Genomic DNA, 57,671 nt, shown 5'->3' with positions numbered 1-57,671 from the left:
ATGATTAGCATTTTGCCAGTTAGCACTTGATTCGTCATACCATCTATCGTCTTACCAATAATTTGAGGTGGTAATAATTCAATTAAAGCTATTGTAATTAACATGATTAAACCCAAGATATAGTTGAATTTTTGTGCTTTAAAAAACCATGTTAATTTTAAAAATACGCCCACTATAATCACCCCTTTTGGTTTATGTTAAATACATCTTACCACACCTTGTATTGCTGATTTAAGTGTTTGATTACATGCAAAAAGAGCAAATACACAGCATCAACTTGTTTTCATTAACGGTGTGTATTCACTCTCTGTTATGGTTTGTGCTACTATTTGAAATAAAGGCTAGCTCTAGTAAAATGCTAATCTAGTTGTATTACTCTTCTTTACTTTCCTCAAATACTACGACTTGTTGTCCTTTTTTATGCGTTGACGTAATTCCCTGTTCTATGGCTAAAACATGCGCTATTTTAGGGGCAGTCCACAGTACCGGCAGCATAATTATTGAGATGGGTACAGCCGTGACGACAATAAATGACTGTAAGGCGTCAATACTACCTTCTCCAATATTAATTAAAATAACAGAAATCACACCCATAATAATGACCCAAAACAAACGGATTAATTTAGGTGGATTCCCTTCACCTGTAACAGCCATTGAAATGGAATATGACATTGAATCTGCAGTTGTAATAACGAAAACAAACGTTAAAATTAATATGGCAAATACTAAAACATCACCTAAAGGCAATTGATTGGCTAATGCGATAACTGCAGCAGGTAAACCATTATCTGCTAATGGTCCACTCACCGAACCGTTATGTTGTTGTTCATAAAATAATCCACTTCCACCTAAAATGGTAAACCAAAAATGCGATACCACTGCTGCTACGACTGATACTAAGAAAAAGATTTCACGAATCGTGCGTCCACGAGATACACGCGCAACTAAAATTGCCATTAATGGTCCATAACCTATAAACCATCCGAAAAAGAACAACATCCATGCGCCAGCCCATTCATCATCTCCTCTAAATGTACCTATTTTGACAAAATCAGAGATATACGTTCCATAAGATGAAATAAATGTATCGATAATGAAATGTCCTGGGCCAAATAATAAGATAAATGCTCCTATAGCTAGTGCTAACCAAATATTCAATGTACTTAAAAATTGGATTCCTTTATTTATTCCAGTGACAGCGGAAATAGTTACTAATACCGTCAAGCCTCCTACAGCAACAATCTGTGTGACCAAATTGTCGGGTACACCTAAAATACTATGTAACCAAAAGCTAAATTGGAAGCCAAAAAATCCTATCGTTCCTATCGTTCCGGCTACAGCACCTAAAATACAAAAAACATCAGTTAAAGAACCAATTTTATTATTTTCAATCTTTGCTCCAAATACTGGATATAATAATGTACGTGGTCTCATTTTCAACCCTTTATTATAATGTGCGTACATAATTACAATACCGCTAATGGCACCGTAAACTGCCCAAGCAGTAAATCCCCACGACGTGAAGCTTTGTGCCATTGCAGCTGGAACTGCCTCTGCAGATTTATTTTTAATTCCGTCCCCCATAGTCGGTGGCACGTCTAAAAAGTAATACATTGGTTCTGCTGCTGCCCAAAAGATTGCACCAGCACCTAAACCTGACGTGACAACAATTGCTGCCCATTTAAAGTAACTCATTTCAGGCTTATCAACATTGCCCAAACGGACCTTGCCGTATTTTGAAATAGCTATCACTAATCCTATAAAAAATGTTGCTAATAATAATAGTTGCCAAAAAGCCCCAAAATATTTAATAGAAATCTCAAAACTTTGTTGCACAAACTTTGCAGTGCCACCTGTAAAGAACGCTGACATAATTACAAAAATAACTAAAACACCAGCACTTATTAAAAATACCGGCCAATCTAACTTTTCTTTTACTAACTTAGTTTTCATTAAAGTTTCCTCGTATCCTTTATATAGATTTATCTATTTTCAAATCTTTATGCAAGTTTCTAAAATATTATCAAGCTATATAATGATGCTAACGAATTTTAATTTTAAAAGTTTCCACGTTTAAAGTGTCGCTCCTTGTATGTACACACAGACAATTAAGCCATGTTTATTTGTTAGAATAAACCTTTACTATTTTTCAATTTATACTTAAGTCGTTATCTTACCACTCTTTTTGCAATATGCCTAATTATCACTATACACAATATATTTTTTTAAAATCGAAATTTAAAAATAAAACTTACACATTGACTTAATACTTAAAATCACTTATATTTAACTTGTATCTAAAACAAATACATGTTAACCACAGGAGGTTATTATGACTTTTCATGATTCGACTGCAACGCAAGTCACTAATATCACATTAAATGTCGCAAATTTAACTAAGATGACACAATTTTATACAGAAGTACTCGGTTTAACACTTGCTAGTAAAGACGATGCACTAGCTATCCTAAATATTGGGAATTCTGGTCACACAGTAACTTTAAGAGCAATTACTGATGCTAAAAAACCTGCAATGTCAGAAGCTGGACTTTTTCATATCGCTTTTTTAGTCCCTATTAGAGCAGATTTAGCAAATTTTTTATATCATGCTGCTAGCCTAGGTATACAAGTTGGTGGTGGTGACCACTTAGTAAGTGAAGCACTCTATCTTTCTGACATTGAAGGTAATGGAATAGAAGTCTACCAAGATCGTGATGCAACTACATGGCAATGGGAAGATGACTATGTCAAAATGGATACGTTACAAGTAGATGCTGAAGATTTAGTTAACCAGCGTACTACAGAAGGCTGGCAAGGTATGCCATCACAGTCAAAATTAGGTCATTTACATCTAAAAACAGCAAACCTAGAAAGTGCACGTAATTTTTATATAACTCAGTTAGGTTTACAACATATTTCTCATTATCCTCAAGCTTTATTCATGTCAACAAACCAATATCATCATCATATTGCTGTCAATGTTTGGCAATCAACCCAACCGCGACTCGATAATGATCATAGTTTAGGCCTTTATCATATTGATATTTATAAACCAAATGCACAAAATGAAACATCAATCAGTCCTGAAGGATTCAGTGTCACAGTGCATAGCAATCGTACTACTGTCCCTGAATAAAAATTAAAATGAATTCCAGACATAAATAGCTCTGACTAAAAAATAAACGTCAATTTCTATTGAGAAGATATAGAAATTGACGTTTTTTAATTATATGAAATGCCTTTAAGATAAAAAGATGTTGTTTAACTTTTGTTTTCGAAATTTCTTATTTTTTGAATAGCCAAATATAAATTCTATCGATTTGAAACGTGTTGACGCCCAGAGGAATAGTATGCGTGAGAGACTAGGACGAATCAATGTTGTCCCAGTCTCCTCTTATTTGAAAATAGGGATTTGTATCCCATCTTCATTTTTATTCAAACCACTCGATAACATCTGCTTGTGGTTGTCTAGTTTTTGCTTTAGGTTCTGTTTCTCTATAACCAAAAGCTACCATATATGAAGGCACAAAATCATCAGCACCGATAATGTTTTCTGATTTTAATAACTCAGTAACAGCATCTAAATCAAATCCTTCAATAGGACAAGAATCAATGCCTAATAATGCTGCTGAAGTCATCATATTTCCTAATGCAATATAAGTTTGCTTACTTGCCCAATCTACAAGTGAGCGTTCATTATCATTGATATGAAAATTTGTTTGAAAATCATCATATTTTTTCTCGACTGCAGGAATTGTCTCCTCTGCATATTGCTTAATATTACGAATGATATGTTGAACATACGGTGATTGAGACGTTACATTTTTACGTGCTAACGCTAATACAAAATGGCTAGCAGTGTCCAGTTGCCCTTGAGCACCCCAACTAATATCTCTTAATTTATTTCGTAAATCAGCATTTTGAATCACTAAAAATTTCCAAGGCTCTAATCCTAAAGAACTTGGTGATAATCTACCTGCTTCTAAAATTGTAGTAAAATCTTGTTCACTAATTTTTTTTAGTTGCATCAAAACGCTTTGTTGCATGTCGAAATTGAAATGCTTCAATAATTTTATCATTCATGTCTGCCATTACTTTAGTGCCATCCTTTCAAATTAAAGATTTATTAAGTAAGTTCTAGTATAAGCTAAATAATATTTCCGATAAAAGTAATCTGTTTATAAAAAAATAGAAGTAATATCGAAATGTACTGTTAACTATTTCGAATACCACTTCTATATATAGATTTTATCATTGTACTAGTGTAGTTCACGCATTATTCACCTTATATTGTCAGCATTAATACCAATGAATTGGTAATTGCTCATTACAATTCAGGCGCTAATACCGTTTCTTCAATAACTGATAACACACCTTGTTTATCATTAGACGGTGCAACAAAGTTTGCTACGTCAAATAACATCTGATCATGACTATTTTCCATAACATAGCTATGTTCAGCAAGTTCTAACATATCATAATCATTATTTGCATCACCGAAAGCCATTAGATTATCTGCAGTCAATTCCCATTTCGCTAAAAGACGTTTAAGTGCATTGCCTTTAGTCATTTCTGGGATAATAATATCAATACTGTCGTGCCCACTAGATACTATACTAATATCATCTGCAAATTTCACAGCTAAATCCTGATCTAATTGTGGATGTGTATCTCTATTAATATTCAATGCGACTTTAACATATTCATCATTTGGCAAATGAGCAAAAGAATCAATTTCTTCTAATTGACGATAATAAAAATGTGCTACTTTTTTAAAAGTTTCACTGGTATCTTTTAAAATATAGGCACTCTTTAATCCACAAACAATTAGTTCTTGCATACTACGTTCATAATGTAAGTAATGGATTAACTCCTGATAAAAATCAAAATTAAATGCACGATAATCATATAATTCTTCACCGTCGTATATAACTGCTCCATTTTCTGCGACAAAAAACATCTCTCTCTGTCCAAAAATAGAAATCAATTTAGCATATTGATTCCCACTAGCAGCAATAAATTTCACATTTCTTTGCTGTAATTGATTAAAAATATTGTTAAAACGTGCAACATCATAACTTTTGTTAGTATCTAAAAAAGTGCCATCCATATCAACCGCAATTGCTTTTATCATATTGTCCCCTCAAACTTTCAATTATGTATGTGCTTTCATTATAGCTATTTTAACGATTGTTGAAAAGTATAAGATGACAAGTTAAGCTGTTGTCACCTTATACTCACACAATAATTATACTTGTTGCGTTATTTGATTTATAAAGCTGAAATAGTCTGCGATATTATTATTGAGTTGCGCTTCATTAACATTAAAAGTGCCATACAGTGCATGTGCCCCTATAAATTTCGCACCTACAAAGCGACTCGTCGCATCTAAAGGAGCTAACAATTGTGCTAAAGTGTAGCCTACCGCACCCTCAGCGTGATAATCTTCTTCTGCACTTCCTACAGAAACTGCTGCAGCAAACTGTTTTCCTTGTAATTTATCCCCAGTAGAACCGTAAGCCCAACCATACTCTAATACTTCATCAAAATATTGTTTGAATAAAGGCGGATAACTATACCAATACAATGGAAATTGGAAAATAATAGTTTCGTATTGCTCTAACAATTGTTGCTCCGCTTCAATATCAATAACTTCATTTGGATAAATCGAATACAAATCATGTACAGTGACCTCATCACGTTGTTGCAAAGCTAATTTCCATGCTTTATTTACTTTTGACTGTGTCATATTTGGATGTGCGATAATAACTAAAGTTGACATTTTTCCCTCCTAAAAAGACTCATTTAATAAGTTAATATTAAATGAGTCAATATTATAGATACAATATATTTGTTTGAAACTACAATAATCACTACTGCTCTTTAGAATAGTCAGTATTTGTTGCATAATCTGCAATTGCCTTTTTTTGTTTCACTTTAGAAACGTAAGTAACGGCTTCATTTCTATCAAAAATAGTTAAACCAGTAATATCTTTGCCCTTGTTAGGTCGAATAAAACTAGCTAAATATGAAATAGTAAACGCAATTAAAAATGAGATGATAGATACAAAGAATGGTGAATTGTCCCCACCAATATTGTTAAAAATATAAGCAAAAATAACACCAAAAATTAAACCAATAATTACGCCGAATGCGTTTGTACGTTTAGTGAAAATACCAACTGCAAATACACCAGCTAGTGGCACACCAAATAATCCAGTAATAAGTAAGAATAAATCCCAAATATCATTTGAATCAGCAGCAATTAAATAGATAGACATTGCATAACCAAATAAGCCTGAAATAATTATGATATAACGTGCAAACGTTACTTCACTTTTTTCATTACCCTTCCCAAAAAAGCGATGTTTTATATCTACAGAAAAACATGCTGATATCGAGTTCAAACTTGAAGATATCGTTGATTGGGCAGCAGCAAAAATTGCTGCAATTAATAATCCACCAACAAAAGGAGGCATTTCAGTTAAAATAAAATACGGTACGATAGACGACGTATTAAAACCATTAGGTAGTGCGCTACTATGATTATAAAACGAATATAACATTGTTCCCATACCGTAAAATATAGGTGCTGATATTAGTGCCAATATACCATTTGTCCACAATGATTTAGAAGTTTCTTTCAACGAGTCTGATGCTTGGTAACGTTGAACGACGTCTTGACTTGCAGTATATTGATGTAAATTATTAAAAATGTTACCTAAAAATATAATCGGTATAGCCGCTGCTGCTGTATTGAATTTCCAATTGTCAGCGCTAATTATTTTTTTATTGTTCATTGCATCTGTAACCAATGTCCCCATACCATTTGGTAAATGAACAACCCCTAAAATAATAATGACAACAGCGCCACCAAGTAAAATGACACCTTGAATAAAGTCACTCCACACAACACCTTCAAAACCACCTAAAAACGTATATAAGATACATAAAATACCTACGAGTGAAGCTACAACAAATGGATTTAAATCCGATACAGATGTAACCGCTAAAGTTGGTAAATAAATTACAATAGCTACTCTTCCCAAATGGAATAAAATAAACAACAAAGAACCAATCACTCGTATACTAGGTCCAAAACGCGCTTCTAAATATTCGTAAGCTGACGTGACATTCAATTTCTTGAAAAATGGTACATAGAAAAAGATCAATAAAGGTATTATTGCTACAATAGTAATATTTCCAACTATATAAGACCAATCTGTTAAAAAGGCTTTTTCTGGTGTTGACATAAAAGTAATTGCACTTAAAGTTGTCGCATAAATAGAAAAGCCCACAGCCCAAGATGGTAACCTACCACTGGCAGTAAAAAAGCTATCAGTATTTTGTCCTGCACGTTTAGTGAAGTACACCCCAATTAGCAACATGATAAAAAGATAGAGTAAAATAGCTACCCAGTTCCAAAACCCAAACCCCACTTGTTCCATGAACAATCAACCCCTTAAGTTAAAAATTATAAGTTATATTTATCTATAAGTGTCTCTAACTGTGCTCTATTATTTTCATTAAATGGTTTAAATGGTTTTTTTGGTAAACCACAATCTAGACCACGTGCTTTTAATATTTCTTTTAACGTTGGATAAATCCCCATGTCTAAGATGCCTTCAATAATATGATTAGTGTCATGTTGAATAGCATAAGCTTTAGCAACGTCACCTTGTTGCGCATTTTCAAAAATAGCACGTGCACGCTTACCATTAACGTTATACGTTGACCCAATAGCACCATCAACTCCCGAAATAGCTGCTTGTACCAACATTTCGTCAAACCCCGAGAAAATTAATTTATCCGGGAAATGTTCACGGATTCTTTCAAGTAAAAAGAAATTAGGTGCTGTATACTTTACACCAATAACTTTGTCATGTGAAAATAACTCTTCAAATTGTGTCATTGATATATTAACTCCAGTTAAATCTGGAATAGCGTAAACAATTAAATTATTTTGTGTTGCTTCAATGAGTTCAAAGTAATAATCTTTTATTTCTTCAAAAGAAAATGGATAATAGAACGGCGTAACAGCAGAAATTGCGTCGTAGCCTAATTCAGTTGCGTATTGACCTAATTCTATAGATTCGTTTAAATCTAGTGCACCAACTTGTGCGATTAATTTAGCGTCATTTCCAATGACATCTTTGACTACTTTAAAAATTTGTTTCTTTTGTGCAGTGTTAATTAAAAAGTTTTCTCCTGAACTTCCATTAACGTATAAACCATCTAACCCTTCTTTATCTATAGCATTACGTGCTATTTGTTTTAATCCCTCTTCTTTTACCTGACCATCCTCATCAAAGGGAACTAATAATGCTGCATACAAACCTTTCAAATTATCTTCCATGTTATAAACCTCCATTATTTTCGCTATTTAACTATTTTAGCTACGCTCAAAACTTAATTTTTTAAGTACATAACTAAACGTTACCTATTAGAAATTTTACTTTACAGCTAGAATTGTAAACGCTACCATAAAACTTAGCAATAGAATTCTGAAAATTATATACGTTTAATAAGCACATTAATGAAAATATTTTTCACAAATAGTCTAAATGGAGGTCATCGCATGTCGTACAAAATTGTTTTAGATGTAGGGGGTACACAAATAAAATCTGCTGTACTTGATGAAAATGCTAATTTAGTAACCTTTAATAGCATCCCAACGCCTAATAACATTACTGATTTTATTTTAGATGAGGTCATCCAAATAGTAGCACAATATAAAGAACTGTATCATTTAGATCCAGTCTACGTTGGCATCTCTAGCGCTGGCGTTATAAATCGCGATACAGGAACGGTAGTTTATAGTAGTCCCACGATTGCTAATTTTACAGGGATAAACTATAAGCAAGCATTAAGTCATATTACTCCGTTTGTCTATGTCTGCAATGATGTTGATGCCGCACTATTAGGAGAACTACACACATATCAATATGCACAACAACAAATATTTTGTTTAACTTTAGGCACAGGTATTGGAGGCGCATTTTACACTTCAGAAACAGGTTTATATCAAGGTGCCAACTCTCGTGCCAATGAAATTGGTTATATGCTATACCGTCCTGATAGTGAAACGACTTATGAACAATGGGCAGCTACTTCAGCATTACAAACCCAAATTACTCATCAATATAGTTCAACTGATGTAGATGTTAAATCGTTATTTCTTCAAGCTAAACAAGGAGATGAAACAGCAAGTGCTTTATTACACACTTGGGGTAAAGACGTCGCAGAAGGCGTAGCACAAATTCAATTACTTTATGATCCTGCGTTAATTTTAATTGGTGGCGGAATTTCTGCACAAGGTGATCAATTATTGCAATATATTGTACCTTATGTCTCTTATTTTTTACCTGCCAATTATGAACATGCACCTATTCAAACTACGCATGCGTTAAATAATGCTGCATTACTCGGTGCAGGTAGTTTAATAACACTTTAACCAACTAACCTAAATTAAATAATTGTCGTAACTTCCGTTTATACAATACTTAGGGCCAGAACATTAATAATGTTCTAGCCCTATATATTACGGTTTATCATGTAAAATAACATCTTTTGTTTTTTGATAGACTCGATGTAAATGCTCATCGTCTAATAATAAGTAACTGACAATATCTATTAAAAAATGTGTCGCAATTTGTGTATTAATAAACCTTGTATCATTATTTCTGGATTGGTCTGTCGTAATCAATACTAAATCTGCACATGCTGTAAGTGCACTACCTTCATAGTTAGTAATTGCTACTACAAAAGCACCTTGTTGCTGTGCAATCCCTGCAGCTGAAATTAACTCTGTAGTTTCACCACTGTTCGAAATAGCGACAAACGTATCCGAACCTGTTAATAATGACGCTACAATTTTCATTTGATGAGAATCTGTCGATACATTCCCTTTTAAGCCCATACGCATCGTTCTATAATAAAATTCAGTTGCTGTTAATCCTGAACTCCCTAATCCAGCAAAAATTATTTGTCTACTACGCATAATTTGATTTACAAAATTTTGAATATCAATATCTGAAATAAACTCGCCAGTTTGTTGAATTGTATTTTGATGATAGTTATGAATTTTTTGGATGAGCGGGCTATTCTCAATTTCTTGATTAGTCATTTCCTGTTGCAAATTAAATTTCATATCTTGAAAGTTTTCATAGTCTAATTTATTGGAAAAACGTGTAATGGTGGCAGGTGAAATGCCTACACTATTCGCCAATGAATTAATAGTAGAAAAGTTATCATCAAATTGATTATTTTTTATATAGTTAACGATTTCTTTATCTGCTTTAGTAAATAAATGTTTATAGCGTTGCACTCTATTATCAAATTTCATCTGTGCGTCTCCCCTTTTTAATATAGCCATATTTTACTATAAACGAAAAGTTTTTTCATTAATACTATAACTATTGATTGTTTTTTTCCTAATGTTATATTGATATTACTTTAATTAAATCACTATATCTTAAAATTTAATGTTATGGAGTGTGTATTTTATGTTACCTAATGGATTAATCGTATCTTGCCAAGCTTTACCTGATGAGCCACTACATTCATCTTTTATTATGTCAAAAATGGCATTAGCAGCTTATGAAGGTGGTGCTGTTGGAATTAGAGCAAACAGCAAAGCAGATATTTTAGAAATTAAAAAAACAGTTGATCTACCTATCATTGGTATTGTTAAAAGAGATTACGATAATTCCAATGTTTTTATTACTGCCACTAAAACAGAGGTACAAGAATTACTTGAAAGTGGTTGTGAAGTCATTGCACTTGAAGCTACGAATCAACCTCGACCACAAGAAAGCTTAGCAGAATTAGTAGCATATATCCGTCAAGAAGCACCACACATTGAAATAATGGCTGACATCTCTACTGTTGAAGAAGCAAAACAAGCAGAAGAACTTGGTTTCGATTATATTGGCACAACGTTAAGAGGCTATACAACATATACATCTGGTCATGTTTTATATGAAAATGATTTTGCCTTTCTAAAAGAAGTAATTGCTAATGTGAATACTAAAGTGGTTGCTGAAGGAAATGTTGTGACACCAGATATGTTTGCGCGTGTAAGTGAATTAGGTACGCACTGTACAGTAGTCGGCGGTGCTATTACACGTCCAAAAGAAATAACACAACGCTTTGTATCTGCTGTTGCTACTCCCAAACATTAATTTAACTTAAAAAGCGTAGCTATCTATATTCAACGAACGTTTCATTGAAATAAGATGGCTACGCTATTTTTTCATTTATAACTTTATTGTGAGCTATACCGCTTCTGCAATAAATATTTTTCTATCTTCCCATTCGCCTGTTTGGTAATTATAGTTGTCACAAGTAATTAGAGTTAATTGCTTTTTATTGCTGTTTTGTTCCTCTAATACATGAACATCACTGGGCTTCACATCATATATTTTCGTTATTTGGTAATGACGCTTGTCCTGTCCTACTTTAAAATACACATCACTACCTATTTTTGAGGCAGTTAAATTAGTAAATTGATAATGTCGAAGATTCGTATGTGTATGACCTGCTATTGCAATATTTTGATCATCTAATGATTCATCAGCTTCTGCAAAGCTGATGCCTTTTTCTAACTGTTTAGGTGTTGCCGGCCCTTGATATACAGGCTCTTTAATATCAGCATCAGGTACAGTTAAATATCCTACCATAGTTGATGCATTTTGCTGTTTCGTAGACTCAGTAGACTGATGTTGCTTAGCATCATACTGTTCTACTTTATCTGATGCTTCCTTGTTATAAAAATAATTAGCTATATAAGGCTGTACCAATAAATAAACAGCTACTAACAAACATACTATTCCTAACAACGACAGTAATATATTAATCCTTCGTTTCAACTTAACTACGCCTCTTTCACTTGAATTACTTATGGTTAATATAGCATTGTTTTTTTATAAATCATACCTCTGTTTACAAAACGAAAAAATTGCTCACTAATTACAAAAATTATCACAAGCTTGCAACAATAAAGGGTTCAAAAGTGCACATCAATTTTGTAAAATTGCTGTCATCTTCTAAACCCTAAAAGTTAAAATCATATTCACCATGATTTCCATAATATATATGCTTCACATTAAACATCTTATAGTTAAATTACCTACCTATTTATTTCAATCCATTTCACTAATTCATGCAAATTATTTACTGCAATTGTAGGTTTCACACCATTATCATCAAATAAGTCATTGCGTCTATTAACCCAAGCTGTATCAAAACCAAAGTTCTCAGCTCCTGTAACGTCCCACGAATTTGACGACACAAACAATATTTCACTACGTTTTACTTTATAATAATTTAATACTAATGCATAACTGGCTGGACTTGGCTTATATTGTTTAACTTCGTCGACACTCATAACTGAATTAAAGTATTCAGCGATTTCAGAGTTATCCACTAATGCACGTAACATATTATCATTTCCATTAGACAATATAGCTAAATCTAATGGCTTGTCATTTAACTCAGCTAGAGATTTGGGCACTTCTTTAAAGTATTCTAAATTTTGATAACCATTAAACAATTCATTAATATCATCTCTATTATACGGTACATTATAAACTTCTAAAGTATGTCGTAATGCATTTTTGGTAATTTCATCATATCTTGTATAACGTTCCATAACTTGACGTAGTGTTGCATGATATAATTGTGTCTTACGCCATAAATTAGTTATTTCTGTAGCATGTTCTTTGTTTAACTCTCCAACTTTATCTTTAATTGACATAACATCAAATAATGTGCCAAAAACATCAAAAACAATAACTTTATACATAAAATACCCCTTTCTCTACAAAACAATCCGTACTTATTATTTATCACTAAAGTTAAACGTTGAAACAATTTTTTAATTAATTTTAATACTAAAAAATAAAAGGTAAAATGTATAATCATAAAATGATACATTCTACCTTTTATATTTAAATAATTACATTAACAATTAATATAAATCCTAATCCTAATATAGATAATATAGATTCTAATAAAGTCCATGTTAAAAATGTTTCTTTCATGCTTAAACCAAAATACTCTTTAAACATCCAAAATCCAGCGTCATTAACATGTGAACAAAAAATACTTCCTGCACCTATAGCAAGCACAACTAATGAGAGATTAACATCTACGGTTTGTAATAAAGGTAATACAATACCAACTGATGATATAGCTGCAACTGTAGTAGAACCTAATGCTACACGTAAAATAGCTGCTGCTAACCATGCTAATACAAGGGGTGACATTTGTGAGTCATGAAATAATTGTGAAATAGTGTCGCCAACACCACCATCGATTAAAATTTGCTTAAATGTACCGCCACCACCGATGATTAACAGTAGCATGGCAATTGGAGTAATAGCATTTGAGACAGTGTCCATTATTTGATTCATTGTTTGTTTACGTCTGATTCCCATAGTATATATAGCGATCAAAACTGCAATTAACATCGCCGTTGTAGAAGAACCTATAAAATAAATAAATCCTTCTAGACCTTGAGCGTGTCCGTCTTCATTACCTGTAATCAATTGAACAACTGTCGCAAATAACATCAATACTACAGGACTTAGAGCCGTTAACAAACTTAGTCCAAAACTTGGCATCTCTGATTCATCGATATTCTTAATATCACCCGTAACGGCTTGATTCCCCTCTTTTGCAAAAGCGCTTGGTGCCAATTTATACGCAATTTTAGGAAAAATACCACCAACGATAATTGCTAATGGAATACCAATAATGATACCGTACATTAATACATGGCCGATATTCGCATTTAGTGCTTCAGATATTGCGACTGGTCCAGGATGTGGTGGTAAAAAACCATGCGTTACAGCGATTGAAGTCGCCATAGGTAAACCTACAGATAAATTAGAAATCGACATTCTTTTAGCTAGTGTAAATACTAATGGTACTAATAGAACAAAAGCAACCTCTAAAAATAAAGATATTCCGATAATGAATGATGCAATAATCATTGCCCAAGTAACATATTTTTTACCAAATGTATTAATTAATGTGTCAGCAATGCGAGTAGCACCGCCACCATCGGATAATAATTTACCTAGGATGGACCCTAATCCAAAAATAATCGCGATATGTCCTAATGTATCGCCCATCCCTTTTTCAATAGTTTCTACAATTTTATCTATAGGCATCCCTAAAATCATACCAGTTGCCATAGAAGTAATAATTAATGCTATAAACGTATTTAATTTAAAGACCATGATTAATATTAGTAATATGGCTACGCCTATAACGACACCTATAATTGGCCAAAACTCTCCCAACATAAACATCCCAACTTTCATTTTTATTTATTTAATTGATATACTTCAGTTAATGTTTCTGTAGCTCCAACATTTCCTGGGAAAATAACATATGGCATATTTTCATATTTTGCTTCACTACCAGTTAGCCAAATTGGTACGCCTTTAGTAATTTGGCCAATAACTGTCGCTTTTTTAATATTCAATCCTTTAGTGGCAACATCACTTGAAGTAATACCGCCTTTTGCGATAATGAAATTAGGTTTAAGTGTTAAATTACTAACAATTTCGACTAAACAATTAGAAATATTTGTCGATATACTTAAATTATTAGTTAAATCAGCTGTCTTAATTACATCTCTAGACGTATAAACAACAACGTCTTCACCTTGTGCAATCAACCTTTCGACCTGTGCAATGATAGATTTTATATAGTCAGTTAAACTTGGTTTTGTTACTTCTGTCACATCAAATTCAATAGTCTGAATATCGGAATGAGCAATTAAATGATTCAACTGATCCGATGATTTTTTGACATGTGATCCTACAATAATAATGCCGCCATGTGAATTGTCACTGACATCATTTAAATTTATAATTTCTCCAGGTGTTTCACATATTGCTTTTACAAATGATGCTGCTGTACGGAACATAAATTGCTTTTTATGTGTACTTAAATAAGAAGTAAGACAAGCTACAAAGAAATCTAAATCTTCATCATTTAATGCATCAACAACTACTGCATCAAAATGTTGCAAGTCATCGAAAAGTGACATTATCGTCTCACTCTCACGATTACGCAATTGTTGTAAAGTAATGTGATATACATCGTCTGACTTGATATCACCATTACTTTTTTCTGCTATAAAATCATCCATACGTTCAGCACTAAAGCCAAATGTTGTATCTTGTGCAAATTCACTGTTGGCTACCGGAATATAGGCATCATCTTCTTGTAAATAATGTATTCCGTTATACGTATACCTTTGTCCTTCGAAAAATGCTGGTATATAAAATACGCCATCAAAACCATGACTTGCGCTATCATTAAGCACTTTAGGTTCAAGATAAAAATGACCGCGTAACGTTGAGTCACCTCTACTAATAACTATAAAAGGTTGATTTAATTCTTTAGAAATTTGTTCAATGTTCGTCATTATTTCTTTATGCACAATTGTAGTTTCTTCTTGATTAAGCGCACGGGAATTAGTCAAAATATAGAACATTTGATTTGCTTGTTGAAAGCCATCTTTAATGTATTCTAATGACCAATCTGTATAAACTGGTAAATCTTTCACAGTTTGTGTACCAGTAGGATCGTCATCTAACACAATTATTTTATACGTTAAACTTTCTAAACCTTTGTCTATTTCATCTTGTTTTTGTTCTAAAATTAAGTTTTTATTTAGCATATTTCCACCTACATATTGTTGATTTTTTCAAAATATTTAATAATTCCAGAGTGATCATTAAGACCATTGCCTGCAATTACTTCAGCTTTGTAAATTTCTTTTACTTGGTTAGTTAGCGGTAACGTTAAATCAACTGTATCCGCAGTAGACACTACATTTTTTAAATCTTTCAGATTAATGTTTAAAGTGCCACCAGCTTGATAATTTTGCTCAATCATTTTTGGAAATTTAGCATCCATCACAGAAGAACCGGCCAAGCCATCTTTAATAGCGCTGTACATCGCTTCTAAATTGATATCAAATTTTTTCGCTAACACCACTGCTTCTGATAGTGCTGAAATGTTCATATTAACGATTATTTGGTTCGCTAATTTTACAACACTACCAGCTCCAACATCTCCTACTCTAATAACAGATTGTGCTACGGGATCTAATATTTTTGTGATGACATCTAAGTCTACTTCTTTACAACCTACCATGACCGATAGTTCTCCAGTGATTGCTAATGGTTCCCCACCACTTACTGGTGCATCAACATATTTCACATTTTTTTCTTCTAACACTTTACTTATTTCCAATGACTCATTGGGCGTTAACGAACTCGTATCAATTACATGTTTTACTGCAATATCTTCATACTTTAATACAGCATTTTCTCCACTATATAATACAGCTTTAACAATAGCCCCATTTGGCAATGACGTAATTAAACAGTCAACTTGCTGTGCTATTTCTTTAGTTGTTGCTATCACAGCACCATATTGTTGCATTTCTTGTTGTGCTTCATTATTTACATCATTTACTAAAACTGTTTGTCCTGCTTTCAACAAATTTTTCACCATAGGTTTCCCCATAATTCCTAAACCAATAAATCCAATTTTCATATTTTTACCTCCACTGAAAACGTTTACATATTATTGTATACCAAAATAATTAAAATGTATACATTTTGTTCTAATTTTTTTTATAGTACACTATGTATAGTGAGGTGACAGTAGTGAAAAACGTAGAACAATCTATTTATCAAAAAATCAGAAATGACATAATTAACGGGGATTTAATTCAAAATGAAAAAATAACAGAGACTAAGTTAGCTAAAAAATACAATGTTAGTAGAACTCCTATAAGAGAAGCATTAACACAATTAGAATTAGAATATTTTATTAAAGATGGTTATGTCTTTATACCGACATCAGAAGAGTATCGTCAAATTTTCGAAATGAGAATACTGCTAGAATCTTACGCTTTGCGTAAGGCAGCTGTAGTGTATACCGAAGAAGATTTATTAGAATTACAAAGTTATACCGAAATTGATATGGATTCCTTAGAAGAAGAACAAATTATTCAAACAAACGATGCTTTTCATAAAAAAATTATGGCAGCTACTAATAATCAATTTATCTTAAACAACTATCAAAAATTACAAAGTTATATTTATTTGTTTAGTAAAACTGTTATAAACAAACGTAGACCTGGCTTAATTGAGGAACATGCAGAAATAGTTGCCGCCTTACGTAATAGAAATACTGATAAAGCTGTAGCATTATTAGAACAGCATTTGAACAATGATTTAGAATTCAGTTTATATTACTTAAATAATAAATCTTGATGTATACAAGCCACAGTTTGTTAAACTTTTGTAAATCTTCACTTTTCATGCTTTTTTTGCTTTTAAAGTGGTTATAAATAAGTAAGAGAGGATGTGGAGATAATGAGCAAACAAATTTTCTTGGATATCGTAAACCTTTGTAGTATCGGCTTGTTTTATTTATTACTTATTGTCTTAACGCTATTTACATTAGATTATTTTAATATGCACACAAGTGGATCTTTATTTTTATTATCATTAAGCTCTATGACTGTTATTCAAATATTTAACCATGCGGAATTTAATGGCTTACTCACACTATTTTCACTTGTAACTGTAGTTGTTATTGCATGCAAATCAATACACCTCTATATCATGGAACGCTAATCGCAATAAGATATTGAGTAAAGAAATTATACGGTTTGCCAGTACATCTTCAAACATATTTAATCTTGTTTATATTCGATAAAAATTATATAATAATCTCGAGGATGGTAAGCGCAAACATTATAGTTTATTATAGTCTAAATTATTTACTTTGCTTTAGCGCACCTAAATCAATTGCTCATATAATCAATGTTATACCATTCTCAACAATGGTCTTACTCAGACTGATTGGACAGACTTAAAACTACCTTCAGGCAGTAGTTTTAAGTCTTTTTTATGTTAATTAACTTTTTAAAATTCCCCCACTTTTTTTAGTGCAACACTATAAAATTTTAATCACTTTTTTAATAATTTTCTCCTTTACCATTACAACGATTAAAAATATTAGTATTTACTATGTTTTTATTAATCTTTCTTGTAGACACTCCCTATAGATTGTTTAAAACGGTACACTTGATATAAATGAAATTATAATTTGAGGTATTTACTAATGAAAAGTACACTTACCATCCTTCATCACATCAAAGCGCCTATGCGTAGATGCTTAAATGAAGTTATAGTTTTACTGCCTTTAGCGGAATCTAATATCGTCAATATTAATGGCAATCTCCACACTTTTAAGCATGGTCTAATTATTAATCACGGTGACCTTTACCAACATGTACAGACAAATTATCTACTTTCGTTATCCATACCATTAGCATCGTTTATTGAACGTGATGCTTTATTCTCCCATAGTTATCTAGACTATAATTTAATTCGGTCAAAAACTAAGTTACACCAATGGTTAACTTATTACTTAAAAACCAAATTTATCGATAAAACCATCGACACATCAATGGTATCTGACGTTATAACTTTATTACTAGCTGAAGCACAAATTAAATTACAACAACCTTATTTACCTGTTTGCAATGTTACTTCTAAATTATTGAAAAATATTTTGGTATTTATTAATAATCACATTACTGAACCGTTATTAGCCAAAATATTAGCCCAACGTTTTTATATTTCACAGTCTTACATCTCAATACTTTTTTCCACACATTTACAAATGCAATTTAAACCTTATATTACAAGTTTAAAAATTAAGCAAGCGCTCATTGATTTATTGACTGGACAGCATAATATACATGATTTAGCACTAAATTATAGTTTTTCCAATGTTTCAACCTTTTCTAAACAGTTTAAAAAATATATTCAGTTACCACCTAAAAAATTTTTTTACTACTACAAGTATCACAATAATATGGATCAAGATAGCTTGACTATTTCACCTATTAGCCATCAAATATGTCTAAGTCTACATAACTACATGTATAATATTACGACACCTAAATCATATACTTTAGAGTTGCAGCACAATTATCCTACGATGTATTTCAAACCACCGCAGACGATTATAAAATTGGCAAATTTCCATGAATTTCTTAAGTTTACGCATACTCAGCTTGATTATTTTGACTTATCTTACCTCCCAAATCCAATTTTATATATAGAACATATTGAACACTCTATATTTAATACGATTGATAAAGCTTATTTTATTAAGTTGCTACATCAATTAAAAAGTTATAATTGCAGCCTTTTATTACCGGTAAACTCACTATTTATGTTTAATAAAATGAATGACAGTTTTCTTGTAGAACTTAAAAATGATAGTTTATGTCGAGAATACTTAAGCACTATACAACTTCTTTTTAATCCGCAACTTTTACCACTAAACAAAATTAGAGTTTTAAAAAATCTTATTTCACGGAAATATGCAGCAGTTAACTGTGGTTTATTAGTAGATGATTTCTTTCAAACCACTGACGTCACTCACAACCATATAGTGGCACACTTAAATGCCTTGCCTATGGATTTTTATATTATCAATATGGATTTAACGATGTTAGCGCAACAGTTAGCTAAAATATATAATATAGACTCAACTAACATAAAAAATATTATTGCCTATTTTCTCGATGATTTAGAAGAGCATGCACATAAATTAATTTTCATTCATTTAACCTATAATGCGTTGCAACAATATTACTCACCAACTACTAAAATCACGCATGCCCACTTAGTAGATTTTATTGTATCTTTATCTTCGCGCATACGTGGTTTAGGATTCCCGTTATACTGTGATAACCATAATAAATTAATGTTAATGACAGTGCATGAAAATTATTTACCAATAATGCATATTTACCAAATGTTAGCGCCTTTTATGAATTGTCATGTATGTCTTCATAACATGGGACTGCTTCGTAAACAACATCAAAATTATGAACTGTTAGTCCATAATGGAGATTTGATTAATAGTGATTCCGAAACATCTACTGCCCTAAATATTAATCATCATTTTCATACAACTTTTCAGTTTTTAGCAAACTGTTAAATGATTCTTTTGGTTCAATTGATTATTTGTTACCATCAGCAAAACAAATGCAAAACTTACAACTCGACACATTTATAATTAAACAAATCAATCAATCAAACCATCCACAGTCACAGTATAAATTATTTTCCGTACATGAACCGTTAACATTTTCACTTCAATCAAATGCATTGTTATATCTCATATTAGCGCCTACTAAATAAAAGCCTGGAACATCAAGTTCATGGACAAGTAAAAAGAATCATTGTTCTTGTATCTGTCGGATTTTGATACACATCCTAATTTTATAAAAGTATTTTATTATAAAATCACATATGAATCCGACGTATTTTAGCGAGATTCTTGAGGGAACAGGAGAAACTGAAGACTTCACACTAAGACAGTGTACGAGTAAAGCATGTACAAAAACTACCCACAAGATCGGAAACTTCTTCTGTAGCCTCTTATTTTATTGTCAGTAAAATCTTAATTATTAGTTATCCTAAACGCTTTTTATAGATTGGCAGGGCTTTGGGACGACTCTTGCGGGAATAGCACTTGCCGAAGACTACAGGCTGAGGCAGTGCCCGCGGAAAGCGTGCACAAAAACTGCCCACAACTCCTAAACACAAAATAGCACTCAGGTGACTTGAATTAAATCATCTGAGTGCTATTTTTCTGATATTTATGTCATAAATTTTTATATTAATTATCAAACTCTAACTTAAGAGATGGTGTAGCAATAACAAAATCTTTTTTCAATACACTAGCTTTTAACTTGTCAGTAGTTGCTAATTCATACGTCCAACTATTTTTTGTTGGTTTCTGTGATAAATAACCAGTAACAAAGCTATCTTGATATAACAATGAAGCCATACCAGTGCTCAATATATAATTGAATTCAATTGGTTCGATTGTCACAGTTAATTTGCCTTTTGTTGTTACTTTTAACATGTTTGTTAATTCATTTTCTGTTAAATAGAACGATAAATTATCAAAGTCTTTCGTAAAATATGGCGTAAATCGATAATATTTGCCATTTTGTTGCACGATAGTACTTGTTTCTTTTGCATAAGGATATTTATTACGTTTGTTCCCTATACGTTTATCAATAGTCATATTACCTATACGCATTTCTAAAAATGCATCCCAAACCTTTTCTTTTAATAAATAAGGTACGACATCATTTAATTGCGTTGTAAACTTGAAGTTAGTTTGATTGTTCACTGTTAATGGAACATACACAATTCCCTTTTTATTACGTGATACCAATTTAAGTTGTAACTGATTGGCAATTTGGTTTGGATTAATCATTGATTTTAAAAATGTTAATTCTAATGAAAATTGTTGATCGTCAAAGTTGAATTGCGTCATTTTTATGTCCGGTTTAGTAACATTTTCAAAATCAAAAAACGGTTCATGTTGTGCAAACTGTATTTGCAATAAATTTTGGTTTGCTTTGAAGTTATAATAGTGACCATTGCGATAACTTTCTTCCACTATTTGATAATGGTCAAAATCTTTTTGTCGTGCATAATACAATAATGGACGGGTTGCAGCATTTACCAACGCATCTACTTCTTTCGGCACTCTTAAAATAAAGTCACCTAAAGCTTCAATCCATTGTTGTTGCTGTTCAGCTTTAATATTGAGCGAAAAGTTTTTTGTACGTGAAAATGAAAAATGTCGATCTATAAATTTAGCTAAAATTTCATTCGTGTGCTCTAAATTACGCTGTAATATTTCATCAACAATTAGTGACATCACTTGGTAAAATTCATTAGGTGCAACATATGCTGAACTCATATGTTCACCTTCTCTTTTCGTTGCATAATAATATGATTTGTCCGCTAAAACTGCTATTTTCTGAGCGTTGATATACGCTTTCATTGTAAATAACTGGTCTTCAGCACTCTTTAATTCTTCTGGGAAATAAATGTTATTATTACGCAATAAAGACGTACGATAGAATTTAGTTGGGCTTAAAGTATAAATAATACGTGAATCAAGCAAAGTAACTTCGTCTCGTGTTTCTTGGAACATCGACTTCGGTACACCTCTACCATTAACGCCTTCCATACGAACTAAGACAACGTCCGCATTATTTTGATTTACAAATTTTGACACATCCAATAATGTATCTTTGTGGATATAATCATCTGAATCTACAAAGAAGACGTATTCCCCTTGAGCTAAATCAAACGCTGTATTTCTCGGTTTTCCTGGTCCACCAGAGTTTTGATCTAGTTGATCGACTATTAAATTCAATTTCTTTTTGTAAGACTCGACGAGTTTAAGTGTATTATCTGTCGAACAATCATCTACTACAATAACTTCAAAATCTTGTTTATTTAATGTTTGTTTAACCAAACTATTCATTAATTCTTTAATGTATGCTTCTGAATTATATGTCGGTACTATTATTGAAAATTTCATGTTACAAAGTCACCCCTAATTTAAAAAACTGAAGATACACAATAATATAATACATCGCTTACTGGTGTATACTATTGTTATCCTCAGTTTATATTATAAAAACACCGTCTACTAACTGCCAAATAAGTTACGAACTAAGCGTTCACTAGAACGGCCATCTTGATATTTAAAGTGTTTATCTAAGAATTTTGGTACTTTTTCTTGTTCAAAATCTTCGTTATCAAGCGCGACGATTAAATCGTCAAATGATTCCACAATTTTTCCTGGAACAAAAGTTTCATACGGTTCATAAAAGTCTCTAGAAGTTATATAGTCTTCAAGATCAAATGCATAAAATAGCATTGGTCGTTTGAACACTGCAAACTCATAAACTAATGAAGAATAGTCACTTATCAGTATGTCTGTAACAAATAGTATATCATTTACTTCTCGGAAGTCTGAAACATCTATAAAATACTCTTGATACTCTCTAGGAATTGTTAACTTATTTTTAACAAATGGATGCATTTTGAATAATACAACTGCATTATTCTCTTTACAATAACGTGCAAATCGTGCAAAGTCGATTTTAAAGAATGGATAATGCGCAGTATGATGTCCATTCCCTCTAAACGTTGGCGCAAATAAAATTACCTTTTTGCCTTCTATTATTGGTAATGTTTCTTCCATTTCAGCTACAATTTGTTGTTCGTATGTTTTATCAAATAAAATATCTGTTCTAGGAACACCTGTAGGTATAATATTTTGTTCTTTAATACCAAAAGCTTCGCCATAAAATGGAATATCTGTTTCAGAAGAAACAAATGCTTTAGTGTAGTTACGGTGATTCACAGAATTAAAGAATGGACCACCTTTTTTACCAGTACGACTATAGCCAACTGTTTTAAATGCACCGACTGCATGCCATACTTGAATAATTTCTTGGCTCTTTCTAAATTTCACTGTATATAATAACGGATGGAAATCATCAACAAATATGTAGTCAGCTTTACCTAACAAATATGGGAACTTAAATTTATCAATAAAATCACGACGTGCAGAAATATTAGATTTAAACAACGCATGTATATTATACGTTTTATCTAAATTTTGTCGTAACATTTCATTGTATACATATTCAAAATTACCAGACATTTCAGCACGTGAATCTGAAGTGAAAAGTACAGTGTTTCCTTTTCTCAAATGGAAAAATTTAGAAACTCCAAATATGGTTTTAAATATAAAATTACGTATATTAAATGATATTTTGTTGTACTTCAAACGATACTCTTTTATTTTTTGTTGTATTAAACTCTCTTTTGGTTGAGGCGCCTTAAATGAAATATCAATAACAAATTCATTTACTTCACTAGAAATCATAGGTGTTACCGTATAGGTTGTTTTTTTAGAATTACCACCTCTTTTAAACACATGTTTGAAATATTCTAGTAAAAAGTTATTTTTGCCATTTTTCGTTTCTAACTCTTCATATTTTTCGATGTCTGTTTCATCTAATTCATACTGAGTAGGATCTAGAAGCTTATGATTAATGTTAGCTATATAATCATATTCTCCACGGTACACAAGCAAATATTGCCCAGATGATAAATAGTTGCCATCATTCAATATAGCAACATTAAAACGTGCTTTAAATGTTTTTCCGCTAATCTCTACATTATTTGCAGGCAACACTTTGGTTTCTGTTAAATTTCTTAGGATAAAATTACGTTTATTTAGCTCTTGTGTAGCATTTTCTACATGTCCTTCAATAAAAAGCTGAATACGCTCCCAATATATATCGTCAATGATTATCTTCGATTTACTCAATTTTAAAATCCTTTCTTATGCAATTGCATGGTCGTGTGCGTTACTTTGCAATATTTCAATATTACATCGTCCATTTTATAACAGTTTTCCCCCATGATGTTGATAAATCCTGTTCAAAAGCATTAACTGCATCATTTATCGTTTTAACTTCAAATTCATTTCCTTTAAGCAGCGATAATTTATCTACTACATCTGGATGTGCTTTATAAAAGTTCGCGACATCTTGAAAATCTTGTGCACCGCTTCTACTACTTCCAATCATTGTAATACCCTTTTCGAGTACAAGTCGGGTATTAATTTCAACTGGATATTCACTGACACCCAAAAGCGCAATACTGCCTTCAGGTGAAATTAAATCAATTATTTGATCAATGGCAGATTGACTTCCTTTACCACCTACACACTCGAAGCCATGATCAAAAGTTACATCTTCTGGCACATTATGAATATGATATACTTGCTCCACAAATGAAAAATGGCTCAGCTTAAAATCAGTTTTACCAAATACATAGATTTTCGCTTCTGGGTATAATTTATGTAATAAGATGGCAGTTATATAGCCTAAATTACCATCACCCCATATACCAAAGCTATTTTTATTTTTTATTGATTTTCGTTCAAAACGTTGAATCGCATGCCAACTTACTGAAACGAGTTCAGAGTAAGCAATCGTACTTAAATCAATATCATCTTCCACTGCAACAACACGATCGTGGTCTAAAAAGACATAATCCTGCATAAAACCATCATAACCACTCGATCTAAACTTACTACTTGGCAAATAGTTTTCCGCAATGACTTCATCTTCTTCGACAGGCATATTTGGCACCATTATAACTTTAGTCCCAATTTTATACTCGCCTTTACTATCATAAACAACTTCGCCTACACCTTCATGAATTAAAGACATAGGTAGTTTTTTTTCTAGCACAGTTTGATTTCTACTACCTGTATAATAGCGTTGATCTGCTGCACAAATTGATAAATATAACGGACGTACAATAACTTTGTCACGTGTTATATCCTCATTATTATAAGTAACTTCAATTTGTCGTGGTGCCACTAATTGATACACTTGATTAATCATATATCATCCCACCCTTAATGATAGAGTTTGCTACTTTAAGATCATAAGGTGTTGTTATTTTAATGTTGTATAATTCTCCTAATACTAGGTTTACTTTTTTGTTAGACACAACTAATATTTTGCAAGCGTCTGTGAGAATTTTTTTCTCATCTGCACTTAGCTCATTATAACTATCACGTAATAAATTTATATTGAAAGATTGTGGCGTTTGCCCTTGATACATCTTATCTCGAACAGGGATTTCATCAATTACCTGTCCACCTTCAGATGTGATGATAGTATCTGTTGCTGTTATAACTGTATCTACTGCGCCATATTTAATAACATTATCAATATTTTCTTTAATAATACGTCTTGTTAAAAATGGACGCACTGCATCATGAGTAACAATTACATCTTCGTCTGTAATTTTATGGTCTTGTTCTATAACATTAATTATACTCATAATGGTTTCATTTCGATCAGAACCACCTTGTACCACTTCTACACGCTCATCTGTAATATGAAATTTACGTAATGTATCTCGTGTATGTGAAATCCATTTTTGAGGCGTAGCAATGTATATTTTATCGAACTCACTCGTTAATAAAAATTTTTCTACTGTATGCACAATGATTGGCTTCCCATCTAAATCTAAAAATTGTTTTGGTAACGGAACATTCCCCATTCTGGATCCGACGCCACCTGCTAATATACCCGCATATATCATATGTATTTCCTCCTCTGTAATAATTCATTTAAGTAAACTATCAAACATGTATACCGAAAGCTACTTGTATTTTAACTCCATATATACCTTCCATGTCCTACCTAGACAGTTATTTTGTTCAAGTGACTCAAAGAAATTTAAGTTGTGTTAGGCTTGTGATTATCATCATCATACCAATTATCATTTTTCTTTGCTAGTTATATCCATTTAATTTAAACCTATTTAAATGGTAACTATTTACTATTATTAAAGCATAGATACTGGTTTCACTTGTAATTGAATAATTGACTCACCTTATATGTCAACATCTCGATTAACTAAATATACGTTATACTATTCCCGATATTTATTAAAATAAAAGTTGTTCAAATAAAAAACTTCTATCGCACTAACCATTCGGTTTGTACGACAGAAGTCATTAAAGTCTATATTATCTGTTACCTACGTCTTGTCCTATTTCAACAGTCTTATCATTTTTATTGTAAATGACACCTTGTACACTGCCAAAGTTTGGATCATTACGCTTTTCTTCTACACTATATCCAAGACTTTTGAAGACATTAATATCTTCATCACTCATAGCATTTTCATAAAATACAGTAGATCCATCATTATAAAATCTCGGTTTATCGATAGATTCTTGTAAAGTCCCATCACCTCTTAAGTAATCAACCAACACTTCATTAAGCGTTGTAGGTATTTTGTTACCACCAGGTGTTCCTATACCCATATAATAATCGGATCCCACCACGATAGAAGGTGCTGTGTATGACCGTGGAATCTTATGCTTACCATGGAAGTTAGGACTATTCGGGTTGTTAGAGAAGTTAGACAATGAATTATTCATATAGAAACCTTGTTTCATATATTTACCTGAGCCAAAGAAACTAGATAGTGTGTTTGTTGTACTAGTCATTTTACCTTGCTTATCTACTACAACAAAATGAGTTGTACTCGTGTTATCTATATTATTTGTATTGAAGTCACTACCCATACTAGTATTCATATTCAACTCATTTAATTTACCAAGTAAGTAATCTTGTGATAAATATTCATCATAATCTTGATCTTGTCCATTCACAATGTCTCTATTGCGATACATTAAAGCACGTGATTTTAAAATACCTGTAATATAATCGGTACGATTTTCGGGTGTTGTAGCATTACCAGTTGCTTCATCCACTTTTAAACCTTGTAACATTAATGTCCCACCTAATGGGTTAGAGGCAGAGTATATTTTATGATTTAAGTACGTCGTACTCACCGGTTCTTTCTTTTCAGTTTTATAACTTTCAAAATCTTTTTCTGTTAATTTATCATCTAATTGACTGGATATTTTATCACCAATTTCATCATAAAAATATTCTGGGCCATTGTCGCGAATACCTTTTAAGGTTTTAGCTAACTCCGGTTGTTTGATGACATCACCTTCGCGTTTTGTTTTTTCATCATCAAAGAAAGGAGAATCTCTATCAACATCAGAACCATAAAGTTTCAAACTTCGTTCTAATTCTGAATCTACTTCAAAACCTTCTTCGGCTAATGGAATAACATGATTTAAAATATCTTTTTCAGACATTTTCCCAGCATCTTTATGTACTGTATGCATGCCATCTACAAATCCTGGCGTACCAATTTTATCCCCTTTTTTATATTTAAAAGAAGAGATATCTTTATATTGCCACTGTTTAGGTGGTACATTTTCTTGTCCATCATAATACAACATGGCACCACCGCCACCTAAACCAGAAGAGTGAGGCTCAGTCACCGCCAATGCATATGAAACACCTATTGATGCATCAACTGCGTTACCTCCATCTTCAATAATTTTATTACCCACTTTGGTAGCAATAGGATTGTTTGACGCTACACCATACTTCTTATTCGCATTTGTTTGGTTATGATCTGCAATTTTATTTTCATATAATTCATCTTTATCATAATTATCTTTTTTGGTAATCATAAAAAAGAGTATCGATATAAGCATAGTTAAAATCAATATGACGATGAGTGTTTTCTTATTGTATATACTCATATTAGCTTGCCCCTTTAGATAAATATTGATGGTGTTTAGCTTCTAGTTCGTTTTGTTCATATTTATCTAAACCTTCATTGGCATTTGCAAACACAATCATCAAGAAAATAACTAAAATGATTGAAATTACCGTAATACTTAACCAATTATTTTTTAGGTTCATAATGGTAGCCTCCTTTCTCTTTTTTAAGATTAATAGTGTCACTTTCAAGTGTGTTTAATAATTTCTTTTCTTCTACCTTATTTGGATTTGCTTTAGAAACTTTTCCAGCTTTCGAACGTAATGGGGTTACTTTAAAGTCTGATGTTTTACCATTCCAATTTTGTTGTACTGCTAATCCTTGTTGGTTTTTTGAAAGGAAGTTTTCAGATGTTACGTTACCTAAACTGTAGAAGATATCAGTATCTTTATATTTTTCAATTTCTTGTACTACTGTATTATGGCCGATAATAACATCTGCACCAGCATCTGCTAACGCGTGCGCATATTTTTGTTGGCGTGTTGTTACATGTCTTTCATCTGGTATCCCCCAGTCAACATTAACTACAACATAATCATTTTGTTCTTTTAATTTCTTGATTAACGGTATAAATATGCTTGGTTCTAAACTAATTGATGTTGTATTTTTTAATGTATCACTGTAATCTGACTCAATATCAGTAAAGGAGACATTAGCTACCTTTTTACCTTTAATATCTTGTTGTACTGTTTTACTATTGATTGGATTAGAACCATTCCCTGTTAAGAAGTTATATCCTGTCTGTGCTTCAACTGCTCTTTGTAAATCTCGTGCTTGCACGTTATCTAATGTTTCATTTATCAAATTAACACTTTTCATATTCAATGATTTCAAATACATGATATTATCAATATTTTCTTGCATATTCACTTTTTGATCATCTGAAAATTGGGACAAATGTAAACTAGTTGTTGAATAATCACTTCCTTTCAAGATATCTTTAACTGCACCAAATGTGTCATTTAGATTATTTTTTCTGATATGGTCATTCATATTGATATTTCCTAGATAAGTCATCCTTAATTCATTATTAGGTTTAGCCATTACTTCTACTGGTGTAATTTTTTGTGCTTTCATAGCAAATATCAATAACACTACAGCAATAATCAAAATAATTGAAGTGTACATCAAATTATATTTTTTATGCCGCTTCGTCCATTTCAGAACACGTTCATCTATTGTAAATCGTTTTGATTTCTTCATATTCCATGCTCCTAACTAGTTGATAAAGCTGTAAAAGAATAGGATGACATATGTAATACATGTCAGTAACATACATGTAGATAATGTGATAATTGCACCTTGCTTTTGAATTGTATTCGCAATAATGCCAGGAATTACCACCCCTATGCCGGACATTTCAACCATCTCAAAGGGGGTTATGGGGTACATCAAGTCAAATATAAATTTCAGTACCATACCAGTTAAAATCATTGCCGCAAACTTCCTACGGCCGTATAAAATAACCACCCTACTAATTCCATGATTGACTATAAAATATGTAATACAACTGATAATTAATACTGATAATAACATTATCGGTTGATCGAAAATTAACGCTAGATAACCAGGAACAACTAAGCCCGCTGGACTAATACCAAATTTTTCTGCAAATAGTAGACTTAAGACGATGCCTACAAACAATGAAAAGTATAACTCTGAACCTATCATATTATTTTATCCCTTCTATGAATTCTGCTATTTTTTTACCTGGGCCATGAATATTACCCACACAGAACACTAACGCATTTTCACATTCTTGATATAACGCTTGTTCTATTTCTTTAAAGTCACTACCTTCAAAATTCAAATAATTTTTTTCTGGATATTGTCGCATCACATCAGTAACCATTTGCGTACTTTTACCTGTACAAATCAACGTATCAAATGGCACATCTTCGATAAAATTTTCAGCAAATGCTTTTGTTCTATCCACCCTATCCGCACGACAATTCAAAATAATAATCCGTTTACTATATGGATAGTTATAAGATTCAATTTTATTTAAAATAGCTTTAGTTGATTGTGGTTCGTTGGCTGCAAAAGCGTTAACATAGACATTAGTTGTTTGATTTGCATTGAAATATTTCACTTCAACTGCTCCAGAATCTGGCGGTGCATCTAACATACCTTGTAGTGCTACATTTCTATCTATACCTAATGCCTCTGCAACTCCCATAGCAATCGCAACATTATCAGGGAAAACTAAATAATCAAACTCTCTTAAAAATGATTCAGGTACTTCATCTTTATCTACAACAATAAGTTTCGTTTTACGTCGTTTCGCAACTTTGGCGAAATATTCCGTATAGTCATCTTTCATGACAACAAGATGTCCTTTATACGGTATGGTTGCTGTAAATGCCTCAGCAACTTCCTTTAATGTAGGCCCTAACACATCCATATGGTCTTCCATCACATTCACAATAACTCCAATATTGGCTTTTACCAAATCCCTTTGGAATGTGATTTGATAGTCTGGGTTAACCGCCATACATTCATTTACGAGTGCGTTCGCTTTTTGTTTTACTACTTTGCGAATAATATCACGTTGCTCACCTATATTAGCCCCTTGTGGCTTTCTATATACCGGATATTCTCTTGGTGTAAACCAATACAGCATACGTGCATCTGTGCCAGTAGTTTTACCAATGACTCGATATTGATCTTCACGTAATGTTCCATAAATTAATCTTGTAATAGTGGATTTCCCCCTAATACCATTAATATTAATTCGAACCGGGATTTTGGATAATCGCAAGGAATGTTTCTTTTTTTCTACAATTCCTAACCATAATATTAAGCCAACGCAAATGATGATAAGTAACAAACTTAGTCCCTCTCTTCGTTAAACACAGTAATTGTATTGCTTTTATTTTAAGGTGAAAAATTAATTGCCGACGGTATAAACGACTTCGTGAAATATTTAAATCGTAAATAATTAATTTCTACCATCTATTAACGCTATGCTACCATGCAGTTATTTAGCTAGTTTTAATCGTATAAATTACAAGTAAATAAATTGTAAAGTTAAATTTACAATTCCATTTAATATCTTATCAACACTAATTTAATACGACTTTAATAATCATTCAAAAAAATGAAAATATTTTTTTAATTTTTAGAAGGTAAAATATAAAGCAATAAAAATTTACTTCAAGAAATATAATTTTTACTAGATTTTTACAATCAATTAAAGTTCACGTGTTACCTTTAAGTTGAAACATATCATATACTTATTTTGGAGGTAAACATGAATAAATCTGTAAAGTTAGCTGTTGCAATTTATCTTGGTGCAATTCTAATTGTTTGTGGTGGTTATTTGATTATGATTTTAGTCGGCAGTGTCCAAGGAAATGATATGCGAGGTTCTGTTTTGGATGCGGATAACACAAAAAATATTGAAAACATCGATTACAATGAAAGTGCAACTAAGAAGACTAGTGTTAAATTAAATGCTTTGCCTTCGACTATTGAATTACCAAATGAAGTAAAAACTAATATTCAACAAAATACAACGGCGTCATTCAGTCAGCCTGCTTAAAATATGATATAAACATTCCAGTTCATAATATACAAAGTATTGAACGATTCCTTTTATTTTATATTTATGATTATTTTTCTATATACTAGTAATCAAAGGTTAAATTTTATAAAACAAAGGGGATTTTTATATGAGTAAATTTAGTGAAAATGAAAAAGTTCAAATTTTGAGAGATTTAGTAGAAATTAAATCCGTAAATGACAATGAGCTGGAAGTATGTAACTACTTACATCAACTGTTTTCTCGTTATGGTATAAAATCTGAAATTATTAAAATAAATGACACGCGTGCGAATCTTGTAGCTGAAATTGGTTCAGGTAGTCCTGTCTTAGGTGTTTCTGGTCATATGGATGTCGTGTCAGCTGGTAATGAAGAGAAATGGACGTATGATCCTTTTAAACTTACTGAAGTTGATGGGAAATTATACGGTCGTGGCTCTGCTGACATGAAATCTGGTTTAGCTGCTTTAGTAATTAGTATGATAGATATTCATGAACAAGGTTTATTAACCCAAGGTACACTCCGTTTACTCGCTACTGCTGGAGAAGAAATAATAGGTGAAGGTGCGAAAGCATTTCACTCAAAAGGTTATATGGATGATGTTGAGGCACTATTAATTGCTGAGCCTTCCGAAGATCGTATTATTTACGCACATAAAGGCTCTATGGATATTCGTGTCAGCTCTAACGGCAAAGCGTCACATAGTTCTATGCCTGATTGGGGCTTCAATGCCATTTCTCCATTAGTAGCATTCATCTATAAAGCAGAAGAACAGTTTTCACAATTTAACCAAACTAATGATTTATTAGGTAAACCCTTAATGAATGCCACATTATTCAGTGGTGGTACTCAAGTAAATTCTATACCTGAATACGCTGAAACTGAATTTAATATTAGGACGATACCTGAACATGATAACAAGCAATTTATATCCTATTTCAATGATATTCTAAAACAAATCGAAACAACTCAAACAGACATTACAATTGATACTTATATGTCTAGACCTCCTGTTTATACTACAGGTGACAATAAGTTAGTGAACTTAGCATATGAACTGGGCCAAACGTATTTAAATACTGATTTAGAAACATTAGCTTCTCCTGGCGTTACTGATGCTTCTGATTTATTAGTAGGTAAAGATGAAAACTTCCCATTTATTATGTATGGACCAGGTTTAATAACTCAAGCACATCAAGTAGATGAGCATGTGGACAAAGAAAAATATTTAACTTTCATTAATTTATATACAGAATTTATTCCACGCTATTTATCAGCACATTAAGACACAAAATAGGTGACTGTTTTTGAGACGCTATAGTTTGCGTCTTAACGACAGTCACCTTTTAATATATTATAACTATAAAATTATTGCGTTGTTGCGCAGTCTCACCTTAAATTTAATTGTCGCAGTTGAAACTGCTTTGGTGTTTCTTGATAGTGCGCTTTAAATGCTTTAATAAAATAACTAGTTGTGGCAAAACCACAATTCATGGCAACTTCTGTCACAGAGTATGTTGCTAATAACAACTGTTCTTTACTTTTTTCTAAACGATAGTTTAATAAATAGCTAAATGGTGTGTAACCTACATATTTTTTGAAGAGCTTGATGGTCTCTGCTTTGCTCATATGTATGTGCTCACTTAAATCAGTTAATGTTATCTTATGATGATAATTTTGTTGCATCAATGTTATCAAGTGTTTTATACGATAATCAAATTGATAACGCTGTTGATTCACATGTTGACCCATGTAATCGTATAACCATTTTAAGCAATTATAATAGTAGTTTAATATCGTTAGTTGATAATGTGTAGACTGTTGATCATACGTTTGACCTGCATTTTTAATAAAACTAAGTATATCTTCATATTTAGTTTCACTTTGACGAAGTACAATATATGGTATGTGCTGGGTATGTTGCAAAATATAATCTACATATTCAAATTCTACATATTGACTTATGTGAGGTAACTCCACATTCCAACAGTAATATTCAGTATATGGTTGTTGTTCAGCTATTTCATGGATAATATTAGAATTAATAAATATCCCGTCTCCTGCATTCAAATAATGCTTACTTCCACTAATGTGTACTATCAATTCACCTTTTATGACATACATAAATTGTAATGCGTGATGCCAATGTAAAGGTATATAACCAAACATAATATCTGTCATCACATTATGCAGTATGACATGTTTCCATTGCTTATCTGGATAGTGTATTAATTCTTCTTGTTGTTCATTTATAATGATTGGCTCCGGCATGACCTCACCTCAATATTTTGCTATTTTCGACTCATTTTTAAGTATTTTATCAAAAAATATCTGCTTATAATATAATTAACTTACATGATTGGAGATAAATGATGTCATATTTTTTTACTAAACGATTTCTTGGCATTTGTTTTGCTATTATTGGTGCAACATTTTGGGGGCTCGGAGGTACTGTATCTGATGAACTTTTTCGTCATCATGGTATTAATATGAACTGGTACGTCACGGCTAGACTAACCATTAGTGGAATTCTATTATTGTCGTTATATAAGCTTATGTATAGACGTCACTCACTATTTGCTATTTTCAAAAACAAATCAACCTTACTTGCATTGATGTTATTTTCAATATTGGGCATGTTGTTGGTTCAATATTCATATATGGCTTCCATCAATTATGGTAATGCTGCCGTTGCAACGTTATTACAATATATCGCGCCAGTCTACGTGATTATTTGGTATGTAATACGCAAAAAAGAAGTTTTGCAACTGTTTGATATTATTGCCATAGTATTAACTTTAACCGGTACATTTTTATTGTTAACGAATGGATCTATTAGCCAAATCGTTGTGGCCCCACCAAGTCTTATATGGGGTATAATTTCAGGATTATCGCTTGCCTTTTATACAATATATGCACCTAGACTGCTTAATAGTTTTTCTCCCATTTTAGTTGTGGGTTGGGCTATGATGCTGTCAGGTATACTCATGAATTTTCAAACACCTATTTGGCATTTCAACTATGAGAGTTTAAATTTTGCTACGATAAACTACTTACTATTCGGTATTATTGCTGGAACAACTATTGCTTTTTTCTTTTTCATCAATAGTTTGCAATATTTATCTGCCAAAGAAACTACGCTATACGGTACTATCGAACCAGTGGTAGCAGTAGTTGCCAGTGTTTTATGGTTAAAAATTCAATTTTTGCCATTCCAGCTTGTTGGTATGTTGTTAATTTTAATTTTGATAGTTATACTATCATTAAAAAAACAGCCTGACAGCTAAGAAAAATAAGGATTCAGTTGAACATTAGTAAGTTCACTGAATCCTTGTTTTTCTATATGTCTTAATTCTCTTAATCATATATCCATACTAGCTCATTAAGTAGTTTAATCTTAATGTTTACTAATAATATTTTTTAATTTTACTAATAGTTGTTGTCGTTCTGGTATAGGGAATATTTGATGAATATGGAATAACTTATAACCAGGTAAAAAGTCATGCGTAATATTTTGTTCATTTAACATATTGGACAATTTGACTGCATCCGGGTACAGTGTTTCTTTAGTTCCTATTGATATTGTAATATGACCTAAATCTGCTAAATCGCCATTAATCGGAGATACTTTCCAATTGCTGAGTGGTAAAGAGTCAGCCCATAATTTTAAGAAAAATTTACTGCCATCAATACCTAACATAGGATCTATATGTTCATATAATCTTGCTTGTGGATTACTAAATGTTGCATCCAACACTGGTGATAATAATACTAAATTGCTTGGTTGCGGTAATTGCAATTGTTTCAAATATTGCGCAAACGATAGCGTAAGTTGGCCACCAGCCGAATCACCCATTATCGTTAGTTGATGTGAATGTTCTACTTGATGCAACATCTTACTATATAGTGCCTCCAATAAGTCAAAAGTATCTTGGTAAGTCCCATGAGGTACCTTAGGATATATCGGCATAATGACTTTAGCATCCATTGTCGATGCTAATAAATCTATATATTCAAAATGTTGCTTTAATGGATTTTGGAACCATGCACCACCATGTAAATATAGTATAACGGGTTGCTGACGTGATTGTTGTTGATTAATCACATATACCGTCGAACCATGAACTTGTTCAATTAAAACTTCATTATTAAAATCATAGCTTGTCCCTTTATAAGGTGCTTTTGTCGTATTTTCAACTTGCTTTAAAGCTTGTTGAGCCGCTTCTACTGTCATAAAAGTACGTTTCATATTCGTTATACGAAACATCATTTCATATAAAAAACTAGAATAACTCCTTTTCTCTAGTATTTTAGCGTAACCGTAAGATGCTAAAAATGTTGCACTAGTAATAGCTATTAATTTTTTTATCATACATAAACCTCCATACAAACTATTACCTTTATTTTAACTAATTTTGCGATCAAATATTAGTCAAACCCCTTTAACGTTACTAAATACTCTCTATCACTTCACTCATTTGCCCTTCTAACAGTTTTGCCATATATAATTCATCATGATACAAACCATCCATATAAACTGATTCACGTTTTATACCTTCAATTTTAAATCCAATTTTTTCATAAAAATTGATAGCTGGGCTATTATAAGTAATAACCGTTAATTCTAAACGTCTTAATCCTCGGGACATAGCCCATTGTATACTTTCATTAAACATTTTTGTGGCAAATCCTTGTTGATGAAAATCTTCCATTAGTCCTGTATGTATATAACCAATATGTTTGATTTTTTTAATTTCACTAATATGAACAGATAAATAACCAACAATAGTATTATCATTTTGCTTTACACCGATATAGTAATTTTCTGCTAAATCTTGATATAGATTCGGAGATTCGAAAGTTCTTTCATCTGGCAAGTACAACATGTATTGTGATTCTTGATCTATTTTCTTCATACAATGATATAAGTTAATAGCTTCGTCTGGTGTTATACGTTCTATTTTCATCGTTAACCCCCATATTCTATTTGATAATACTTATATCATACATGATACAATTCAATTGTGAAACATTATATTTATTTTAGTGATGACCTGTAGTCGCAAAGGGAGTGGGACAGAAATCTGATTTTGAAAAAAAGATTTCGTTGTCCCACCCCGGCAAGGATGACTAGTATTGTAAAAAGCTTGATTTGAAGCGCATTTTCAATGCATTCACCTACTGCCAATATGAAAAGAGACTAGGACGAATCTATTTTGTCCTAGTCCCTACACTATATACACATAGTTTGAATTTTGTAAAAAAATAAAATGATTATAACACTTTCTCTAATGCTCTAAACTGTTATACATTAAAGATAATTGCTTTTCAAATTGTTGCATATCAATAAACCTGCCTTGACGATGCATTTCTTTGCCATTTAAAAAAATCAAATCTACAGGTACTGTAAATATTGTAAGTTCTCCTGCTATAGCTTCAACTTCACTTTGATTAATGATACCAAAAGCGACATTGGGATATTCACTAACTACACCTTCTATTTGAGGTAGCACTGCATGACAAACACTACAATTGTCTCTCATTACATGAACTACAGCAATTTCATGGTTATTTATAAATTGATAAAATGCTGTAACTGAATTTAAATTTATCGTCATTTCTTACACCTTCTTTTGTCAGCTATATTTTGTGAAACATTCATGACTTACGGTACAACTCACATATGCTTTCAGCGCAGCGGATTTTTTCAAAATAAGTTATGACATCTCACTTTAGTCATAAGTCTTTTGCGACTTTGGAATAAACACAGCACGTTCACTATTACCCGGGTAATAATATCCATGAGGCACTGTTTGTAATTCTATCAAACTCCCCCATGGAGTTTTAATGTACACAGTTTGATTATCTGCTGTGTCTTCGTATTTAGTATTGCTATGAGGTTCAGAAATAGGCTGTCCTCCCGCTTTTTTTACACGTTGCAATGCAGCTTCAAAATTATCAACATAAAATGAAATATGCGTAAAACCGATATCTTGTAATTGCTGTGCTGGTTGCTGTTGCGCATTTTCAAACTCGAACATTTCAATATTAGGTCCATTACCAAAAACCATCATACGTTTTTTGACAATTTGAGCCCCCGGTGTTAACCCAAGCACATATTCCACAAAACTTCCATCTCTTGGTGGTTCTAATTTTGTTTGGCTATCATATGCGATTTGTCCTTCTAACGCATCAGTAAAAAAACGTGTCGCATCATCAATATTAGGTACTGTCAAACCAATATGATTTATTCCTCTAGTTATAGACACCTTTAACACCTCTATCATCAAAGCTTGATTAATCTTACATTTTACCTTTATTTAAATCACATTACAGTTCAATTTCATTAAGCAAACGTCTAACTTATTATAGTTTTCTTCTATTTAATAAATATTTTTTACTGTCAGTATACAATTTGTACCTACCATAACATCGTAACTATAAATACACATTAATTCCGCTCATAGTTTTTCTACACACCATTTACAAATTATAATTCGTTGTCTATATTCTCATCTAATAAACTAAGCACAGCATTTTTAGAAAGATAACCAATGATAAATTAAAAGAGGTTGAGACAGTATTGATTAGTTCCAACCTCTTTTAATATTGGCAGTAGCTGACTGCATTGAAAATACGCTTCAAACCGAGCTTTTTTCAACGCTAGTCATCCTTGCCGGGGTGGGACGACGAAATCATTTTTTCAAAATCAGATTTCTGTCCCACTCCCTTTTATCTATATTAATATTTTTTACATATTTAAAAGATAGTTACGCATTATCATTAACCGTTATAATAGTTTGTCCAACTGTAACAGGTTGTGCAGATTCTATAGTTAACGTTTGGTTTGTTAAGTTTGTAATTACAATAGGCGTAATAATACTTGGTGCATGCGCTTGAATATAATCTAAATCTATTTTGATCAATGGTTGTCCCACTTCTACATTGTCATCAGTCGTTACTAAATTTTCAAAGCCTTGTCCTTCTAACTTCACTGTATCTATACCTATATGAATTAAAACTTCTAAGCCTTCTGGCGTTTCTAAACCAATGGCATGAAGTGTCGGGAATATTGTTTTTACAGTTCCAGTAATAGGTGAAACTATCACATCATCTTTAGGGACAAAAGCTATACCATCTCCCATTAATTTATCTGCGAAAACTTGGTCAGGCACTGCTGTTAGAGGCATAATTTCACCGTTACCAGGTGCGCTAATGAGTGTCTCTGTACTATTAGTCGTTGGGACGGCAGTATCATTATCATCTTCTACCACTGTCGTTTCACTAGGTTTGGTAATTTCACCACTCATGATACGGAGTATATCATGTTTAATTTGATCAGACTTCGGCCCGAAGATAGCTTGCATATTATTACCTACTTCTAACACGCCTGAAGCACCGAGAGATTTTAAGGCAGCCACATCGACACTACTTTTTTCGTTGACTTCAACTCGTAAACGTGTAATACATGCATCCAAATGTTTGATATTCTTTTTACCACCCATTGCGTTCAACACATCAAATGGTAATGAAGCTACTGATGAATCTTTTGTTTCTGTTTCTTCATCTTCACGTCCAGGTGTTTTTAATTTAAATCGTTTAATAACAAAACTAAATAAGAAATAATAAATTATTGCATATACAATACCTACTGGAATAACTAATAGGGCATTGGTACGATCCCAGTTTAATAAACCATATAAAATATAATCAATAAATCCACCAGAAAATGTCATACCAATTTTGACATCTAATAAATGCATAACTAAAAATGATGACCCTGCAAGCAACACATGGACTACATATAATAATGGAGCCACAAATAAAAATGAAAATTCTAATGGTTCAGTGATACCAGTTAAAAATGATGTTAAACCAGCAGATAACATTAAGCCACCTACAATTTTTTTGCGTTCAGGTTTTGCGTTACAATAAATCGCATACGCTGCAGCTGGCAAACCAATCATCATAAATGGATACTTACCGGTAGTAAATGCACCCGCTGTAAATTCTACGCCATCTTTCATTTGTGCCATCCAAATACGTTGATCTCCTCGTACTAATTCACCGCTATGGCTGACGTACTGACCAAACTCAAACCAAAACGGAGCATAAAAGATATGATGTAAACCGAATGGAATTAAAGAACGTTCAATAATCCCAAAAATAAAAGTTGTTAATGTTAAATTTTTATTTAATAAGAAATTGGATAATTGATTTAATCCCTCTTGAATCGGTGGCCATACAAAGCTTAATAGTACACCCGTTACAATCGCTACAACTGAAGTAATAATTGGCACAAAACGTTTACCGGCAAAAAATCCTAAAAAGGCAGGTAACGTTATATTATAAAAGTTATTATAGCACCATGCTGCTAGAGCCCCCATGATAATACCACCAAACACTCCTGTTTGTAGGGTTGGAATGCCTAATATCAATACATTCTCTGGCTCTTTCGCTGCTTGACTCAGTGTTTTAGCACCATCAGCATAACTAAAAATATCATCGATAGTAATATTCATAACTTTACCCATAGTTGCATTCATAATTAAATAACCAACTAGCGCAGCTAATGCTGCTACACCGTCTCCACCTGCTAAACCTAAAGCTGTCCCTACAGCAAAAAGAAGTGGTAAATTATCAAAGATAATTTGTCCCGAGGATTCCATAATAGATGAAATAATAACAAATACTTCATGTTCTAACCAAGGTGCTATTGCAACAAGTTGTGCATTGTGCATTGCATTTCCCAATGCGAGTAAAATACCCGCTGCCGGCAATATCGCAACAGGTAACATCAAAGCCTTACCGATACGTTGCAATTGTCCGAAAAATCGTATAAACATAACCTACTAACATCCCTTCGAGTAAACATTATCGAAAACAAAAAAGGCATGAGCAAACAAAACTAAACTGTAATAGTATAGTTTCATTTTGCTCATGCCTGCCTTACCAGTAACACGCGTTTCGATAAATTTGTTAATAGTATACAATGAATTCAGTTTTAGCGCAATATCATTGCACTCATTTTATTAAAATATTTCATTACTAAATTTAATAATTTAACATTAACGCAATCGACATGGCAGCAATACAAATAAACACCCATAACATAATGACTTTCCATGCGAACTTCAACCATTGCACATAACTAATCTTAGCTACAGCTAATGCTCCCATTAATATTGCGGATGTCGGAAATAGAATATTACTAATAGCATCACCATATTGGAATGCTAACACTGTCATTTGACGATTGATATCTAATAAATCTGCAATTGGCACCATCAGTGGCATCGTAGTTAATGCTTGACCCGAGCCTGATGGAATAAAGAAGTTCAAGAAAAATTGAAAGACAAACATAACGATAATGACTATTGATGCTGGTACATCAGATAATACCGAAGACATGCCGTGAACTATAGTATCGATAACTTTCCCGTTCTCTAAAATTACGATAATACCTTTGGCAAAACCAACAATCATGGCACCAAATAAAATATCTTTCATTCCTTCTATCAAAGCATCAAATGTCCCATTGATACCTAAACCACCTATCAAACCAGCAAGCAAACCTGCTAATAAAAAATTGGCGCTCATTTCATTAAAAGACCACGAAAATTTGAAAATACCAAAAACATTTAGTGCAATCGTGCCAACAATTAACGCTAATCCTGCAGCTTGTCTTTTAGTAAATCTACTATATTCATATGTTTGGTTGGTGTTTTCGGCTTGTTCCAACTCCAACACTAAACTTTTAGACATGTCTTTTTTAACCTTAAAAGCATAGAGCATTACAGTAGTAATTGCCGCTGTTAAAATAAATAAATAGATTATCGTTCTTAAACCCCACCCAGAAAACATTGGGATCTCGGCAACCGTCTGTGCCACACCAACAGTAAATGGATTAAGCATTCCTCCCATAAAGCCACTTGCAGCACCTAATATCACAATAGATGTTCCTGTTAAGGCATCATAACCTAAAGTTCTAGCAATAATGATGCCGATGGGGACAAATATTATAGTTTCTTCTGCTAAACCAATTGAAAAACCTAAAATTGAAAAAATAGTCATTGTTAGTGGAATCATTAACACTTTAAAATTCCCTAACTGACTCATAACATATTTAACACCAGTCTCAAATGCGCCTGTTTTATGTACTATCCCAAACGCACCACCAACTAAAAATATGTAAAAAACAATCTCGCCGCCACTAATTAATCCTTCAGGAATTGCTCTAAAAATATCAAACAATGAACCACCTTGCTGTGCTACCTCTTTATAAGACCCCGAAATAACGAGTGTCTGACCATTTTTTTCTTCTCTATCATACTCCCCAGCAGGAATAATATAAGTGAGTAGACACGCAATTGTAATAATGCCCATTAATAACGCGTATGTATGAGGTGTTCTAAATTTCAACTGTTGTATCCAACGTTTCATACCTTTACCCCTTCCTCATCATTATTTCTTATCTATACCCTATGTGACTTAAAATATTAGATTCATTTTCTACTCATGATTAGCTGCTCTCTTTTATATTTTGTAAAATACAACAACACTTAAAGAGCAATTATTTTAGTATAAAAATAGGAAGAGAATTAAATGGAGCCATTTAATTCCCTTCCTTAAAATACTAGCTATTTCTTCTCTTTATTAAATGATCATGACGTAAACTTACTTTATTGGTAACACTACTACAACAACTTGTGCTATTTTTATTTATTAGAAAAATCTTTTAACTGCAGTAGAAAGTGGTGGAATTTCGTCTAAGTCTAATTTTTTATCCTCTGTAAGTGAACGATACGCCCAGACACCATAGTTGATTGCTTCGTCTGTTACTATTTTACCTGGTAAAGGCGCGGCGTTTGGATCAACATACACATTTACTATAGTTGGTTTTGTTTGTGACATAGCTTCTTCTACGATTTCGTCTATGCGATTAGGATCTTTCAACGTATAACCTACACCGCCAGCACTTTCAGCGAACATCGCTAAATCTACGTCAGTAAAATCAATTGCATACTCTAATTCTCCAGCAGCTTGTTGTTCATATTTAATAAATGATAACTCTTGGTTATTTAATACAAAGATAGTCATTGGCAAATCATATTGTACTGCTGTTGCAAAATCTTGCATAACCATTTGGAATGCAGCGTCACCTGCAATACCAACTACTTGGCGGTTTGGATATGCACGTTTAGCAGCAATCGCACCTGGTAAAGCACAACCCATAGTACCTAACCAACTAGAAACAATAAATTTATTATTTACTGTTAAATCTAGGTAACGTGTTGACCATACTGTTGATGTACCTACATCAATTGAAAAGATTGCATCATCAGTTTTGACATGGTTAATCGCATCCATTAATCTTTCAGGTCGGATTGGACTGTTGTCATTTGCTTTATCTTCAGCCATCCAAGCATCCCAAGTTGCTTTACGTTCTAACGTTTTATTTAAGAAATCTCTATCTGACACATGGTTCATTGTATCAGTTAATTGTTGTAACGCGTACTTACTATCTCCTATAATACCAACATTTACATCAAAACGATGGCCAATAGCTTCTGGATTCGTATCTATTTGAATTGCTTTAATATTCTTCTTAGGCAAGTAATCTACATATGGATAATTAGTACCTACCATAATGAGCAAATCAGCATCTTGTATCGTTTGATAAGACGTTTTTGTTCCAATCTTACCTAAGTTACCAATGTTGTATGGGTGCGCATCAGCTAAAATACCTTTTGCAGGCAATGTGATAATTGTTGGTACTTTTGCCGTTTCGATAAATTCTTTCACTTCATCTTTAGCATGCTTAGCACCTGTTCCTAATAACATCACTGGACGTTTACTTTTATTGACTAATTTAGCAGCTTTTTTAATACTACGTGGCTTTGGATTAACCCGTGCTGGTGGTGCTGTATCTACTTTAGTATTTGTTGTATCTTTTACTTTTTGTGTTAATAGATTATTAGGTAAAACTAATACTGCCACACCTTTTTGTTCATACGCCGTACGAATTGCTTCATTTACAATACCGAACACGTCTTTATCATTTTCCGTAATTTGACGGCTATAGGCAGCAACACCTTCAACCATTTTTAAAATATCAGTTTCTTGAAATGCTTTAGTTCCAAGTGCAGTACTATCTGTTTGTCCAGCCAAAATCAATTGAGGCACACTATCCATTTGGGCATCATACATACCATTTAATAAATGTACAACCCCTGGACCGCCAATACTTAAAGCAACACCTATTTTACCAGTAAGTTTGGTATAACTTGCTGCTGCCAAACTTGCTACTTCTTCATGTCTAACATGTACAAATTCAATACTATTTCGTTCTGTTCTTAAACTATCGACAACCGCATCTATTGAATCACCTGGAATGCCATACAAGTGATCGATATCCCAAGCTTGTAATGCTTTTACTAATGCTGTATTCCCTTTAATTTTTGCCATTTAAAAAAATCTCCTTTCATAAAGTCAATGTTACAAATTATAATTCCTTCAAAATTTCACTTCAACTTAATCGGGTTATAAGTCATTGAATGTTTTAGTATAAAAACAAAATAAATAATGGTATGAGCACCGAACTCAACACTGCTGTTAATATCATACCTATTGAACTAAACGCTCCCGATTCTATATCTAACTCTAATGCTTTTGCAGTACCAAAGGCATGTGAAGAATTACCATACGTTAAACCTCTAGCGATTGATGTTTGAAACTTAGCAAATTTCAATAGATAAGCGCCTAACATACTGCCAATTAAACCTGTAGTGATAATAAACAAAATAGTAATTGTATCCGTTCCGCCTAATTGATGTGATAACTCTATACCGACTGCTGCTGTAACTGAACGTGGTAGTATAGTAGCAATAACTTCTTTCGAATATCCTAGTAATTTTAATGAGAAAAAGATTAAAAAGAAATTTATCGTTACTGCAGCTACAACACTAGTAAAAATTATATTTGCATGTTTTAAAATTTTAGTTCTATTTTGATATAGTGGGTATGCCAAACAAACAACCGTACAATTAAGTAAGTAGTTAATCCACTGACCACCAACCATATAATCATCATAGCTTTTGCTAAACAGTAGCAGTAATCCAATAATAATTATGGAAGAAATCAATGCTGGATTTAGTAATGGATTTTTATATTTTAACTGTAATTTTTTGGCGAAAATATATGCGCAAATGGTGATTATAATCATTAACAAACCTTGCCAAATAATCATCAACTTTGCTCTTTTCTAATGTGTAATAAATTCGCCATTTTTTCTGCTATAAACCCTGAAATTAGTGCTACAGCACATGTTCCTGCAACTACTAATAAGAAGAATAATATAAAATGAAGATTTATTTCAGAAGTTATATCCATAATGCCAACTACTGATGGTACAAAGAAAAAGACCATTGTTCCAATTAAAAAATTAGCGCCATCACAAATCCATCTTTCTGGAATAATCTTAAATTGTAGTAATACAAAGAACAATATCAATCCAACAATACTACCTGCTATAGGTATGTGTAATGCTTTCTGCAGCACATTACCTAAAGATGTTATACCCATTAACAGAGCAACTTGAACTATAATTCTAATTGTTTTTAATGCAAACTGCATTAGCACCCATCCTTTAATTATTATTTACACTTCGTGTGTATCAATTACATATTAAGTGTAAGCCATATTTGCACATAATAAAAATATTGATTATAGATACTAACTATTACTTTTTTCTATGGAATCGTTTTCTTTCATAGTTGATCATAATAAAAACCTTGTGCCTTAAATATCACTAGTCACACTGTGATATTAAGTACTACAAGGTTTTTGACATTACTCTATAAACGTTGACTCATAAAATCTATCCATTGACGTGTTGCATGACTTAAATACTTCTCTTTCTTCCAAATTACACCTAATTCCCATTTCATAGCACTATCATTGATATTAATATGTTTAAAATTACTATCTAACATGCGTACGATATTATCCGGTAAAATACTAACGCCTAAATGCGCATTAAGTAAATTTTCAATGAAGTTCCACTGTGATATCTTAGAAATTGTTTTAGGTATAAATCCTGCATTTTTAGCTGCTTCTCTAATCTTATCGTTTAAATAAAAGTCCTCGTTAAATAAAATAAAATCTTCATTTGCTAACTCTTTCATTTCTACTGTTTTACGATGGGCTAAGTGATGTTCTTTATTAAGTACTAACTTTAAATCTTCTTGGTACAAAGGGATTGAGTTAAATATCGTACCATCTACTGGCAAGGTGGTAATACCAATATCAATTTCATCATTTGCAAGCTGTGATTCAATCATTTTTCCACCATTTTCTACTAAATTATAGGTGATATTGGGGTATAATTTATGAAACTCGCCTAATATCTGGATAAATTTATTCATATTCATCACTGCCGATAAACCGATACTAATATGCCCCGTTTCTAATCCTAATAAACTATTAATTTCTACCGGTAAATTATTATATAGCGCTAATATTTCTTTACACTTTTGATAAAATACTTGCCCAGCATCTGTTAATTTCAATTCTCTTTTACTTCTATCAAACAGTGGCATACCTAATTCTTTTTCTATGTCTTTAACTGCTTTGCTGATTGTCGGTTGCGCTATGTACAATGATTTTGAGGCATTCGTCATACCACCTTCGTTTACTACTTCCACGAAGTAACTCATTTGTTTAATATCCACTGATTACACCTACTTTATATCTTTAGTTATGGTTATTGGTTATATTGATTTTAGCATGAGCTATACCTTTTTAAATGTAAAACACTCATTGTATTAGCAATTCAAGCTTCTACTTATACAATACACCTAAACTCGCCACATCTATTAGCAGCTTTATTTTAATATTGTAAGGCGTCTATTTGTTCTAAACGCATAGTTGAGCCTTGATTATATAATACAATGATGGCTATTACTAAAATGACCAAGCTGAGTAAAATGAGTCGTCGTCCCTTAATTGTTAAATCTTTAAATATGGCTAATATCAATATGATAACAAGTAAACAAAATAGTGCATAAGCTATAAACATAAGTAAAGTTCCCATATTATTTTCTTCCTTTGGTGTTATTTAACACAATTATATTTGTTGTTATCATTTTGAGTCGAGGTACCCGAGACCTATCTTTTGTAACTAAAAAGTAGGTCCTGCAATGAAATATTTATCATCCAATTGCACGAACCTACTATTGTAATTTTTGTCTAACATTGTTAATACTACGAGATTATGCTAAATCACCTTTAGTAATTGTATCGTCTTCACTATCTTTAAGTTTAATAATTTTAAATCCAATAAATCCGAAAATGATTGAAATTATTGGTACTGTATAATTTAGCACCGCAAATGGCGCATATTCCATAACTGATACACCTAATGTCGATGCAATAAACACACCACATGTATTCCATGGCACAAATACACTTGTTAATGTTCCACCATCTTCTAATGCTCGTGATAGATTTTTAGCGTGCAACTGTCGTTCTTTAAATGTGGATGCATACATTCTTGAAGGTACAATAATTGAAATATATTGTTCTGAACATGTACAGTTCGTTCCTATGCAGGCAATAATAACTGAAGCAATCAATGATCCTGTATTTTTAGCAAACTTTAATACTACTGCAATTAATGATGATAGCATTCCCGAATATTCGAGTACCCCTCCAAAAGTCATTGCTACAATAGTTAACGAAATCGTATAAAACATAGATTCTAAGCCACCACGATTAAATAACTCATCGATAAGACTATTTCCTGAATCGATTTTATATCCTGTTTGTAACGCTGTTAATGCTTCAGTCAAACTACCACCCTGTACAAATATTTGGGCAAAAAATCCTAATACTATACCTACCGAAATTGCGGGTACAGCTGGAACTTTTAATACTACTAGTAAAATTACCACCAATGGCACAAGCAGTAGCCACGGTGTAATTATAAATTGATCATTCATAGTAGCTAACATGTTATTTATTTTTTCTGCATTCATAGCTGTTTTATCTAAACGGAAGCCTATAATGCCAAATACTGCTAAAGCAATAATTAATGCTGGAATCGTTGTATACATCATGTGTTTAATATGGTCAAATAACGGCACTTTAGTTAAACCTGATGCCAAGTTTGTCGTATCTGACAATGGACTCATTTTATCGCCAAAATAAGCACCACTTATGACTGCACCTGCAATCATACCTGGTGAGATTCCCATACTTAAACCTATCCCAATTGATGCAACCCCCACTGTAGCCATCGTAGACCAACTGCTACCTATTGCTAATGAGACTATGCCACATAAGATTACCACTATCGCTAAGAAATAACGTGGATCAATCATTTGTAAACCATAATAAATCATCGTTGCAACTACACCACTACCAATCCAAGATCCTATTACTAGTCCTACTAAAATAATGATGATAATAGCCGGTAAGGCATGCCTTATACCTTTGTATAACATCTCCTCAACCTCAGCATATTTATAACCATGTAGTAAGGTAACAATTACTCCAGTAGCTGTTCCTATCATCAATGGAATATGTGGTTCTTTTTCTAGTACAGCGACTGTAAATAACATACAACCAATCATTACGAATAAGGTCAATAATGCAGATCCAAGACCTAATTCTTTTTTCTGAATATTTCGATTTTTAAGTTTCATAAACGCCACCCCTTGTGTTTACTTAGCACTATGATACTTAAGTTAGAGACTATTCGCAACTCGCTATTCAACACAAATGATTCGTGGACAATGAATTATCGTACTAGTAACTAGCAAAAACGCATAATTTCAGCTGTTGTGAAAACTTATTTCACTAACATACTAAAATTATGCGTTATTAAAGCTCATATGCTAATTATTTTATTGTGTTCTATAAGTTTGCAAAATTTCTTCTGCTACTGCTGCATTAGCTTGAGGTGCCTGTTTTAAAGCATCGGCAACATAGGCAATTTCGTCACCTTGTGCACCTACAACGATGGCTAGTGATTTATACTGCAAACTCATATGCCCTTGTTGAATTCCTTCTGATACAAGCGCTCTGCACGCAGAAAAGTTTTGCGCTAAACCAACAGCAGCTACTACATGACCTAATTCGCGCGCTGATTGTACATTTAATATATCTAATGATGCCTTTGCTATAGGCAAGACATTGGTACCACCACCAACCGTTGCTAATGTCATTGGTACTTCTATTGTGCCGATCAATCTATTACGAGAACTATCATAGTCCCAAGTTGCAAGCCCTTTATAGTGACCATCTTTGCTCGCGTATGCATGTGCACTTGCCTCTGCGCCACGTGTATCATTTCCAGTGGCTAGGACTACCGCATGGATTCCATTCATTACACCTTTATTGTGTGTTGCAGCACGATGAATATCTACTTGAGCTAACGTAGATGCCCGCGCCATACGACGAGCGACTGTTGGACCATCAAAATCACCTTTAGCTAAGTCTGCAACATCAATTTCACCTGTTACTTTAACTACAGATGCCGTGGCATGATTGGATAAAATACTCATAAGGACATCACTGTTATCAATTTCACTCGTCAAATAAGCAGTAATACCTTCTAATATTGTATTTAACATATTAGCACCCATCGCATCTTGAGTATCAACAAAGACCTTTAACGATAACAACTGCTCCGCAGGAAATGTATCAATTTCAATGCGGCGATAACCACCGCCACGTTTAATAATCGATGGATACACTTCGTCAGCAATGCGTTTAATTTGTGTTTCATGAGATTGGATAGTCATGGCAAGAGCTTCTGTATCTTCTACACCATCAAATACGATTTGACCAATCATTAAGCGTTCACTCGACACCACATTAAAGCCGCCTGTTTTATTGACTAATTTAGCGCCATAACTTGCTGCAGCCACAACTGAAGGTTCTTCTACCATCATAGGTACTGCATAATCAACTTGATCCACTTTAATATGTGGCAAGACTCCAACAGGTAGCGCACCTTGTCCAATAACATTTTCAATCAAACTATTGGCTATATCTTCTTGGATCAGTGGATGATTGAGTAATAACTCCTTGTTTTCAAGTGATAAATAGCCTTGATTCGCTAACATATCTAATTTATCTGCTCTCGATAAATGTCTAAATGATTTATCTAATACACTCATAGCTTATTGTCCTTTCTCAACTAATAATGCGATACCTAGGCCGCCACCGATACACGCTGTTGCTACACCTGTTTGTTTTTGTTCTTGTGCTAATATATTTACTAATGTTGTGACTAATCGTGTACCACTGGCACCAATAGGGTGACCTAGCGCTATTGCACCGCCATATACATTTAATTGGTCATCTTTAATATTTAAATTTTGTTGTACTGGTATACTTTGCGCCGCAAAAGCTTCAGTCATTTCAACAATATCAATGTCTGTAATTGACTTATTACTTTTTTCTAATAATTGTTCAACAGCATAATAAGGTGCATATCCCATATAACGCGGGTCACAGCCTACTTCAGCATATTCGCCTAAGATACCTAAAATTTCGTAACCCTGATCTTTAGCATATGTCTCTTCCATTAAAATAATTGCAGAAGCTCCATCGTTGATACTTGAAGCATTACCACCAGTTACCGTACCATCTTCTTTAAATATCGTCTTTAACGTGCTCAATTTTTCGACACTACTATTGCCTCTAATACCTTCGTCTGTAGTCATCCATTCGCCCTCTACATCTTTCAACGGAACGATTTCATTATCAAATTTACCGTTTGTAGTAGCTTCATGTGCTTTAAGTTGAGAAGCATTGGCAAATTCATCTTGCTGCTCTCGCGTTATATTATATTTTTGGGCAATATTTTCAGCAGTAACACCCATAGGTACTTGATCAAATGCATCTGTTAATCCATCATACATAAAACTATCAACTGGTTTTTCGTCTTCATTTAATAATAACTTAGGTGCATTAGTCATGCTTTCAACACCACCAACTGCAACTACTTTCGCTTCACCTAGTTGAATCAATTGTTTACCTAAGATTATTGACTTCAAACCAGAACCACAGACTTCATTTATTGTCATACCAGGCGTAGTATTGGGAATTCCTGCATTAATACCGATTTGACGAGCAGGATTTTGACCATTACCACTTTGTAAGACATTACCAAATATAACTTGTTCTATTGCTTCTGGCTTTAAATTAATCGCTTGTAATGCTGCACTTAAAGCTTTCGTACCAAGCTCTACAGCTGAATAATTACTTAATTTCCCTCTGAATCTTCCAATTGGTGTTCGTTTTGCACTTACAATTGCTATCTTTTTCATATAAATTCTCCGTTTCTATATTCTTTTAAATGTTTGTATTTCATTACTTTATTTTGGTATGATACAATTGCTTATTTATAAAAAGAAAGGTGTCGATACGCAATGACGATCGGTATAGACCAAATCGATTTTTATGTTCCAAAATTTTATGTAGATATGGCTAAACTTGCTGAAGCACGCAATGTTGAACCAAACAAATTTTTGATTGGTATAGGCCAAACTGAAATGTCAGTTAGTCCTGTCAGCCAAGATATTGTTTCTATGGGCGCAAATGCTGCGAAAAACATAGTAACTGAAGAGGATAAGAAACAAATCAGTATGGTTATCGTAGCTACAGAATCTGCAATTGACTCTGCAAAAGCCTCAGCTGTACAAATCCATAATTTATTAGGTATCCAACCATTTGCACGATGTTTTGAAATGAAAGAAGCTTGTTACGCTGCAACTCCAGCTATTCAATTAGCTAAGGACTATCTTGCTAACCGTCCAAACGAAAAAGTGCTCGTAATCGCAAGTGATACTGCACGTTATGGTTTAAATTCTGGTGGTGAGCCAACACAAGGTGCTGGCGCTGTAGCAATGATGATTACACATAACCCACGTATTCTTGCATTCAATGATGATGCAGTTGCATATACTGAAGATGTTTATGACTTTTGGAGACCAACAGGTCATAGTTATCCATTAGTTGACGGTGCATTATCAAAAGATGCTTATATTCGTTCATTCCAACAAAGCTGGACAGAGTATGCTAAACGTACCAATAAAACATTAGCTGACTTCGCTTCATTATGTTTCCATGTTCCATTTACTAAAATGGGTAAAAAAGCACTGGATTCAATTTTAACAGATGAAATCAGTGATGAAACAAAAGAACGTCTAACTGAAGGCTATGAAGCAGCTACATATTACAATCGTTATGTAGGTAATATTTATACTGGTTCTCTTTATTTAAGCTTAATTTCATTATTAGAAACTCGTACTTTTGAGGCTGGTCAATCTATTGGCTTATTCAGTTATGGTTCTGGCTCAGTCGGTGAATTTTTCAGTGGCACACTTGTTGCTGGTTACCAAGATGCATTAAACATTGATGGCCATAAAGCACTTTTAAATAATCGTACAGAACTATCAGTAGCAGATTATGAAAGTTATTTCGCCCGTTTTGATAACTTAGAATTCAACCATGACATTGAGTTAGCCGATGAACAAAATGCGATTTTCTACCTGAATGAAATCAATGACAACATCCGTCATTATAATACCTTAAATTAACGTTAAAATCACTGAATAACATTATATCCATTATTTTATTTCAGTCTTACTATTTATTCAATAAAAAACACGTCCTTAAGCAAAGGGCGTGTTTTTTCATATTGTTTATAATTTAAGGTTTCGTACTATGCTTCGGACGATATAATGGTGCCATTTCTACAGTTTCTATTTCCAATAACTTAATCTTTTTATCTATGCCGCCACCATAACCAGTTAGACTACCATCAGCACCAACTACACGGTGACATGGGATTAAAATACTAATAGGATTACTACCTACCGCACCACCAACTGCTTGTGCTGACATTTTATCTTTCCCTTTTACTCTTGCTATTTTGTCTGCAATTTCACCATACGTCATTGTTTCACCTGAAGGAATTGTAGTTAAAATCTCCCACACTTGCTCGCGAAATGCGGTGCCAGTTGGTTTCAAAGGGAAATCAATGGTAGGATTATCACCTTGAAAATAGTGATCTAACCATGTACGTACTTGCTGAAAAATGGGTTGTTCCTGTGCAACGACTTTGTCATTTAACTTACGTTCATAGTCAGACTGATTATCAAACCATAACCCTGTAATATGAGTACCATCGGTTGTTATCGTTAATACGCCAACTGGTGAGGAATAATTCATTTTATATTGCATAGTGTGACCTCCTTATTCACTTTTATAGTAATGCTTTTTGGTTTTTAAGTAAAATACAAAGCTAACTATAAATATTATGAAATTCAAAGGACAGTAAGATTCCTCGTTATATACATTCATGATACCCATCTAGCCGAAACACTTCACTTAATGACTCAATGTTCAACTTACTTTACAGGTTCTTCATTAGTTGTATAGCTAGAATTCGTGTTTTGTTCTCTACCTGTGTTAGGTAGCACCAAAGTACTAACAACTATTGCACTGCCAATCAAACACGTGCCTACAATGAAACTTACACTTGCCGCTAAATGTACACTATATCCTGCTACACTTAATCCAGTATAGATTGACGTAATAATCGCAATACCAAATGCACCGCCTAGTGTTGAACCCATTTTAAAAATACCAGATGCAACACCAATTTTTTCGGATGCTGTTGTTGAAACTGCGGTACTAAGCGCAGGTGTAGCAAAAAATCCTGTCCCTGCACCAAAGAAAATTGTAGCAATCAATGTCAAAATAATATAAAATGTCGAATCTATAAACGTAATAGACATCAATAATACACCAAAACCAGTACAGATAGGACCGAACACCATAGCCCTTTTAGCACCGAATTTTTTAATACTCTTTTCACCAAGTCGTACTACTAACAGTAAAGCAATCAAATAAGGTAACGTAATTAATCCTGCGCTAAAACCACTTAAGCCATGACCTGCCTGTGCATAAATATTAATTAACGCAATCACACCAACCCCTGTATTCAATAAACAGTTAGAAACTACCGCACCTACATATGAACGATTTTTAAACAATGTTAAATCCATAAAAGGAATCGCTTTACGCTTTTCAACAGCAATAAAAATAACAATACTTATGACAAACGTTGCTGCTAAAATAATAGTAATAATGTTTGACCATCCAATTTTATTACCTTGCGTAATTACAAAGCTTATACTGCCAATCATAAGTACAAAAATCACTAACCCTACATAATCAAAAGGTGTGTTTTGTTGCTTTTCTTTGTGCTGTTCTGGTAAAGATTTAATTAAAAACAGTGCTATAATTGCACCTATAATAGACATGACAAAAATCATTTGCCAAGAAGTAAATGTTGCAATGGCACCTGCGAAAAATGAAGCTAGACCAGTACCACCGAAAGAACCAATAGACCAATAACTTAAAGCCTTTTGTCGTTCTTCTCCTTCAAAATAATCATTTATCATCGCAATAGTTGTCGGCATGATAATAGCAGCTGATAGACCTTGTAGCGCTCTACCTAGCAGTAATAATACAGCATTGCCTGTAATAATAATGGCAATCGAGCCTATAATACTTAAGATCAATGCCACACGTGTCATTTTCACCTTGCCCACTCTGTCAGAAATATTACCCCCAACAACCATAAATACGCCTGTAACAAACGATGTTAAACTTATTGAGATATTAATGATATTCGGACTGACCGGATATGTTTTTTGAACATTTGGCCCTATATTTAAAAACGCTTGTGCAAATAACCAATACGTTAAGATAGATAACATAATGGCTATGATAAGTTGACGACCTGAAATCTTTTGGTTTGTTCTGGTTGCATTACTTTCGTTTACAGTCATGATACATCCCCCAATGTTTAGACCTGAACTATTATTAATTTCCAGAAATCTTTTTTGAAAATTCAGTCTTTTTAGTATATACTACTTCGATATACTTGTCCAAAAAAATTTATTTGTTATAAAAATTATATAATTTAAAATCTTTTTCTTTTGCATATTCTAATGCTAATGTTTCTAAAATATTGATTAGTGCTGGATTTTCTTTGACTTCAATGTATTGTACTTTTAAATTATAATCTTCAGCTTTTATAGCTTTTGCATCATCTACAACTAAATCATTATCTAGTGCATATGCTCTTTTAAACCTTAAAGTTCCAGCATCAGACTTTAAATTATATTGACCTAACTTATCACATAAATCTTTTTTAGCACGTTGATGATTATTTAAATATCCTCCTGCTTGTCCTACAAAAACTGGCTTTTTATGGGCATTAAAAATAACATAAATTCCATATTTTTCTTGTAATTGCAATCTACTATCTTTATCAAAAGACATCGCCTTTTTCTTATTATATTTAAACAATTTACTTAGTTTTTTATCGTAAAGTTCTAACAACTCTGCAATCTTTTTATTACCTTTCATAAAAAATCCCCCTTATAACAACTTTAATGTTAATTATATAGTGCAATAACATTTATAAAAATTCAACTTTTTATATTGGACACAGTGTACTATATTTAATATAAAAACAGCAACTAACTATGTGAGATTAACACATTGTTAGTTGCTGTTTTTATCATTATTTATTTTGTTGTGCAAATACCTTACTGATGCTACGTAATTTCTCTGGTGCATCATCTCTGTGCATTTTCACTTCTACAAAATGCATTTGGTTTGAATTTGCAGTAATAACATCAAAAGTACGTTGTAACTCTTGTGGTGTATTCACCTCGTGAAGTGCAACATCTGTACCTCCAAATACTTGAGGTAAAGCTTTGTAGTCCCACATATGAATATCATTGTATAGTGCATTTTCTCCATGAATCATCCGCTCTACTGTATAACCATCGTTATTAATAACAAAAATAATTGGTTTTAAATGATAACGGATCATTGTCGATAAAGCTTGCACAGTTAGTTGTAGCGAGCCGTCCCCAATTAACAAAATATTTCTTCGCTTCGTATCTGCTATTTGTGATCCTAATGTTGCTGGTAAGGTGTAACCAATAGATCCCCATAAAGGTTGTCCTATAAACTTATTATTAGCATGGAGCCATAGATCATAAGCACCAAAAAATGATGTACCTTGTTCAGCAATGACAACATCATTTGGCTGTAAAAATGTTTGCATCATAGCAAAGTAAGTGGCTTGAGTTAATGGTTCTTTGTTAGTTGTATCTACCTGTATATTAGTATCTCTCCGCTTCGACACTGTTGGATTATGACGATACTTAACCTTTTGTAAACTAGTGATAATAGCAGGTAATGTTAAATCTGTACGTTGTTCTGTATTTATTTTAATATTATGATGATTTAACATTATTACATCGTCAATATCAAATTGATAAGAGAAACCAGCAGATGCCGAATCAGTAATCTTTGCACCAATATTTAAAATAGCATCACTTTGATCTACGTAATCTCTAATATTATCTTTAGCTACACTGCCATCATAAATACCTAAATAATAATCACTTTCCTCATTAAAAGCCCCTTTCCCTAAAGATAGCTGCACAACTGGTATACCAGTTGTTTTGACGAAGTCTTCCATTTCTGACTGCAAACCAAAACTATTAATTTCATGTCCAGTAATAATTACTGGTTGTTTAGCGTTTTGTAATTGACGTTCAATTGCCGCTACCAATTCATTATCTACAGCATTTTCCATCGGCAGTAATTGAAATGACTCTTTAATATCGATTTCTGTTGCTGCAACATCAATTGGTAAATGTATGTGCACAGGTCTTTTATTATTGACCGCTGCTTGTATTAAACGTGGTATTTCTGAAGTTGCATTCTCCGACGTAATGTACCCTTGTGCAGTAGTAATAGGTTCAAACATTTTACGATAATCGTCGAAATTCCCCTCTCCAAGAGAATGATGAACAAATTTTCGCGCTTGTTCTACTGATGTTGTAGGTGCTCCTGTTATTGCAATTACTGGTACTCGTTCTGCAAAAGCACCTGCTATACCGTTAATTGCACTCAATTCACCGACGCCAAACGTGGTAATCAAAGCTCCTAAACCATTAATACGGGCATAGCCATCTGCTGCATAACTAGCATTTAATTCATTGGTATTGCCAATCCAAGACACATGTTCATGGTCAATAACGTCATCTAGAAATGTTAAGTTAAAATCTCCAGGAACTCCAAATATCTCCTCGACACCTGCGTTGTATAGTGCATCAATCAAATATTGTCCTACTCGCATTTTCATAATTCATTCCACCTTTACATAGTCCTTACAACATCTATCATATGCACCTCTACCAAAAAGGTCAACTACATTGACTTAATAATGACGACTATCGGTATTTTTACTATAATGAGAAAACACTTGCTAATAAAGGACGTATGCTTATGACAAAAAATAGCGATTATGAACACATGCTTTTTTATTTCGCTTATAAAACTTTTATAAATGCTGCTGATGAAATTATTGAACAATCAGGTATGAACCGTCAGCACCACCGTTTTCTTTTTTTTATCAATAAATTACCAGGAATTACAACAAAACAATTATTGAAAGTATTAGAAATTTCTAAACAAGGTTCGCATAGTACTTTAAAAACTTTAAAAGCAAAAGACTTAATTTATGAACAACCTGCACCAGATGATAGACGTGTTAAGCAACTATTTGTTACTGATACTGGTGCCGAACTAGTTACAAAATTGAATAGCGCCCAAAATAAATTAATGCAAGAAGTTTTTGATCAATATGGTAACGATTGGTACGATATTATGGGCAAACTAGCCGAATATCGTGAAGGTTTTCAAGATATTAAACCTTTAATTGATCGAGATGGTCACACTTAAAAGGGAGTGGGACAGAAATCTGATTTTGAAAAAATGATTTCGTCGTCCCACCCCGGCAAGGATGACTAGCGTTGAAAAAAGCTTGGTTTGAAGCGCATTTTCAATGCAGTCAGCTACTGCCAATGTGAAAAAGGTTTCGA

51 protein-coding genes and 1 pseudogene (1 of these 52 running past the window's edge) are annotated in these 57,671 nt (G+C 32.9%); 11 read left to right on the top strand and 41 right to left on the bottom strand.

Going from position 1 to position 57,671, the window contains the following annotated elements:
* Both KA845_RS12920 and KA845_RS12915 read right to left on the bottom strand, forming a co-directional pair.
* Positions 1–173 carry the 5' portion of an ABC transporter transmembrane domain-containing protein gene (locus KA845_RS12920; RefSeq protein WP_167867830.1) on the bottom strand. 1,609 nt of this gene lie to the left of the window's left edge, so 173 of the gene's 1,782 nt are visible here — the first part of the coding sequence; its start codon is at positions 171–173; its stop codon lies off the left edge, out of view.
* Between the two features lie 199 nt (positions 174–372).
* The gene (locus tag KA845_RS12915; RefSeq protein ID WP_210128192.1) at positions 373–1,953 is read right to left on the bottom strand and encodes a BCCT family transporter; all 1,581 of its coding nucleotides are present in this window, start codon (positions 1,951–1,953) and stop codon (positions 373–375) included.
* Positions 1,954–2,332: 379 nt separating this feature from the next.
* Between KA845_RS12915 and KA845_RS12910 the strand changes: the two genes are divergently transcribed.
* Positions 2,333–3,136: a VOC family protein gene (locus KA845_RS12910; RefSeq protein ID WP_210128190.1), complete on the top strand. Its 804-nt coding sequence runs from the start codon at positions 2,333–2,335 to the stop codon at positions 3,134–3,136.
* 295 nt (positions 3,137–3,431) lie between these two features.
* On the opposite strand, the pseudogene KA845_RS12905 reads toward KA845_RS12910, so the two are convergent.
* The 5 genes and pseudogenes from KA845_RS12905 to KA845_RS12885 form a co-directional block, all read right to left on the bottom strand.
* Positions 3,432–4,092: pseudogene (locus KA845_RS12905) on the bottom strand (NAD(P)H-dependent oxidoreductase).
* A 235-nt stretch (positions 4,093–4,327) separates the two neighbouring features.
* Positions 4,328–5,134 carry a Cof-type HAD-IIB family hydrolase gene (locus KA845_RS12900; RefSeq protein WP_002509542.1) on the bottom strand — a complete coding sequence of 269 codons (807 nt, stop codon included), beginning with the start codon at positions 5,132–5,134 and terminating at the stop codon, positions 4,328–4,330.
* A gap of 114 nt (positions 5,135–5,248) precedes the next feature.
* Positions 5,249–5,782: an NAD(P)H-dependent oxidoreductase gene (locus KA845_RS12895; protein ID WP_103388563.1), complete on the bottom strand. Its 534-nt coding sequence runs from the start codon at positions 5,780–5,782 to the stop codon at positions 5,249–5,251.
* A gap of 91 nt (positions 5,783–5,873) precedes the next feature.
* Positions 5,874–7,448, bottom strand: coding sequence for a sodium:solute symporter family protein (locus KA845_RS12890; protein WP_210128188.1), 1,575 nt, complete (start codon positions 7,446–7,448; stop codon positions 5,874–5,876).
* Between the two features lie 26 nt (positions 7,449–7,474).
* Positions 7,475–8,356 (bottom strand): N-acetylneuraminate lyase, encoded by an 882-nt coding sequence (locus tag KA845_RS12885; protein WP_103388562.1) that lies wholly within the window; start codon positions 8,354–8,356, stop codon positions 7,475–7,477.
* A 222-nt stretch (positions 8,357–8,578) separates the two neighbouring features.
* Between KA845_RS12885 and KA845_RS12880 the strand changes: the two genes are divergently transcribed.
* Positions 8,579–9,454, top strand: a complete 876-nt coding sequence (locus KA845_RS12880) for an ROK family protein (protein ID WP_210128187.1) — start codon at positions 8,579–8,581, stop codon at positions 9,452–9,454.
* 87 nt (positions 9,455–9,541) lie between these two features.
* Here KA845_RS12880 and KA845_RS12875 read toward each other — a convergent pair whose 3' ends face one another.
* On the bottom strand, positions 9,542–10,345 hold the full coding sequence (locus tag KA845_RS12875) for a MurR/RpiR family transcriptional regulator (protein WP_002509547.1): 804 nt from the start codon (positions 10,343–10,345) through the stop codon (positions 9,542–9,544).
* A 160-nt stretch (positions 10,346–10,505) separates the two neighbouring features.
* Here KA845_RS12875 and KA845_RS12870 point away from each other — a divergent pair, with 160 nt between their 5' ends.
* Complete coding sequence (locus KA845_RS12870) at positions 10,506–11,183, top strand: N-acetylmannosamine-6-phosphate 2-epimerase (protein ID WP_002509548.1); 678 nt, start codon at positions 10,506–10,508, stop codon at positions 11,181–11,183.
* A 93-nt stretch (positions 11,184–11,276) separates the two neighbouring features.
* Here KA845_RS12870 and srtA read toward each other — a convergent pair whose 3' ends face one another.
* From srtA to KA845_RS12845, 5 genes are all read right to left on the bottom strand, one after another.
* A complete protein-coding gene (gene srtA, locus KA845_RS12865; RefSeq protein ID WP_031266757.1) occupies positions 11,277–11,870 on the bottom strand; it encodes a class A sortase SrtA in 594 nt (197 codons plus the stop codon).
* A 260-nt stretch (positions 11,871–12,130) separates the two neighbouring features.
* Positions 12,131–12,805: a haloacid dehalogenase type II gene (locus tag KA845_RS12860; protein WP_103388561.1), complete on the bottom strand. Its 675-nt coding sequence runs from the start codon at positions 12,803–12,805 to the stop codon at positions 12,131–12,133.
* 145 nt (positions 12,806–12,950) lie between these two features.
* Positions 12,951–14,312, bottom strand: a complete 1,362-nt coding sequence (locus tag KA845_RS12855) for a gluconate:H+ symporter (RefSeq protein WP_002509551.1) — start codon at positions 14,310–14,312, stop codon at positions 12,951–12,953.
* Positions 14,313–14,332: 20 nt separating this feature from the next.
* Positions 14,333–15,700: a four-carbon acid sugar kinase family protein gene (locus KA845_RS12850; RefSeq protein ID WP_002509552.1), complete on the bottom strand. Its 1,368-nt coding sequence runs from the start codon at positions 15,698–15,700 to the stop codon at positions 14,333–14,335.
* A gap of 8 nt (positions 15,701–15,708) precedes the next feature.
* Positions 15,709–16,584, bottom strand: coding sequence for an NAD(P)-binding domain-containing protein (locus tag KA845_RS12845; RefSeq protein WP_002509553.1), 876 nt, complete (start codon positions 16,582–16,584; stop codon positions 15,709–15,711).
* Between the two features lie 113 nt (positions 16,585–16,697).
* On the opposite strand from KA845_RS12845, the gene KA845_RS12840 reads away from it, so the two are divergent.
* From KA845_RS12840 to KA845_RS12830, 3 genes are all read left to right on the top strand, one after another.
* Complete coding sequence (locus KA845_RS12840) at positions 16,698–17,309, top strand: GntR family transcriptional regulator (RefSeq protein WP_021459587.1); 612 nt, start codon at positions 16,698–16,700, stop codon at positions 17,307–17,309.
* A 102-nt stretch (positions 17,310–17,411) separates the two neighbouring features.
* Positions 17,412–17,675: a hypothetical protein gene (locus tag KA845_RS12835; protein ID WP_002509555.1), complete on the top strand. Its 264-nt coding sequence runs from the start codon at positions 17,412–17,414 to the stop codon at positions 17,673–17,675.
* Positions 17,676–18,165: 490 nt separating this feature from the next.
* Positions 18,166–20,061: a helix-turn-helix domain-containing protein gene (locus KA845_RS12830; RefSeq protein ID WP_210128186.1), complete on the top strand. Its 1,896-nt coding sequence runs from the start codon at positions 18,166–18,168 to the stop codon at positions 20,059–20,061.
* A 684-nt stretch (positions 20,062–20,745) separates the two neighbouring features.
* Here KA845_RS12830 and KA845_RS12825 read toward each other — a convergent pair.
* From KA845_RS12825 to pgsB, 9 genes are all read right to left on the bottom strand, one after another.
* Positions 20,746–22,476 (bottom strand): glycosyltransferase family 2 protein, encoded by a 1,731-nt coding sequence (locus tag KA845_RS12825; protein WP_167867826.1) that lies wholly within the window; start codon positions 22,474–22,476, stop codon positions 20,746–20,748.
* A gap of 111 nt (positions 22,477–22,587) precedes the next feature.
* The gene (gene tarL / locus KA845_RS12820) at positions 22,588–24,282 is read right to left on the bottom strand and encodes a teichoic acid ribitol-phosphate polymerase TarL (RefSeq protein WP_210128185.1); all 1,695 of its coding nucleotides are present in this window, start codon (positions 24,280–24,282) and stop codon (positions 22,588–22,590) included.
* Between the two features lie 61 nt (positions 24,283–24,343).
* Entirely contained in the window at positions 24,344–25,369 is a 1,026-nt protein-coding gene (locus KA845_RS12815; protein WP_021459590.1) for a ribitol-5-phosphate dehydrogenase, read from the bottom strand.
* A complete protein-coding gene (locus KA845_RS12810; RefSeq protein WP_002509560.1) occupies positions 25,362–26,078 on the bottom strand; it encodes a D-ribitol-5-phosphate cytidylyltransferase in 717 nt (238 codons plus the stop codon). The genes KA845_RS12815 and KA845_RS12810 overlap by 8 nt, the downstream gene beginning before the upstream one ends.
* Positions 26,079–26,508: 430 nt before the next feature.
* Positions 26,509–28,113: a gamma-glutamyltransferase gene (locus KA845_RS12805; protein ID WP_107374072.1), complete on the bottom strand. Its 1,605-nt coding sequence runs from the start codon at positions 28,111–28,113 to the stop codon at positions 26,509–26,511.
* Position 28,114: 1 nt separating this feature from the next.
* Entirely contained in the window at positions 28,115–28,276 is a 162-nt protein-coding gene (locus KA845_RS12800) for a hypothetical protein (protein ID WP_002509562.1), read from the bottom strand.
* Positions 28,260–29,336 carry a CapA family protein gene (locus KA845_RS12795; RefSeq protein ID WP_103388555.1) on the bottom strand — a complete coding sequence of 359 codons (1,077 nt, stop codon included), beginning with the start codon at positions 29,334–29,336 and terminating at the stop codon, positions 28,260–28,262. Before KA845_RS12795 ends, KA845_RS12800 begins: the two co-directional genes overlap by 17 nt.
* Positions 29,337–29,351: 15 nt before the next feature.
* On the bottom strand, positions 29,352–29,804 hold the full coding sequence (pgsC, locus tag KA845_RS12790; RefSeq protein WP_021459592.1) for a poly-gamma-glutamate biosynthesis protein PgsC: 453 nt from the start codon (positions 29,802–29,804) through the stop codon (positions 29,352–29,354).
* Position 29,805: 1 nt separating this feature from the next.
* Positions 29,806–30,963, bottom strand: a complete 1,158-nt coding sequence (gene pgsB / locus KA845_RS12785; protein ID WP_002509565.1) for a poly-gamma-glutamate synthase PgsB — start codon at positions 30,961–30,963, stop codon at positions 29,806–29,808.
* A gap of 423 nt (positions 30,964–31,386) precedes the next feature.
* On the opposite strand from pgsB, the gene KA845_RS12780 reads away from it, so the two are divergent.
* Positions 31,387–31,677 carry a hypothetical protein gene (locus KA845_RS12780; protein WP_021459593.1) on the top strand — a complete coding sequence of 97 codons (291 nt, stop codon included), beginning with the start codon at positions 31,387–31,389 and terminating at the stop codon, positions 31,675–31,677.
* Between the two features lie 130 nt (positions 31,678–31,807).
* Positions 31,808–32,962, top strand: coding sequence for an ArgE/DapE family deacylase (locus KA845_RS12775; RefSeq protein WP_002509567.1), 1,155 nt, complete (start codon positions 31,808–31,810; stop codon positions 32,960–32,962).
* A gap of 104 nt (positions 32,963–33,066) precedes the next feature.
* On the opposite strand, the gene KA845_RS12770 is transcribed toward KA845_RS12775, so the two are convergent.
* Positions 33,067–33,948, bottom strand: a complete 882-nt coding sequence (locus tag KA845_RS12770) for an AraC family transcriptional regulator (RefSeq protein WP_002509568.1) — start codon at positions 33,946–33,948, stop codon at positions 33,067–33,069.
* Positions 33,949–34,049: 101 nt separating this feature from the next.
* Between KA845_RS12770 and KA845_RS12765 the strand changes: the two genes are divergently transcribed.
* On the top strand, positions 34,050–34,964 hold the full coding sequence (locus tag KA845_RS12765) for a DMT family transporter (protein WP_021459594.1): 915 nt from the start codon (positions 34,050–34,052) through the stop codon (positions 34,962–34,964).
* A 110-nt stretch (positions 34,965–35,074) separates the two neighbouring features.
* Here the strand turns inward: KA845_RS12765 and KA845_RS12760 are convergent, their stop codons facing one another.
* The 14 genes from KA845_RS12760 to KA845_RS12695 form a co-directional block, all read right to left on the bottom strand.
* On the bottom strand, positions 35,075–36,049 hold the full coding sequence (locus KA845_RS12760) for an alpha/beta hydrolase fold domain-containing protein (protein WP_002509570.1): 975 nt from the start codon (positions 36,047–36,049) through the stop codon (positions 35,075–35,077).
* Between the two features lie 79 nt (positions 36,050–36,128).
* Positions 36,129–36,644, bottom strand: coding sequence for a GNAT family N-acetyltransferase (locus tag KA845_RS12755; protein WP_103388553.1), 516 nt, complete (start codon positions 36,642–36,644; stop codon positions 36,129–36,131).
* 321 nt (positions 36,645–36,965) lie between these two features.
* Positions 36,966–37,295, bottom strand: a complete 330-nt coding sequence (locus KA845_RS12750) for a thioredoxin family protein (RefSeq protein ID WP_103388552.1) — start codon at positions 37,293–37,295, stop codon at positions 36,966–36,968.
* Positions 37,296–37,409: 114 nt separating this feature from the next.
* Positions 37,410–37,946: a VOC family protein gene (locus tag KA845_RS12745; protein ID WP_103388551.1), complete on the bottom strand. Its 537-nt coding sequence runs from the start codon at positions 37,944–37,946 to the stop codon at positions 37,410–37,412.
* Positions 37,947–38,447: 501 nt separating this feature from the next.
* Entirely contained in the window at positions 38,448–40,523 is a 2,076-nt protein-coding gene (gene ptsG / locus KA845_RS12740) for a glucose-specific PTS transporter subunit IIBC (RefSeq protein WP_210128184.1), read from the bottom strand.
* Positions 40,524–40,731: 208 nt separating this feature from the next.
* Positions 40,732–42,120 carry a YfcC family protein gene (locus KA845_RS12735; protein WP_210128183.1) on the bottom strand — a complete coding sequence of 463 codons (1,389 nt, stop codon included), beginning with the start codon at positions 42,118–42,120 and terminating at the stop codon, positions 40,732–40,734.
* Between the two features lie 282 nt (positions 42,121–42,402).
* Positions 42,403–44,145 carry a pyruvate oxidase gene (locus KA845_RS12730; RefSeq protein ID WP_210128182.1) on the bottom strand — a complete coding sequence of 581 codons (1,743 nt, stop codon included), beginning with the start codon at positions 44,143–44,145 and terminating at the stop codon, positions 42,403–42,405.
* Positions 44,146–44,239: 94 nt separating this feature from the next.
* Positions 44,240–44,926 (bottom strand): LrgB family protein, encoded by a 687-nt coding sequence (locus KA845_RS12725; RefSeq protein WP_002509699.1) that lies wholly within the window; start codon positions 44,924–44,926, stop codon positions 44,240–44,242.
* Positions 44,926–45,312 (bottom strand): CidA/LrgA family protein, encoded by a 387-nt coding sequence (locus KA845_RS12720; protein ID WP_167867822.1) that lies wholly within the window; start codon positions 45,310–45,312, stop codon positions 44,926–44,928. The genes KA845_RS12725 and KA845_RS12720 overlap by 1 nt, the downstream gene beginning before the upstream one ends.
* Positions 45,313–45,533: 221 nt before the next feature.
* Complete coding sequence (gene cidR, locus KA845_RS12715; RefSeq protein ID WP_002509701.1) at positions 45,534–46,409, bottom strand: cidABC operon transcriptional activator CidR; 876 nt, start codon at positions 46,407–46,409, stop codon at positions 45,534–45,536.
* Between the two features lie 158 nt (positions 46,410–46,567).
* Positions 46,568–46,771 (bottom strand): hypothetical protein, encoded by a 204-nt coding sequence (locus KA845_RS12710; protein WP_002509702.1) that lies wholly within the window; start codon positions 46,769–46,771, stop codon positions 46,568–46,570.
* A gap of 178 nt (positions 46,772–46,949) precedes the next feature.
* The gene (nhaC, locus tag KA845_RS12705; protein WP_107374025.1) at positions 46,950–48,383 is read right to left on the bottom strand and encodes a Na+/H+ antiporter NhaC; all 1,434 of its coding nucleotides are present in this window, start codon (positions 48,381–48,383) and stop codon (positions 46,950–46,952) included.
* A gap of 201 nt (positions 48,384–48,584) precedes the next feature.
* Positions 48,585–49,862 carry a hydroxymethylglutaryl-CoA reductase, degradative gene (locus tag KA845_RS12700; protein WP_021459595.1) on the bottom strand — a complete coding sequence of 426 codons (1,278 nt, stop codon included), beginning with the start codon at positions 49,860–49,862 and terminating at the stop codon, positions 48,585–48,587.
* 3 nt (positions 49,863–49,865) lie between these two features.
* Complete coding sequence (locus KA845_RS12695) at positions 49,866–51,017, bottom strand: thiolase family protein (RefSeq protein ID WP_107376869.1); 1,152 nt, start codon at positions 51,015–51,017, stop codon at positions 49,866–49,868.
* Positions 51,018–51,119: 102 nt separating this feature from the next.
* Between KA845_RS12695 and KA845_RS12690 the strand changes: the two genes are divergently transcribed.
* A complete protein-coding gene (locus KA845_RS12690) occupies positions 51,120–52,289 on the top strand; it encodes a hydroxymethylglutaryl-CoA synthase (protein ID WP_002509706.1) in 1,170 nt (389 codons plus the stop codon).
* 112 nt (positions 52,290–52,401) lie between these two features.
* Here the strand turns inward: KA845_RS12690 and KA845_RS12685 are convergent, their stop codons facing one another.
* From KA845_RS12685 to KA845_RS12670, 4 genes are all read right to left on the bottom strand, one after another.
* The gene (locus tag KA845_RS12685; RefSeq protein WP_103388544.1) at positions 52,402–52,935 is read right to left on the bottom strand and encodes a methylated-DNA--[protein]-cysteine S-methyltransferase; all 534 of its coding nucleotides are present in this window, start codon (positions 52,933–52,935) and stop codon (positions 52,402–52,404) included.
* A 167-nt stretch (positions 52,936–53,102) separates the two neighbouring features.
* A complete protein-coding gene (locus KA845_RS12680) occupies positions 53,103–54,551 on the bottom strand; it encodes an MFS transporter (RefSeq protein ID WP_107376867.1) in 1,449 nt (482 codons plus the stop codon).
* Between the two features lie 109 nt (positions 54,552–54,660).
* A complete protein-coding gene (locus tag KA845_RS12675; protein ID WP_002509709.1) occupies positions 54,661–55,134 on the bottom strand; it encodes a hypothetical protein in 474 nt (157 codons plus the stop codon).
* A gap of 157 nt (positions 55,135–55,291) precedes the next feature.
* Complete coding sequence (locus KA845_RS12670) at positions 55,292–56,932, bottom strand: alpha-keto acid decarboxylase family protein (protein WP_002509710.1); 1,641 nt, start codon at positions 56,930–56,932, stop codon at positions 55,292–55,294.
* A gap of 143 nt (positions 56,933–57,075) precedes the next feature.
* Here KA845_RS12670 and KA845_RS12665 point away from each other — a divergent pair, with 143 nt between their 5' ends.
* Positions 57,076–57,531, top strand: coding sequence for a MarR family winged helix-turn-helix transcriptional regulator (locus tag KA845_RS12665; RefSeq protein ID WP_021459596.1), 456 nt, complete (start codon positions 57,076–57,078; stop codon positions 57,529–57,531).
* Positions 57,532–57,671 lie beyond the last annotated feature (140 nt).

Source organism: Staphylococcus sp. GDX8P114P-2 (assembly GCF_017892945.1).
Taxonomy (GTDB): Bacteria; Bacillota; Bacilli; order Staphylococcales; family Staphylococcaceae; genus Staphylococcus; species Staphylococcus arlettae.
The sequence above is the reverse complement of the archived record's forward strand: the minus strand, read 5'-3'. Positions and strand labels throughout refer to the sequence as shown.

Coding starts and splice junctions, on each gene's coding strand:
- KA845_RS12665 (WP_021459596.1), top strand. CDS start 57,076: ATGACAAAAAATAGCGATTATGAACACATGCTTTTTTATTTCGCTTAT.
- KA845_RS12885 (WP_103388562.1), bottom strand. CDS start 8,356: ATGGAAGATAATTTGAAAGGTTTGTATGCAGCATTATTAGTTCCCTTT.
- KA845_RS12910 (WP_210128190.1), top strand. CDS start 2,333: ATGACTTTTCATGATTCGACTGCAACGCAAGTCACTAATATCACATTA.
- KA845_RS12855 (WP_002509551.1), bottom strand. CDS start 14,312: ATGTTGGGAGAGTTTTGGCCAATTATAGGTGTCGTTATAGGCGTAGCC.
- KA845_RS12770 (WP_002509568.1), bottom strand. CDS start 33,948: ATGCCGGAGCCAATCATTATAAATGAACAACAAGAAGAATTAATACAC.
- KA845_RS12810 (WP_002509560.1), bottom strand. CDS start 26,078: ATGATATATGCGGGTATATTAGCAGGTGGCGTCGGATCCAGAATGGGG.
- KA845_RS12760 (WP_002509570.1), bottom strand. CDS start 36,049: ATGATAAAAAAATTAATAGCTATTACTAGTGCAACATTTTTAGCATCT.
- KA845_RS12685 (WP_103388544.1), bottom strand. CDS start 52,935: ATGCAATATAAAATGAATTATTCCTCACCAGTTGGCGTATTAACGATA.
- KA845_RS12900 (WP_002509542.1), bottom strand. CDS start 5,134: ATGATAAAAGCAATTGCGGTTGATATGGATGGCACTTTTTTAGATACT.
- KA845_RS12690 (WP_002509706.1), top strand. CDS start 51,120: ATGACGATCGGTATAGACCAAATCGATTTTTATGTTCCAAAATTTTAT.
- KA845_RS12775 (WP_002509567.1), top strand. CDS start 31,808: ATGAGTAAATTTAGTGAAAATGAAAAAGTTCAAATTTTGAGAGATTTA.
- KA845_RS12725 (WP_002509699.1), bottom strand. CDS start 44,926: ATGATTATTTGGCAAGGTTTGTTAATGATTATAATCACCATTTGCGCA.
- KA845_RS12890 (WP_210128188.1), bottom strand. CDS start 7,448: ATGGAACAAGTGGGGTTTGGGTTTTGGAACTGGGTAGCTATTTTACTC.
- KA845_RS12915 (WP_210128192.1), bottom strand. CDS start 1,953: ATGAAAACTAAGTTAGTAAAAGAAAAGTTAGATTGGCCGGTATTTTTA.
- KA845_RS12805 (WP_107374072.1), bottom strand. CDS start 28,113: ATGAGTATATACAATAAGAAAACACTCATCGTCATATTGATTTTAACT.
- KA845_RS12720 (WP_167867822.1), bottom strand. CDS start 45,312: ATGCAGTTTGCATTAAAAACAATTAGAATTATAGTTCAAGTTGCTCTG.
- KA845_RS12815 (WP_021459590.1), bottom strand. CDS start 25,369: ATGATTAATCAAGTGTATCAATTAGTGGCACCACGACAAATTGAAGTT.
- KA845_RS12695 (WP_107376869.1), bottom strand. CDS start 51,017: ATGAAAAAGATAGCAATTGTAAGTGCAAAACGAACACCAATTGGAAGA.
- KA845_RS12860 (WP_103388561.1), bottom strand. CDS start 12,805: ATGTATAAAGTTATTGTTTTTGATGTTTTTGGCACATTATTTGATGTT.
- KA845_RS12800 (WP_002509562.1), bottom strand. CDS start 28,276: ATGAACCTAAAAAATAATTGGTTAAGTATTACGGTAATTTCAATCATT.
- KA845_RS12830 (WP_210128186.1), top strand. CDS start 18,166: ATGAAAAGTACACTTACCATCCTTCATCACATCAAAGCGCCTATGCGT.
- KA845_RS12835 (WP_002509555.1), top strand. CDS start 17,412: ATGAGCAAACAAATTTTCTTGGATATCGTAAACCTTTGTAGTATCGGC.
- ptsG (WP_210128184.1), bottom strand. CDS start 40,523: ATGTTTATACGATTTTTCGGACAATTGCAACGTATCGGTAAGGCTTTG.
- KA845_RS12670 (WP_002509710.1), bottom strand. CDS start 56,932: ATGAAAATGCGAGTAGGACAATATTTGATTGATGCACTATACAACGCA.
- KA845_RS12850 (WP_002509552.1), bottom strand. CDS start 15,700: ATGCTAAATAAAAACTTAATTTTAGAACAAAAACAAGATGAAATAGAC.
- KA845_RS12765 (WP_021459594.1), top strand. CDS start 34,050: ATGTCATATTTTTTTACTAAACGATTTCTTGGCATTTGTTTTGCTATT.
- KA845_RS12675 (WP_002509709.1), bottom strand. CDS start 55,134: ATGAAAGGTAATAAAAAGATTGCAGAGTTGTTAGAACTTTACGATAAA.
- nhaC (WP_107374025.1), bottom strand. CDS start 48,383: ATGAAACTTAAAAATCGAAATATTCAGAAAAAAGAATTAGGTCTTGGA.
- KA845_RS12680 (WP_107376867.1), bottom strand. CDS start 54,551: ATGACTGTAAACGAAAGTAATGCAACCAGAACAAACCAAAAGATTTCA.
- KA845_RS12780 (WP_021459593.1), top strand. CDS start 31,387: ATGAATAAATCTGTAAAGTTAGCTGTTGCAATTTATCTTGGTGCAATT.
- KA845_RS12755 (WP_103388553.1), bottom strand. CDS start 36,644: ATGAAAATAGAACGTATAACACCAGACGAAGCTATTAACTTATATCAT.
- KA845_RS12795 (WP_103388555.1), bottom strand. CDS start 29,336: ATGAAGAAATCAAAACGATTTACAATAGATGAACGTGTTCTGAAATGG.
- KA845_RS12880 (WP_210128187.1), top strand. CDS start 8,579: ATGTCGTACAAAATTGTTTTAGATGTAGGGGGTACACAAATAAAATCT.
- KA845_RS12825 (WP_167867826.1), bottom strand. CDS start 22,476: ATGAAATTTTCAATAATAGTACCGACATATAATTCAGAAGCATACATT.
- KA845_RS12700 (WP_021459595.1), bottom strand. CDS start 49,862: ATGAGTGTATTAGATAAATCATTTAGACATTTATCGAGAGCAGATAAA.
- pgsC (WP_021459592.1), bottom strand. CDS start 29,804: ATGATAGGTTCAGAGTTATACTTTTCATTGTTTGTAGGCATCGTCTTA.
- KA845_RS12750 (WP_103388552.1), bottom strand. CDS start 37,295: ATGACGATAAATTTAAATTCAGTTACAGCATTTTATCAATTTATAAAT.
- KA845_RS12870 (WP_002509548.1), top strand. CDS start 10,506: ATGTTACCTAATGGATTAATCGTATCTTGCCAAGCTTTACCTGATGAG.
- KA845_RS12895 (WP_103388563.1), bottom strand. CDS start 5,782: ATGTCAACTTTAGTTATTATCGCACATCCAAATATGACACAGTCAAAA.
- KA845_RS12875 (WP_002509547.1), bottom strand. CDS start 10,345: ATGAAATTTGATAATAGAGTGCAACGCTATAAACATTTATTTACTAAA.
- KA845_RS12735 (WP_210128183.1), bottom strand. CDS start 42,120: ATGAAACGTTGGATACAACAGTTGAAATTTAGAACACCTCATACATAC.
- KA845_RS12710 (WP_002509702.1), bottom strand. CDS start 46,771: ATGGGAACTTTACTTATGTTTATAGCTTATGCACTATTTTGTTTACTT.
- KA845_RS12845 (WP_002509553.1), bottom strand. CDS start 16,584: ATGAAAATTGGATTTATTGGTTTAGGAATTATGGGGAAACCTATGGTG.
- KA845_RS12730 (WP_210128182.1), bottom strand. CDS start 44,145: ATGGCAAAAATTAAAGGGAATACAGCATTAGTAAAAGCATTACAAGCT.